The 56,980-nt window shown below is 63.6% G+C and carries 52 protein-coding genes and 1 tRNA gene (1 of these 53 only partly in view); 31 read left to right on the top strand and 22 right to left on the bottom strand.

Annotated features, from left to right (window positions below; all coding sequences use genetic code 11):
* Positions 1-88: the final stretch of a hypothetical protein gene (locus AC07X9_RS09885; protein ID WP_026002096.1), read on the top strand. The gene continues 107 nt to the left of window position 1, outside the view; the window shows 88 of its 195 coding nt (coding positions 108-195); the start codon falls outside the window, past its left edge; the stop codon is at positions 86-88.
* Here the strand turns inward: AC07X9_RS09885 and AC07X9_RS09880 are convergent.
* Entirely contained in the window at positions 85-1,482 is a 1,398-nt protein-coding gene (locus AC07X9_RS09880; protein ID WP_017181412.1) for a helix-turn-helix domain-containing protein, read from the bottom strand. The two genes, AC07X9_RS09885 and AC07X9_RS09880, sit on opposite strands and share 4 nt — an antisense overlap.
* Before the next feature lie 142 nt (positions 1,483-1,624).
* Here AC07X9_RS09880 and AC07X9_RS09875 point away from each other — a divergent pair, with 142 nt between their 5' ends.
* Positions 1,625-3,220 carry an isocitrate lyase gene (locus AC07X9_RS09875; RefSeq protein WP_017181411.1) on the top strand — a complete coding sequence of 532 codons (1,596 nt, stop codon included), beginning with the start codon at positions 1,625-1,627 and terminating at the stop codon, positions 3,218-3,220.
* Between the two features lie 206 nt (positions 3,221-3,426).
* Here the strand turns inward: AC07X9_RS09875 and AC07X9_RS09870 are convergent, their stop codons facing one another.
* Complete coding sequence (locus tag AC07X9_RS09870) at positions 3,427-5,235, bottom strand: DUF885 domain-containing protein (RefSeq protein WP_017181410.1); 1,809 nt, start codon at positions 5,233-5,235, stop codon at positions 3,427-3,429.
* 197 nt (positions 5,236-5,432) lie between these two features.
* Here AC07X9_RS09870 and AC07X9_RS09865 point away from each other — a divergent pair, with 197 nt between their 5' ends.
* The 8 genes from AC07X9_RS09865 to AC07X9_RS09830 all read left to right on the top strand — a co-directional run bounded on the left by AC07X9_RS09865 (position 5,433) and on the right by AC07X9_RS09830 (position 11,651).
* The gene (locus AC07X9_RS09865; RefSeq protein ID WP_017181409.1) at positions 5,433-6,119 is read left to right on the top strand and encodes a glutathione S-transferase family protein; all 687 of its coding nucleotides are present in this window, start codon (positions 5,433-5,435) and stop codon (positions 6,117-6,119) included.
* Positions 6,120-6,209: 90 nt separating this feature from the next.
* A complete protein-coding gene (gene leuC / locus AC07X9_RS09860; protein WP_017181408.1) occupies positions 6,210-7,661 on the top strand; it encodes a 3-isopropylmalate dehydratase large subunit in 1,452 nt (483 codons plus the stop codon).
* Between the two features lie 109 nt (positions 7,662-7,770).
* Positions 7,771-8,379, top strand: a complete 609-nt coding sequence (gene leuD / locus AC07X9_RS09855; RefSeq protein WP_017181406.1) for a 3-isopropylmalate dehydratase small subunit — start codon at positions 7,771-7,773, stop codon at positions 8,377-8,379.
* Between the two features lie 57 nt (positions 8,380-8,436).
* On the top strand, positions 8,437-8,760 hold the full coding sequence (locus tag AC07X9_RS09850; protein ID WP_017181405.1) for a DUF1476 domain-containing protein: 324 nt from the start codon (positions 8,437-8,439) through the stop codon (positions 8,758-8,760).
* Positions 8,761-8,770: 10 nt separating this feature from the next.
* A complete protein-coding gene (locus AC07X9_RS09845; RefSeq protein WP_026002095.1) occupies positions 8,771-9,004 on the top strand; it encodes a BolA family protein in 234 nt (77 codons plus the stop codon).
* A 57-nt stretch (positions 9,005-9,061) separates the two neighbouring features.
* The gene (gene grxD / locus AC07X9_RS09840) at positions 9,062-9,394 is read left to right on the top strand and encodes a Grx4 family monothiol glutaredoxin (protein WP_017181403.1); all 333 of its coding nucleotides are present in this window, start codon (positions 9,062-9,064) and stop codon (positions 9,392-9,394) included.
* 365 nt (positions 9,395-9,759) lie between these two features.
* Positions 9,760-10,128, top strand: a complete 369-nt coding sequence (locus AC07X9_RS09835; RefSeq protein WP_026002094.1) for a BlaI/MecI/CopY family transcriptional regulator — start codon at positions 9,760-9,762, stop codon at positions 10,126-10,128.
* The gene (locus AC07X9_RS09830) at positions 10,125-11,651 is read left to right on the top strand and encodes a M56 family metallopeptidase (protein ID WP_086485759.1); all 1,527 of its coding nucleotides are present in this window, start codon (positions 10,125-10,127) and stop codon (positions 11,649-11,651) included. Before AC07X9_RS09835 ends, AC07X9_RS09830 begins: the two co-directional genes overlap by 4 nt.
* Before the next feature lie 241 nt (positions 11,652-11,892).
* On the opposite strand, the gene ykgO is transcribed toward AC07X9_RS09830, so the two are convergent.
* Positions 11,893-12,018: a type B 50S ribosomal protein L36 gene (ykgO, locus tag AC07X9_RS09825; protein WP_003046794.1), complete on the bottom strand. Its 126-nt coding sequence runs from the start codon at positions 12,016-12,018 to the stop codon at positions 11,893-11,895.
* A gap of 199 nt (positions 12,019-12,217) precedes the next feature.
* Here ykgO and AC07X9_RS09820 point away from each other — a divergent pair, with 199 nt between their 5' ends.
* A complete protein-coding gene (locus AC07X9_RS09820; RefSeq protein ID WP_017181399.1) occupies positions 12,218-12,817 on the top strand; it encodes a hypothetical protein in 600 nt (199 codons plus the stop codon).
* Entirely contained in the window at positions 12,814-13,944 is a 1,131-nt protein-coding gene (locus tag AC07X9_RS09815) for a M14 family metallopeptidase (protein WP_017181398.1), read from the top strand. The genes AC07X9_RS09820 and AC07X9_RS09815 overlap by 4 nt, the downstream gene beginning before the upstream one ends.
* A 36-nt stretch (positions 13,945-13,980) precedes the next feature.
* Here the strand turns inward: AC07X9_RS09815 and AC07X9_RS09810 are convergent, their stop codons facing one another.
* The 6 genes from AC07X9_RS09810 to AC07X9_RS09785 form a co-directional block, all read right to left on the bottom strand.
* The gene (locus AC07X9_RS09810; protein WP_017181397.1) at positions 13,981-14,259 is read right to left on the bottom strand and encodes a DUF2218 domain-containing protein; all 279 of its coding nucleotides are present in this window, start codon (positions 14,257-14,259) and stop codon (positions 13,981-13,983) included.
* A 4-nt stretch (positions 14,260-14,263) separates the two neighbouring features.
* On the bottom strand, positions 14,264-14,896 hold the full coding sequence (locus tag AC07X9_RS09805; protein WP_017181396.1) for a PadR family transcriptional regulator: 633 nt from the start codon (positions 14,894-14,896) through the stop codon (positions 14,264-14,266).
* Between the two features lie 89 nt (positions 14,897-14,985).
* Positions 14,986-16,227 carry a threonine synthase gene (locus AC07X9_RS09800; protein ID WP_017181395.1) on the bottom strand — a complete coding sequence of 414 codons (1,242 nt, stop codon included), beginning with the start codon at positions 16,225-16,227 and terminating at the stop codon, positions 14,986-14,988.
* A 74-nt stretch (positions 16,228-16,301) separates the two neighbouring features.
* Positions 16,302-16,853, bottom strand: coding sequence for a nucleotide exchange factor GrpE (grpE, locus tag AC07X9_RS09795; RefSeq protein ID WP_017181394.1), 552 nt, complete (start codon positions 16,851-16,853; stop codon positions 16,302-16,304).
* Complete coding sequence (hrcA, locus tag AC07X9_RS09790) at positions 16,850-17,896, bottom strand: heat-inducible transcriptional repressor HrcA (protein ID WP_026002093.1); 1,047 nt, start codon at positions 17,894-17,896, stop codon at positions 16,850-16,852. Before hrcA ends, grpE begins: the two co-directional genes overlap by 4 nt.
* A gap of 55 nt (positions 17,897-17,951) precedes the next feature.
* Positions 17,952-18,458 carry a DUF6438 domain-containing protein gene (locus AC07X9_RS09785; protein ID WP_017181392.1) on the bottom strand — a complete coding sequence of 169 codons (507 nt, stop codon included), beginning with the start codon at positions 18,456-18,458 and terminating at the stop codon, positions 17,952-17,954.
* 92 nt (positions 18,459-18,550) lie between these two features.
* Between AC07X9_RS09785 and rph the strand changes: the two genes are divergently transcribed.
* Both rph and rdgB read left to right on the top strand, forming a co-directional pair.
* Positions 18,551-19,267, top strand: coding sequence for a ribonuclease PH (gene rph, locus AC07X9_RS09780; protein WP_017181391.1), 717 nt, complete (start codon positions 18,551-18,553; stop codon positions 19,265-19,267).
* Positions 19,268-19,365: 98 nt separating this feature from the next.
* Positions 19,366-19,995, top strand: coding sequence for an RdgB/HAM1 family non-canonical purine NTP pyrophosphatase (gene rdgB, locus AC07X9_RS09775; protein ID WP_017181390.1), 630 nt, complete (start codon positions 19,366-19,368; stop codon positions 19,993-19,995).
* 27 nt (positions 19,996-20,022) lie between these two features.
* Here the strand turns inward: rdgB and AC07X9_RS09770 are convergent, their stop codons facing one another.
* Positions 20,023-20,700, bottom strand: coding sequence for a CAP domain-containing protein (locus AC07X9_RS09770; protein WP_017181389.1), 678 nt, complete (start codon positions 20,698-20,700; stop codon positions 20,023-20,025).
* Between AC07X9_RS09770 and hemW the strand changes: the two genes are divergently transcribed.
* On the top strand, positions 20,699-21,886 hold the full coding sequence (gene hemW / locus AC07X9_RS09765; protein ID WP_051034279.1) for a radical SAM family heme chaperone HemW: 1,188 nt from the start codon (positions 20,699-20,701) through the stop codon (positions 21,884-21,886). The genes AC07X9_RS09770 and hemW overlap by 2 nt on opposite strands.
* On the opposite strand, the gene pyk is transcribed toward hemW, so the two are convergent.
* Entirely contained in the window at positions 21,883-23,337 is a 1,455-nt protein-coding gene (gene pyk, locus AC07X9_RS09760) for a pyruvate kinase (RefSeq protein ID WP_026002091.1), read from the bottom strand. The genes hemW and pyk overlap by 4 nt on opposite strands.
* Before the next feature lie 130 nt (positions 23,338-23,467).
* Between pyk and AC07X9_RS09755 the strand changes: the two genes are divergently transcribed.
* The 5 genes from AC07X9_RS09755 to ruvC all read left to right on the top strand — a co-directional run bounded on the left by AC07X9_RS09755 (position 23,468) and on the right by ruvC (position 25,964).
* Positions 23,468-23,767, top strand: a complete 300-nt coding sequence (locus AC07X9_RS09755) for a DUF1244 domain-containing protein (protein WP_017181386.1) — start codon at positions 23,468-23,470, stop codon at positions 23,765-23,767.
* A 42-nt stretch (positions 23,768-23,809) separates the two neighbouring features.
* On the top strand, positions 23,810-24,052 hold the full coding sequence (locus tag AC07X9_RS09750) for a DUF2312 domain-containing protein (protein WP_006956223.1): 243 nt from the start codon (positions 23,810-23,812) through the stop codon (positions 24,050-24,052).
* 101 nt (positions 24,053-24,153) lie between these two features.
* Positions 24,154-24,480: a heavy metal-binding domain-containing protein gene (locus AC07X9_RS09745; protein ID WP_017181385.1), complete on the top strand. Its 327-nt coding sequence runs from the start codon at positions 24,154-24,156 to the stop codon at positions 24,478-24,480.
* Positions 24,481-24,550: 70 nt separating this feature from the next.
* Entirely contained in the window at positions 24,551-25,294 is a 744-nt protein-coding gene (locus tag AC07X9_RS09740) for a YebC/PmpR family DNA-binding transcriptional regulator (RefSeq protein WP_017181384.1), read from the top strand.
* A 178-nt stretch (positions 25,295-25,472) separates the two neighbouring features.
* Positions 25,473-25,964 carry a crossover junction endodeoxyribonuclease RuvC gene (ruvC, locus tag AC07X9_RS09735; RefSeq protein WP_017181383.1) on the top strand — a complete coding sequence of 164 codons (492 nt, stop codon included), beginning with the start codon at positions 25,473-25,475 and terminating at the stop codon, positions 25,962-25,964.
* A gap of 119 nt (positions 25,965-26,083) precedes the next feature.
* On the opposite strand, the gene AC07X9_RS09730 is transcribed toward ruvC, so the two are convergent.
* The 3 genes from AC07X9_RS09730 to AC07X9_RS09720 form a co-directional block, all read right to left on the bottom strand.
* Entirely contained in the window at positions 26,084-26,806 is a 723-nt protein-coding gene (locus AC07X9_RS09730) for a dienelactone hydrolase family protein (protein ID WP_086485758.1), read from the bottom strand.
* Positions 26,807-26,816: 10 nt separating this feature from the next.
* Complete coding sequence (locus AC07X9_RS09725; RefSeq protein WP_017181381.1) at positions 26,817-27,812, bottom strand: 50S ribosomal protein L11 methyltransferase; 996 nt, start codon at positions 27,810-27,812, stop codon at positions 26,817-26,819.
* 93 nt (positions 27,813-27,905) lie between these two features.
* Positions 27,906-29,258, bottom strand: coding sequence for a methyl-accepting chemotaxis protein (locus tag AC07X9_RS09720; protein ID WP_086485757.1), 1,353 nt, complete (start codon positions 29,256-29,258; stop codon positions 27,906-27,908).
* A 185-nt stretch (positions 29,259-29,443) separates the two neighbouring features.
* Here AC07X9_RS09720 and sdhC point away from each other — a divergent pair, with 185 nt between their 5' ends.
* The 4 genes from sdhC (at position 29,444) to AC07X9_RS09700 (ending at position 33,443) form a co-directional block, all read left to right on the top strand.
* Entirely contained in the window at positions 29,444-29,839 is a 396-nt protein-coding gene (gene sdhC / locus AC07X9_RS09715; protein ID WP_017180897.1) for a succinate dehydrogenase, cytochrome b556 subunit, read from the top strand.
* A complete protein-coding gene (gene sdhD, locus AC07X9_RS09710; RefSeq protein ID WP_017180896.1) occupies positions 29,839-30,228 on the top strand; it encodes a succinate dehydrogenase, hydrophobic membrane anchor protein in 390 nt (129 codons plus the stop codon). Before sdhC ends, sdhD begins: the two co-directional genes overlap by 1 nt.
* On the top strand, positions 30,228-32,030 hold the full coding sequence (gene sdhA, locus AC07X9_RS09705; RefSeq protein WP_017180895.1) for a succinate dehydrogenase flavoprotein subunit: 1,803 nt from the start codon (positions 30,228-30,230) through the stop codon (positions 32,028-32,030). The genes sdhD and sdhA overlap by 1 nt, the downstream gene beginning before the upstream one ends.
* Positions 32,031-32,261: 231 nt before the next feature.
* Complete coding sequence (locus AC07X9_RS09700) at positions 32,262-33,443, top strand: glycosyltransferase (RefSeq protein ID WP_026002030.1); 1,182 nt, start codon at positions 32,262-32,264, stop codon at positions 33,441-33,443.
* Here the strand turns inward: AC07X9_RS09700 and AC07X9_RS09695 are convergent.
* Both AC07X9_RS09695 and AC07X9_RS09690 read right to left on the bottom strand, forming a co-directional pair.
* Positions 33,424-33,894, bottom strand: a complete 471-nt coding sequence (locus AC07X9_RS09695; RefSeq protein WP_017180893.1) for a hypothetical protein — start codon at positions 33,892-33,894, stop codon at positions 33,424-33,426. The two genes, AC07X9_RS09700 and AC07X9_RS09695, sit on opposite strands and share 20 nt — an antisense overlap.
* Positions 33,891-34,379 (bottom strand): copper chaperone PCu(A)C, encoded by a 489-nt coding sequence (locus AC07X9_RS09690; protein WP_017180892.1) that lies wholly within the window; start codon positions 34,377-34,379, stop codon positions 33,891-33,893. The genes AC07X9_RS09695 and AC07X9_RS09690 overlap by 4 nt, the downstream gene beginning before the upstream one ends.
* Positions 34,380-34,554: 175 nt before the next feature.
* Between AC07X9_RS09690 and dnaK the strand changes: the two genes are divergently transcribed.
* Positions 34,555-36,453 carry a molecular chaperone DnaK gene (gene dnaK, locus AC07X9_RS09685; RefSeq protein WP_017180891.1) on the top strand — a complete coding sequence of 633 codons (1,899 nt, stop codon included), beginning with the start codon at positions 34,555-34,557 and terminating at the stop codon, positions 36,451-36,453.
* A 67-nt stretch (positions 36,454-36,520) separates the two neighbouring features.
* A complete protein-coding gene (gene dnaJ / locus AC07X9_RS09680) occupies positions 36,521-37,654 on the top strand; it encodes a molecular chaperone DnaJ (protein WP_017180890.1) in 1,134 nt (377 codons plus the stop codon).
* 86 nt (positions 37,655-37,740) lie between these two features.
* Here dnaJ and AC07X9_RS09675 read toward each other — a convergent pair whose 3' ends face one another.
* From AC07X9_RS09675 to AC07X9_RS09665, 3 genes are all read right to left on the bottom strand, one after another.
* Positions 37,741-39,018 carry an amino acid permease gene (locus AC07X9_RS09675; protein ID WP_017180889.1) on the bottom strand — a complete coding sequence of 426 codons (1,278 nt, stop codon included), beginning with the start codon at positions 39,016-39,018 and terminating at the stop codon, positions 37,741-37,743.
* An 85-nt stretch (positions 39,019-39,103) separates the two neighbouring features.
* Positions 39,104-40,906 (bottom strand): acyl-CoA dehydrogenase C-terminal domain-containing protein, encoded by a 1,803-nt coding sequence (locus tag AC07X9_RS09670; protein WP_017180888.1) that lies wholly within the window; start codon positions 40,904-40,906, stop codon positions 39,104-39,106.
* 51 nt (positions 40,907-40,957) lie between these two features.
* Complete coding sequence (locus tag AC07X9_RS09665; RefSeq protein WP_017180887.1) at positions 40,958-41,368, bottom strand: MerR family transcriptional regulator; 411 nt, start codon at positions 41,366-41,368, stop codon at positions 40,958-40,960.
* A gap of 113 nt (positions 41,369-41,481) precedes the next feature.
* On the opposite strand from AC07X9_RS09665, the gene AC07X9_RS09660 reads away from it, so the two are divergent.
* From AC07X9_RS09660 to AC07X9_RS09640, 5 genes are all read left to right on the top strand, one after another.
* A complete protein-coding gene (locus tag AC07X9_RS09660; protein WP_017180886.1) occupies positions 41,482-41,889 on the top strand; it encodes a hypothetical protein in 408 nt (135 codons plus the stop codon).
* A gap of 191 nt (positions 41,890-42,080) precedes the next feature.
* Positions 42,081-44,123: a TonB-dependent receptor family protein gene (locus AC07X9_RS09655; RefSeq protein ID WP_017180885.1), complete on the top strand. Its 2,043-nt coding sequence runs from the start codon at positions 42,081-42,083 to the stop codon at positions 44,121-44,123.
* Between the two features lie 17 nt (positions 44,124-44,140).
* Positions 44,141-45,409 (top strand): PepSY-associated TM helix domain-containing protein, encoded by a 1,269-nt coding sequence (locus AC07X9_RS09650; protein ID WP_244917199.1) that lies wholly within the window; start codon positions 44,141-44,143, stop codon positions 45,407-45,409.
* Positions 45,410-45,566: 157 nt separating this feature from the next.
* Positions 45,567-47,186 carry an NAD(P)/FAD-dependent oxidoreductase gene (locus AC07X9_RS09645; protein ID WP_017180883.1) on the top strand — a complete coding sequence of 540 codons (1,620 nt, stop codon included), beginning with the start codon at positions 45,567-45,569 and terminating at the stop codon, positions 47,184-47,186.
* A gap of 62 nt (positions 47,187-47,248) precedes the next feature.
* A complete protein-coding gene (locus AC07X9_RS09640; protein ID WP_017180882.1) occupies positions 47,249-47,434 on the top strand; it encodes a hypothetical protein in 186 nt (61 codons plus the stop codon).
* Between the two features lie 47 nt (positions 47,435-47,481).
* Here AC07X9_RS09640 and AC07X9_RS09635 read toward each other — a convergent pair.
* The 3 genes from AC07X9_RS09635 to rpoB form a co-directional block, all read right to left on the bottom strand.
* Positions 47,482-47,555, bottom strand: a tRNA-Gln gene (locus AC07X9_RS09635).
* Positions 47,556-47,979: 424 nt separating this feature from the next.
* Entirely contained in the window at positions 47,980-52,236 is a 4,257-nt protein-coding gene (rpoC, locus tag AC07X9_RS09630) for a DNA-directed RNA polymerase subunit beta' (RefSeq protein WP_017182609.1), read from the bottom strand.
* 79 nt (positions 52,237-52,315) lie between these two features.
* Positions 52,316-56,479 (bottom strand): DNA-directed RNA polymerase subunit beta, encoded by a 4,164-nt coding sequence (rpoB, locus tag AC07X9_RS09625; RefSeq protein ID WP_017182610.1) that lies wholly within the window; start codon positions 56,477-56,479, stop codon positions 52,316-52,318.
* Positions 56,480-56,980: the final 501 nt, after the last annotated feature.

Raw genomic sequence — 56,980 nt, 5'->3', positions numbered from 1 at the left:
CGAACAGCAGACGCAGGAAACGCAGGACGGGCTGTATCTGGCGACCGACAATGACGTGGTCGCCTATCTCGACCTGATCGAAACCTAGCCGTCGGCAAAGCCGAAGGGCGCGCGGGTCCGGCGATAATCGTCGGGCAGCATGTCCCGCCCGATCGGCGGGGCGGAGCGGGCCAGGCACTGGGGACGATGGCACAGGCGGCAGGTGACGCCGATCGGGGTCGGGTCCGGCGTCGGCTGGTCCTGTGTATAGACCAGCCGATGGGCGTGCTCGGCCGCGCAGCAGAGCGCAATCGCCCGCTCCACCCTTGGCGCGCCCCAGCCGCCACCGCCCGCCGTGACGGTCCGGGCGATCGAGAAGAAGCGCTGCCCGTCCGGCAGTTCGAGCCATTGGGTAACGACTTCCCGCGGCGTCTCGAACACCCGATGCACCGACCAGAGCGGGCAGGAGCCACCATGGCGGGCAAAGGGAAATCCTGCCCCGTCGAGCCGCTTGGACGCATTGCCTGCCGGATCGACGCGCAGGAAGAAGAAGGGCACCCGCTCCTGACCCGGTTTCTGCAAGGTGGTCAGCCGATGCGCGGTCTGCTCGAAACTGGTGCCGAACTGCCGCGCCAGCGCCTCGACATCGTAGCGCCGCGTTTCGACCGCCTTGGCGAAGGCGGAATAGGGCATCAGGATCGCCGCCGCTCCATAGCTGGCCAGCGCCCGCCGGGCGAGCCTGCGGCCGCTTTCCCCGGCGAACTGGCCGTCCTTCAGGATCGCGTCGAAACTTTTGCGCATCTCCAGATAGGCGATCTGGAGCGCCAACTGAAACTGCGAACTGGCGGTGTCGAGCGTATCGTCCAGCAGCACCGCATCGCGATGCCGGTCATAGCGGCGCAATGATCCGGCCATGACGTCTGACGGCAGGCGGCGGACGCGCAGATTGTGTTTGACGCGCAACCATGCCGTCAGCCCGCCCTCGGCCTCCGCTTCCGCCGCCAGCTTTTCCGCCGCATCGTCGAGCAGCGGAAAACTGTTGCGGCGGGCGGCCAGGAAGCGGCGCGATTCGGCCACCGGATCGGGAACTTCCTCCGGCGCATCCTGCCCAACAGCGCGGTCGGCGAGCGCCAGATGCTCCTCCCTGTAGCTGGTGTAGAGCCGCAGCAGTGCTTCGGTAATGCCGGGATAATTGACCGCGACATCCCCGGTGGCGAGGGTTGGCAGGTCCAGATCGGCGAACATCGGGTCTTTCAGCACCGCATGCAGCCGCGCGGTCTGCTCCGCGCCGCCATCGCCCGCCACCTCCGCCATATCCAGCTTGTAGGTCCGCGCGAGTCGCAGCAGCATATCGGCCGTCAGCGGTCGCTGGTTGCGCTCCAGCAGCGCGACATAAGAGGCGGAAATATCGAGATCAGCGGCCATATCCGCCTGGGTCAGGCCAAGGTCGCGGCGCAACCGCCGCAATCGCGGCCCCATATAAACCGGGCTATCCTTGCGCATTGCAGCGACTCCTGTGCAGACTTTACAACTTTACAGCATAAATTTGTAAAGATCGACAACTGAACTTCAGCAGGACTGCCGCACTGCAACAGAGGGGATTAGGGCATGCCGCAACAGCTCACTTCCCACGCAAGGACGGCTCATGACCTATCAAGACAATATCGCAAAGGCGCAGCAGCTCATCGGCAGCCATCCCGGCACCTGGGACGGCATCAATGCCGAATCCGTCGCGCGCATGAAGCTGCAAAACCGTTTCAACACCGGCCTCGACATTGCGAAATATACCGCTGGCGTCATGCGCCGCGATATGGCCGCCTATGATCTGGACCCGGCCAACTACACCCAGTCGCTGGGCTGCTGGCACGGCTTCATCGGTCAGCAGAAGATGATCGCGATCAAGAAGCATTTCGGCACGACCAAGCAGAAATATCTGTACCTGTCCGGCTGGATGGTAGCGGCGCTGCGCAGCGACTTTGGCCCGCTGCCTGACCAGTCGATGCATGAAAAGACCAGCGTTCCCGCGCTGATCGAGGAACTATACACGTTCCTCAAGCAGGCCGACGCCCGCGAACTGGGCCTGATGTTCCGCGATCTCGACAAGGCGCGCGAAAGCGGCAACGCGGTCGAGGCGCAGCGCCTGACCCACGCGATCGACAATTATGAAACCCATGTCGTTCCGATCATCGCGGATATCGACGCGGGCTTCGGCAACGCGGAAGCGACCTACCTGCTCGCCAAGAAGATGATCGAGGCGGGCGCCTGCGCGCTCCAGATCGAAAATCAGGTCAGCGACGAAAAGCAGTGCGGTCATCAGGACGGCAAGGTCACGGTGCCGCATGAGGACTTCCTCGCCAAGGTGCGCGCCTGCCGCTACGCCTTTCTGGAACTGGGCGTCGACGATGGCATCATCGTCACCCGCACCGACTCGCTGGGCGCCGGCCTCACCAAGCAGATCGCGGTCAGCAAGGAACCGGGCGACATTGGCGACCAGTATAACAGCTTCCTCGATTGCGAGGAGATTGACCCCGCGACGGCGAAGAATGGCGACGTCATCCTGAACCGCGATGGCAAGCTGCTGCGGCCCAAGCGCCTGCCCAGCAACCTGTTCCAGTTCCGCGAAGGCACTGGCGCAGACCGCTGCGTCCTCGACTGCATCACCTCGCTCCAGAATGGCGCGGACCTGCTGTGGATCGAAACGGAAAAGCCGCATATCGAGCAGATCGCCTCGATGGTCGACCGCATCCGCGAAGTCATCCCCAACGCCAAGCTGGTCTATAACAATTCGCCCAGCTTCAACTGGACGCTGAACTTCCGCCAGCAGGTCTATGATGCATGGGTTGAAGCGGGCAAGGATGTCAGCGCCTATGACCGGGCGCGCCTGATGAGCGTCGATTATGACGACACGGATCTGGGCCGGGAAGCGGATGACAGGATCCGCACCTTCCAGAAGGATGCAGCGGCGCGGGCGGGGATTTTCCACCACCTCATCACCCTGCCGACCTATCACACTGCGGCGCTCAGCACCGACAATCTGGCCAAGACCTATTTCGGCGAAGAAGGGATGCTCGGCTATGTCGAGGGCGTCCAGCGCAAGGAAATCCGTCAGGGCATCGCCTGCGTGAAGCATCAGAATATGAGCGGCAGCGACATTGGCGACGATCACAAGGATTATTTTGCCGGTGAAGCCGCGCTCAAGGCGGGCGGCGTCCACAATACGATGAACCAGTTTGCGGCCTGACGGCTGCTGAACTAGCCAGTTCGCGGGGTACTCGACACTCCTCCGCGATTTGGGTGGAAGGACTTGACGACCCGGCGGCGCACCGTCGGGTCGTTCTTTCGTTTTAGTGGGTGTTGGTATTCCCGCGCAGGCGGGAACCCAGTCCCGCCGTCTGAACTGGATTCCCGCCAGCGCGGGAACACGCTGCATTCAATCGCTTCTTGGCGTCAAACAATACCTGCCCGCTGCCGCACCGTCTGCTTCAATATGTCGAGCGGCATCGCGCCCAGCGTCAGCACGTCATGAAACGCCTTGATGTCGAAAGCGGTGCCCTGCTTCTTCTTCACCTCGGCGCGCAAATCGTCCCAGACCGTGTGGCCGATCTTGTAGCTGCACGCCTGTCCCGGCCAGACGGTGTAGCGGTCGATCTCGCCCTGGCTGCGACCCCTTGCGATGCCGGTGGTGGCGATCAGATAGTCGGTCGCCTTTTCCCGGCTCCACCGTTTGACGTGCATCCCTGAGTCCACGACCAGCCGTGTCGCGCGGAACAGCAACGACTGGAGATAGCCGACCTGCCCCAGCGGATCGCCGTCGAACATCCTCATTTCGTCCGCCAACTGCTCGGAATAGAGCGCCCAGCCTTCCGAATAGCCGCTATAGCCGCCGCGTCGCCGGATCATCGGAATAGCGTCCGATTCGAGCGCGACCGACACTTGCAGATGATGACCCGGCACTGCCTCATGATGGGTCAGCGTCGCCAGCCCGAATTTGGGTCTGTCGAACGTGTCGCGCAGGTTGATATAATAGATGGCGGGGCGCGACCCATCGAGCGAGGCGTTCTGATAATAGCCCCCCGGTGCCCCCGCCTGGATCGTCACGGGAACGCGGCGGACCTCGACCGGCGCCTTGGGCACGATGTTGAAGGCTTCGCCCAGCCGCTTTTGCATGGCGATGATCTGAAGGTTCAGTTGCGCCAGCAGCGCCTCGCGGCCCGCATCGGTATTGGGAAACAACTGGTCGGGGCGCTGGTTCAGCGCGACCAGACGCTCGCCGACGCTCCCCTGGCTCATCCCTTCGCCCTTCAGGATCGTGTCGATGCGTGCGCTGATCTGCGCCACCTGATCCAGGCCGATCCGGTGGATTTCATCGCCGGTCAGCGCGGTCGTCGTCGCGGCTTCGGCGGCGGCGGCGTAAAAGGCTTCGCCGTCGGGCAGGCGCCATACGCCCGCGTCATGGCTGGCCTTAGCCCGCAATGCCTGTACCAGCGCGCGCTGCCGGTCGAGCGCTGGGAATATCTTTTCCGCCACGATCTTTTCAGCCTGTGCCGCACGTTCGGGCGGCAGGCCAGCGGCAGCAAGTTTCTTTGCAAAGGACGCGACAAGGACCGTTTGCGCGGCCGGCTGATCGCGCAGCGCAGCCTGCATCTTGAGCGTCGTGTCGAGAATATAGTCGGGCGCGAACACGCCCTTGGCGGCATCCGCCTTCTGCCGCGCAAGTTCGCCGTCCATGGACGCTGGGAAGGCTTCCAGCCGGGCCAGATAGGCATCGGCATCCGCCGCATCCCTGACCCGATGTTGCGAATCAAGAAAGTCAGGTGTCTCGCGATAGCTGCCGGTCAGTTGGCTCAGTACATAGGGCGCATAGCGGCCCGCCGTCTCGCCATAGCCGAAGCGTTCGCCCCCAATAGAGCGCGCAAGCTGGTAAGTGACGACATCGTAATCCAGCTTCGACGCATCGCTCAAGGCCGCGCGGTCGATGCTGGCGAGTTGCCGCGCCTGCGCCTTGCTGCGCGCCAGATCGCGCGCGACCCCGGCGGCGGACGTGTCGCTCAGCTTGCCCCGCAGCGCCGCGCGCTCCCCGGTGTCGAGGCCAAGCCGGGTGGCCTGCTCGGGCGAATCCGCCAGCCGTTCGTAGAAGAAACCATCGAGCATGGCGCGCAGCCGGGCATCGGCCGTAGCGGGCTGGGCAAAGGCGGGGGTGGCGGCGGCCGTCAGCGCGGTCGCGCCGCTGGTGGCAAGGAATTGGCGTCGGTTCACGACAGGAAACTCCGTCTGTCTGGGGAAGGGCGATAATGATGTAACGCCCGTGATGCCCCCTTGTGCCGCCCTTCCAAAGGCTTGGCTAGGTCTTGCACCAGATAAGCCAGCCTTATGCTTTGCGTCGCTGGTTGCGGCTATACGGCCCCATGCCCATGCGATACGGCTGGACCTGCCTGTATCAGCGGAGCCATGCCATGCCCTACACACTCATCACCGCCAACCGCAATTACAGCAGCTGGTCGCTGCGCCCCTGGTTGTTGATGACCGCGCTGGACATCCCCTTTATCGACCGGATCGAGCCCTTTGCGCAGGCCAGCAACTATGCCGCATTCCGCAGTTTTTCGCCGACGGGACAGGTGCCTGCGCTGATCGATGGCGACCGCACGGTCTGGGATTCGCTGGGCATTACCGTCTATCTGGCCGATCGCCATCCGGCCGTCTGGCCCACGGACGACGCCGCGCGCGCCTGGGCGCAATGCGCGACGGCGGAAATGCACAGCGGCTTTGCGACCCTGCGCAATGATTGCACGATGAATGTCGGGGTACGGGTCGAACCGCATATGCATTCGCCCGCGCTCAACCGGGACATTGCGCGTCTGGCGGAGCTTTGGTCCGAAGGTCTGGCGCGCTTCGGCGGACCGTTCCTGGCCGGTTCGGCCTTCACCGCCGTCGATGCCTTCTACGCCCCGGTCGCATTCCGCGTGCGCACCTATGGTCTGGATGTCGGCCCTGTGGGGCAGGCCTGGGTCGATCATATGCTCGCATTGCCCGCCATGCTGGCATGGGAAAAGGCCGCCTTGGCAGAGACATGGCGTGAAGACAGCCATGAGGCCGAGATCGGCGCCGCCGGACGGATCGTCGCGGATTATCGCGCTGTGTAACATTGTTGCCGACCAGATGGACAAAAGTGTCGTTTACTGCCCGCTTCCCCCTTTTCCCCCGATCTTTCCGGGTCTAGGGGGGGAACCACTATGGTTAAGCTCCGCACCCTCTATGAGAAGATCTGGGACGCGCATGTCGTCGAGCGCCGCCCGGATGGCACCTGCCTGATCTATATTGATCGCCACCTCGTGCATGAGGTGACGTCGCCACAGGCGTTTGAGGGGCTTCGCCTGGCTGGGCGAACGGTGCGGCGGCCGGACCTGACGCTGGCCGTGCCGGATCATAATCTGCCCACCACGCCGCGTCGCGACGCCGATGGCAATCGCATCCCGATCGCCGACCCGGAAAGTGCGCAGCAACTCGCCGCGCTGGAACGCAATGCCCCCGAATTCGGTATCCGCCTGATCGGCGACGCCGATGTGGAACAGGGCATCGTCCATGTCGTGGGGCCGGAACAGGGCTTCACCCTGCCGGGCACGACACTGGTATGCGGCGACAGTCATACATCATCGCATGGCGCGCTGGGCGCACTGGCCTTCGGCATTGGCACGTCGGAGGTCGAGCATGTGCTGGCGACGCAGACATTGCTGCTCAAGCAATCGAAGACGATGCAGGTCGTGGTCGAAGGCGAACTGGGCTTTGGCGTAACCCCCAAGGATGTCGCGCTGGCGATTTGCGGCCATATCGGCACCGCTGGCGGCACCGGCTATGTCATGGAATATCGCGGCTCGGTGTTCCGCGATATGTCGATCGAGGGGCGGCTGACCGTCGCCAATATGTCGATCGAGGCAGGCGCACGGTCGGGCCTGTTCGCGCCTGACGAAACGACTTTCGCCTATCTGAAAGGCCGCCCGATGGCGCCCAAGGGGGCTGACTGGGATGCTGCCGTCGCCTGGTGGCGCACGCTGGCGACCGATGAAGGGGCTGTGTTCGACAAGACGGTGGTGATCGACGCCGCCGACATCGTGCCGACCGTCACCTGGGGCACCAGCCCTGAAGATGTTGTTGCGGTGACGGGCGTGGTGCCGAACCCCGACAGTTTCGAGGATGCGTCCAAGCGGGCGGCGGCGCAAAAGTCGCTCGACTATATGGGGCTGACCGCGGGGCAGAAACTGGCCGACGTGGCGATCGAGCATGTCTTTATCGGCAGTTGCACCAACAGCCGGATCGAGGATCTGCGCGCTGCTGCGGCTTTGCTCGACGGGCGGCACATCGCGAGCGGGATCAAGCATGCCATGGTCGTGCCGGGGTCGGGGCTGGTCAAGCGGCAGGCCGAAGCCGAGGGGCTGGACCGCATCTTCACCCAGGCGGGCTTTGAATGGCGCGAGCCGGGCTGTTCGGCCTGCCTTGGCATGAACCCGGACAAGGTACCGTCCGGCGAGCGCTGCGCATCGACCAGCAACCGCAATTTCATGGGCCGTCAGGGACCGGGCGCGCGCACGCATCTGGTATCGCCTGCAATGGCGGCGGCGGCGGCGATCACCGGCCGGCTGACCGACGTGCGCGAACTGTTGAAAAAAGAAGAGGGGATGGCACTGTGAAAAAGATCTTCTGGCTGCTCACACTGGGCGCACTGGCAAGCGCGGCGATGGCCGCGACGCTGGGTCGGGCCGAGGATATTCCCGCCACGGAAGCAAAGCAGGCGCGCTGATGGACAAGCTGACGACGGTTGAGGGCAAGGCCTATCCGTTCGGGATGAAGAATGTCGACACCGACATCATCATTCCGTCGCACTGGCTCAAGACGATTTCGCGCAACGGCATGGGCAAGGGCGCGTTTGAAGTGCTGCGCAAGGAGCCGGGCAACGTCTTTGACGATCCGGCCTATGCCGGCAGCCCGATCCTGATTGCGGGCGACAATTTCGGCTGTGGCTCCAGCCGCGAACATGCCGCCTGGGCGCTGGACGATCTGGGCATCCGGGTGGTGATCGCGCCCAGCTTTTCCGACATTTTCTCCAGCAATGCGTTCAAGAACGGCATATTGACCGTCGTTCTGCCGCAGCAGGCGATCGACCGGCTGATGGAAGTCGCGCAAGGCCCGGCAGGGACGCCCGACGAAATCCATGTCGATCTGGAACAACAGACGGTCACGACCCGGTTTCAGGATCGTTTCAGCTTCGATATTGACCCGTTCCGCAAACATTGCCTGATGGGGGGACTGGATGAAATCGGCCTGACGCTGGGCGATGCCGATGGCATCGGCGTCTATGAAGCAAAAATGGCGCAGGATCGCCCCTGGACCATCCCCGTCGTTGCGTAACGACGCGCTTCTTCCTATCTCTTTTTCTACCATCAGGTTTCAGTGGGGCTTTTGGGCATGACGACTTTCGACGATCGCGAACGGGCCTTTGAAAATATGTTCGCGCATGATCAGGAAATGCAGTTCCGCATCCAGGCGCGCCGCAACCGCCTGCTTGGTGAATGGGCGGCGGCGAAGATGGGGCTGACGCCGGAAGAAACCGATGCCTATGCCAAGGCGGTGGTGCAGGCTGATTTCGAGGAAGCCGGTGACGAAGACGTCATCCGCAAGCTGGTGGGCGACATGACGTCGGCGGGTATCGACATTGACGAGCCGGGCGTGCGCGCCGCGCTGGAAGAACAAGCGGTGGTCGCCCGCCGCATGTTCATCGAAGCGCAGTAAGGCACGACCGATGCCAATGGCCGCCGATGACATTGCCGCCATGATCCGCGCGGCGATTCCCGATGCCGATGTCGAAATTACCGATCTCGCTGGGGATGGCGACCATTATGCCGCGCGGGTGGTGTCGGAAAGTTTCCGCGGGATGAGCCGGGTGGCGCAGCAGCGCGCCGTTTACGCGGCGCTTGGTGGACGGATGGGCGGCGTACTCCACGCCTTGCAACTGACCACCGCGGTTCCCAACTAGACACGCATCACAGATTCGCGCCCACAAGCGGTGCCAGACAGGAATGGACTTTCGATCATGACCGACGCCGTGCATCAGCGGATTGCCGAAATCGTGGGCGCCAATGACGTGGTGCTCTTCATGAAGGGTACGCCGCTCTTCCCCCAATGCGGCTTTTCCAGCCGCGCCATCGCGATCCTCGAACATCTCGGCGTCGCGTATGAAACGGTCGACGTCTTGCAGGACCAGGCCGTGCGGCAGGGGATCAAGGCCTTTTCCGACTGGCCGACCATCCCCCAGCTTTATGTGAAGGGCGAATTTATCGGCGGCAGCGACATCATGATGGAAATGTATGAAGCTGGCGAATTGCACCAGTTGATGACGGACCAGGGGGTCGCTGCGGCCAGCTGATCCTGACCGAAATATACTGCCATGCAGGGCGGTCCGTTGATCGGGCCGCCTTTTTTTGTGCCGACTATTGGGGGGATTCACCGGGTTGGGGGTGCCGACGGAGACCTGGCAGCACCCCCAGGGTAGTTACACGGTGGGTTATGCAATGAAAGTTGCAACCGCCGTGCCACAACGATCGGAGCGCGCAAATCCGCGGTTACAAGGGTTAACGGCGCGTACCGCTGACAGGCTTCTGTCAAAAATCCCGACATTTTCACGATGCGTAGAGCGCCTCTGACGGGGCGGCCTTAACGCTATTGACTACAGTCGTAATCAATGCGACTACATCTGTAGTTGGAAAAGGAAGCGAGAGTCGCGTGGCGCAAGTGGGTGAAAAGATCAGCGAAGCCGAACTGGTGGTGATGGAGGCGCTGTGGGAACAGTCGCCGCTGACCGCCAATGACGTGGCCGATCGCGTCACCGCCGCGCGCGACTGGAGCGCCCAGACGGTCAAGACATTATTGTCGCGGCTGATGGCCAAGGATGTGATCGCCGCCGATCAGGATGGCCGTCGCTTCCTCTATCGGCCCCTTGTCGCGCGGGAGGATTATGTCGCCAGCGAATCGGGGCGGCTGGTCAACCGGCTGTTCGGCGGGCGGGTGTCGCCGCTGGTCGCGCAACTGGCGAGCCAGGATCAGTTGAGCGACGATGACATTGCCGAGCTTGAGGCAATCCTGAAAGGGCTGAAATCATGAGCGTCTGGATGGTTGAAACGCTGATTGCCACGACGCTGCTGATGGCGCTGGTCATGCTGTTGCGACGGCCGGTGGCGCGCTGGTTGGGGGCGGGGGCCGCCTATTGCCTTTGGGCGGTGCCGTTCGCGCGAATGCTGCTGCCCGCGCTGCCCGGCGACGTCGCCAGCCCCTCTCCCTTGCATGTCGCCGTCGATCAGGCTGGCCTGCCCGATCTGCTGGCCGTTGCGCCCGCGCCGCAAGTGGCGGCGGAGGCGAGCTTTCCCTGGCTGGAGGTCGGCATCGGCGTCTGGTTTGCCGGGATGCTGGCTTTCCTTGTCATACAGGCGGTCGGCTATGCGCGGTTCCGGCGGCACATGCTCACCGGTGCCACGCCGATTGGCGAGGAAGGCCGTATCCGCCTGATCACCAGCCCCCATGCCAGTGGTCCGCTTGCCTTCGGCGTGCTCAAACCCTTCATCGTGCTGCCCGCCGATTTTGCGCTGCGCTATGACGCGCTGGAACAGGAAATGGCGATTGCGCATGAACGCGCCCATCATGCCCATGGCGATCTGGCCGCGAACATGATCGCGCTCGCGCTGCTCGCCATCCACTGGTGCAATCCCATCGCCTGGATGGCCTATCGCGCCTATCGCGCCGATCAGGAAACGGCCTGCGACGCCCGCGTACTGGCGCTTTATGGCCAGGATCAGGCCCATATTTATGGCCGCGCGATCCTGAAGGCCGCTGGTGGCCGTCAGTTCGCCGCCGCCTGTCATCTCACTCGTATTACAACATTGAAGGGGAGGCTCATCATGCTTTCGCGTCACGAAATTTCACTCCACCGGATCAGCTGGGGCATGGCCGCCGTCGCGATGGTGACGGCTACGGGCCTCGCGCTCACGGCGTCGGGCAGCCGCGCTGCGCAGCAGATGGCCGCCATCAGCGACACGGTGGAAACCGCAGACTTTGCACGCCTGTCCGATCTGGTCGCCAAACCCGCCGCCGCCAGCGTGCCGCAGACGCCAGACGTTCCCGACGTTGCAGCCGTCCCGGCAGCAGCGACTATCGACACCGAAATGGCCGTCGCACCGCCGCCCGCGCCACCCGCTCCGATCGTCCCTGCCGCAGATATGGTCGCGCCGGTAGCGCCCGTCCCGCCCGTTCCCCATGTGCCGCCCGTAACCGTTCGGGAGGAAAAGGGCGCCATCGTCGTCACCCATGCCGATGGCCGGGTCGAGCGCCACCATATCCCGACCGACGCCGAAATCCGCCGCATGGTGCCGCGGGTCGACGTCCGCAACGGCTGTGAGGGCAGCCAGACCGTCAGCCAGCGTGAAAGCGTGGATGGTGACGGTCGCCGCACCATCCGCGTACGCATCTGCCAGGCGCAGATCGAAGCGCAGGCCCATCGCGCGGCGCGCGCGGGACTGGTGGCGGCCCGCGCCCAGGTCGCAAGGACCGCGCACATGACCGACCGCGTCCGCGCCGACGTGCTGCGCGATCTGGACGACGAAATTGCCAAGATTGACGGGCAGGGGGACTGACCCGGCCCGTTCGACCGGGTCACCCGGATTGTGCAGGCGAAAGCCATCCATGGGTCCGCCCGTGGATGGCTTTTTTGCGTCTCGGAAAGCTCAGGCCGTCGGCGCGACAGCACAATAATGCACAAATGCGTCGAGCGCCTGATCGGCATCGATCAGGCGCTCGGGCAGGACACGCAGGTCCGACATTGGAAAGGCGCCGCCGCACCGTCGCGATCGACGGTGGCGGGCCTCACCGCATCATTTAGCCCTGGCGGGCCTTGAAGCGGCGGTTGGTCTTGTTGATCACATAGGTACGGCCGCGACGGCGGATCACGCGGTTATCGCGATGACGGTCCTTGAGCGACTTGAGCGAGTTGCGGATCTTCATGGAAGTCTGCCTTCTTAGAATCTGGCTTTAGCGGAAAATCGAAGCGCTGCCCCTATGGGCGGAGAGGGCTTAAGTCAAGTCCACTGGCAAGACTTTTGCCCCCGTTCATCCTTCATGCAGCAAGTTGATGGCTTGGAGCGTTGAAGGAATTATGCTGTTCGCGTCGTTTAGCGGATATGCCCCCGTTGGAGTAGATGCCATGTCCAAGCGCCTGATCCTCGCCACCAGCCTTGCCCTGTCCCTCAGCGCATGTGCCACGGCGATTCCCCCGGTGGAGGTCACGCGCTTCCATATCGGCAATCCCGCACGCAGCGGCACGATCGCGGTGGAGGAAATGCGCGGCAATCCCGATGTCAGCCTGGAATTCCGCACCTATGCCGCCGCCGTGTCGCAGGAATGGCAGCGTGTCGGCTTCACGCCCGTATCGGCAGGGGAGACCAGCGACTATGTCGCCAGCGTCGCTTTCCGCCGCAGCTTTCGCCCGTCGGGCGTCGACCGTGGCAGTGACAGGCCAGTCAGCGTCGGCGTGGGCGGTGGAATCGGCAGCGGCGGCTTTTCCGGCATGGGCGTGGGCGTCGGCATCAACCTGTCGGGCAAGCCCAAGGATATTGTGACGACCGAACTGCACGTTCAGCTTCGCCGCCGCGCCGATTCGACGATGATCTGGGAAGGGCGTGCGTTGACGGAGGCGCGCGAAGGCACGCCAGCCGCGCAGCCGGGCCTCGCCGCACAAAAGCTGAGCGCCGCGCTGATCGAGGGCTATCCGGGCGAATCCGGCCGCACTATAACCGTCAAATGACCATATCCATCACCAGCGCATTCGACAGCGGCAATATCCGCGTCCTTTCCATCACCGACACGCCGGAGCATGTTCGCGCCGAGCTGGAAATCGTGACCGACCATCAGAGCGATTTCTATCAATGGTTCCATTTTCGGCTCGCCAACGCCGCCGGGCGATCGGTGGAACTGGCGATCGTCAATTGTGCCGGGTCGGCCTATCCCGACGGCTGGACCGGCTACAGGGCGCGGATCAGCGAAGATCGCGAAAGCTGGACCCAGGCCGATACCAGCTATGCCGACGGCACGCTCACGATTCGGCTGGAACCGGACAGCAATGCGCTGTGGGTCGCCTATTTCGCGCCCTATTCGATGGAGCGCCACCATGATCTGATCGCCTTTGCCGCTAGCCAGCCGGGCGTCACCCACCGCGAACTGGGGCTGACGCTGGATGGTCAGCCGCTCGACCTGCTGACCATAGGCGACGGTCCCAAACAGGTGTGGCTTTATGCCCGTCAGCATCCGGGCGAAACCATGGCGCAATGGTGGATGGAAGGCGCGCTGGAACGGCTGTGCGACGAAGAGGATTCGGTTGCGCGTTTGCTCAGGCAACAGGCGACGATCCATCTGGTGCCCAATATGAACCCGGACGGCAGCCGCCGCGGCCATTTGCGCACCAACGCGGCGGGCGTGAACCTGAACCGCGAATGGCACGAACCGTCGATGGAGCGTAGCCCGGAGGTGTTTCTGGTCCGCGCGGCGATGGACCAAACCGGTGTCGACCTCGCCCTGGACGTGCATGGCGACGAAGCGATCCCGGCCGTATTCATCGCCGGCTTTGAAGGCATCCCTTCCATCACGGAACGGCAACTGACCCTCTACCATCGTTATCGCGACACGCTGGCGGCGCGCACGCCGGATTTCCAGACGCGGCTTGGCTATCCTGTGGCGGGCGAGGGGCGGGCGAACCTGTCCATGTCCACCAATCAGCTTGCCGAACGCTTTGGCGCGGTGGCGATGACGCTGGAAATGCCGTTCAAGGATAATGACGACCTGCCCGACGCCGATTTCGGCTGGTCGCCTGCCCGTTCCGCGCAACTGGGCAAGGATTGCCTGGCCGTGCTGGCGGAGATGATCGGGGAAATCTAGGAATGAAGTGTTCCCGCGCAGGCGGGAACATGCAGCCTATTTCCAGTCAAAGGTCAGCGGCGCTTCCCGAAACGCAAAGCGATCGAGATGGTCCGCCACGACTTTCTTGAAAGCCGCCACATCTGCGTCCGGGGTTGGATCAATCGTCACGACCAGCGCGTCGTCCTGCGCGGCCATGCGGATCGGCCCCATCGGGAAGGCGATGATGCCCGATTGCGGGTCGAACTCCGTCTCGAACTTGTGGCTCCAATGCTTGCACAATTGTTGAAGGTAACGGCTGGCATTGGCCGTGGGTATATGGGCGGTCAGCGTCATCGCGTCAGAGCCTTTCGATTTTGGTGGCGGCTTCGTCGATCAGGGACGCGACGTCGAACATGGTCTGGGCATCCGCCCCTTCCTTTTCCAGCCGACCCTGTATCGCCATGCGCAGATTGTGCATCGCCCGGCGGACGGGGGCGCTGTCGGTGCGTTCGGCTTTTTGCGCCAGCGACGCGATTCGCTCCATCACCAGCGTCAGCCCGGCCTTATGCTCGTCCAGATAGGCCGTGCCTTCGTCGGTAATCGCAAACAGCTTGCGGCTGCCCTGTCCCGGCTGCTCGGCGATCAGGCCCATATCGGCCAGCAGCGTCAGCGTGGGATAGACGACGCCGGGGCTGGGCGCATAGACCTCGCCCGACAGGCTTTCAATCTCCCGGATCAGGTCATAGCCATGGCGCGGCATGTCAGCGATCAGCTTGAGCAGGATCAGCTTGAGCGCGTCATTGTCGAACAAGCGCCGCCGACCACCGCCGCGTCCGCCGCCACCCAACGGCCCGCTCCCACGGGGACCGTCGCCCCGCCCGAAACCGCCCCGACCAAAGCCTTCAGGGCCGGCAAAGCGCCGATGGCCGCGCTGGCCATGCTCATGGTGACGACCGCCCCGGCCGTCATATGTGTAATGAAAATGCATCATTCATCTTTCAGTGCGTTTCAAGATGCATTAAGATATATCTTAAAAACATCTGGCGTCAAGCGTTAAGATATATCTTTTGTGGATGACTGTCAGAGAGCAGCGAAGTCGATGGCCATATGCCGGTCGAGCCGACGCGAATGATCCTCCAGCGGATATTTAAGCCCGCTGGCGCAATTGAACAGCACTGCGCGATCCTCGCGTCCGATCAGCCCTTCGTCCAATGCGCGGCTGTAGGCGGCCAGCGTCGCGCCGCCTTCCGGGCAAAGCAGCAGGCCATCGTCCCGCGCCACGTCGCGCACCGCTGCCATGATCGCGGCATCCGACACCGCCAGCGCCGCGCCACCGCTTTCCCGTACGGCCCGCAGGATCAGGAAGTCGCCGACCGCGCGCGGCACGCGAATGCCCATCGCGATGGTGTGGGCATCCTCCCACCGTTCGGCAAATTCCACGCCCGCATCGAAAGCGCGGACCATTGGCGCACAGCCTTCCGCTTGCACCGCGAACATTTTGGGGCGTTTAGACCCGATAAAGCCAATCTGCTCCAGCTCATCAAACGCCTTCCACATGCCGATCAGCCCGGTGCCGCCGCCAGTGGGATAGAAGATTGCGTCGGGCAATTCCCAGCCCAGCTGCTCGGCCAGCTCCAGCCCCATCGTTTTCTTGCCCTCGATCCGGTAGGGCTCCTTCAGCGTCGAAAAATCGAACCAGCCACGCTCCTTCGACCCTTGCCCGACGATCGCGCCGCAATCGTCGATCAGCCCGTTGACGCGATAGACGCGCGCACCCTGCGCCGCGATTTCGCGCACATTGATTTCCGGCGTGTCATCCGGGCAAAAGATGATCGCTTCCATCCCGGCGACAGCGGCATAGGCGGCCAGCGCTGCGCCGGCATTGCCGTTGGTGGGCATCGCGATCTGGGTCACGCCCAGTTCCTTGGCCATCGACACCGCCATCACCAGCCCGCGGGCCTTGAACGATGCAGTCGGCAGGCGGCCCTCATCCTTGGCGATCAGATGCGCGCCACCCAATCGCGCGGCAGTGCGCGGCAGGGCGACCAGGGGCGTGGCATTTTCGCCCAGGCTGACGATGTTGGCGGTGTTGCGCACCGGCAGCAATTCGCGCCAGCGCCACAAATCCATCGGCCGCTGCGCCAGGACATCCTTGGTCAGCGCTGCCCGCACCCCGTCCAGATCATAACGGACCAGCAGCGGCTTTCCCGCCGCGGACAGGCCATGCAGCTTGTCTGCCGGATAGTGTTCGCCCGTCAGCGAACATTCCAGATGGGTGACGAAGGTGGGACGATCGGTGGTGAGGTTCAGGTCGTGGCGCAACGGGGTATCCTTTAGTCTGTGCCCCCCCGGCCACTTTTCATGCCCCTCCCGCGAACGGAAGGGGCGTGCATATCTTAGTCCGGCGCTTTCGCCACGCTGACCATGGCCGGGCGCAACAGCCTGTCCTTGATCATATAGCCCGCCTGCATTTCGACCAGGATCGTGCCGGGCGCGGCATCGGCGGACGGGACTTCCATCATCGCCTGATGCTTGTTGGGGTCGAGCGGCTGGCCGACCGACTCGACCTTGGATATGCCGTTGCGGCCGAACACCGCTTCCAGTTCGCGGCCCGTGGCTTCCAGCCCGACGACCAGCCCCTTGAACTTCTCATCCTCGCGCAGTTCCGCCGGAATGGCGGCAAGGGCGCGGCTCAGATTGTCGGCGACCGACAAAATGTCGCGGGCAAAATTGGTCGCGGCATAGGCGCGGGTGTCGGTCAGTTCCTTTTCCAGCCGACGGCGCACATTCTGCGTATCGGCATGGGCATAGAGAATGTCCTGCTTCGCAGTCGCCAGTTCCGCTTCCAGCGCGGCGATACGCTCTGCATTGGCATCTGCCACGGGTGCATCCTCCGGCAACTGGTCCACGACTTCGGTATTTTCGACGTTCAGATTATCTTCGCTCATCTCATCAATCTCGAAAGCGTTTGTGCGGTGAAATCCACCATGGGGATCACCCGTGCATAGTTCAAGCGCGTGGGGCCGATCACGCCGACCACGCCGACCACCCGGCCGTCCGCGCCACGATAGGGGGCGGCTATGACCGAAGAACCCGACAGGGAAAAGAGCTTGTTTTCCGATCCGATGAAGATTTTGGTCGCGCTGCTCGCCAATGCGCTTTCCAGCAGGCGGGATATTTCCTGCTTGCCTTCCAGCTGCTCCAGCAATTGCCGCACCCTTTCCAGGTCGGCTGCCGTGCCGTCGTCGATCAGATGGGCCTGCCCCCGCACGATCAGCACTGGCCTGTCATCGGCGTCATGCGACCAGATGGCGACGCCGCGTTCCACCAGTTCCCGCGCCGCGCCGTCGAGCGCGCTGCGTTCGCTCTCCATTTCCAGCGCCAGCCTGTCGCCCGCCTGCCGCAGCGTCAGCCCGGCAAAGCGCGCCGACATGAAATTGGCCGCTTCGTTGAGCATGGAGGGGGACACGCCGGGCGGCAGGTCCAGCACGCGATTTTCAACCGATCCATCCTGCCCGACCAGCACCGCCAGCGCCTGCCGGTCGTTCAGCGGCACGAAGCCGAACTGGCGCAAGACAGGCTCGCGCTTGGGCACCATGACGATGCCCGCACAGGCCGACAGGCCCGACAGCGCAGCGGTGGCGGCGGACAGCGCTTCCTCGATCGGCCCGCCCTCGGCCAGCCCCGCCTCGATCGCGCGCCGTTCCTCTGCCGACGGCAACGCCGCCTGCATCATTCCGTCGACGAACAATCGCAGCCCCGTTTCGGTCGGCATCCGCCCCGCCGACGTATGCGGCGCGGCCAGCAGCCCCAGTTCCTCCAGATCCTGCATCACGTTGCGGATCGAGGCGGGTGACAGGCTGAGCGATGCGATCTTGCTGAGCGTGCGCGATGCGACTGGCAGGCCAGTGCCCAGATAGCTTTCCACCACCAGGCGAAAAACGTCGCGGGCGCGCTCGTTCAATTCGGTAATGGGTGTCGTTGGCGTCATCGGTAAAATGTAGGATGGATTGCCTCCAGGCTCAACGCCTGCGTGGCGGCCAGCCCTATTGGGCAATTTTGGCCTTCAGCATCGGTTCGATCCCCAGCAATTTGGGAATGCCGCCAATCGTCGTACGCAGCTTCGCATAGCGCGCGTCCAGGCATCCCGACTGATAGTCGAGCCGCGTCGGCTTGGCCTCGCCGCGCGTCCATTCGATGCGATAGCCGGGCATGTCGGTCGCAAAGCGGGCGCAATTCTCGCCATGGGCGATCCGCCTTTCGGTGCCGACCAGCGGCTTGTACGGGGCCAGCGCCAGGCGCAATTGCCGATATTGCGCCGGGGTCACGGTGAAGCGCGTCGGCCCCGGCACGGCCGTGAACTTGTCCGGCTCCAGCAGGCCCGATCCATCGGGCGTCACCTGCACGCTATAGGCGGGGCAGGCACCAAAGCAGCGCCCGGCGGTAAAGCGGATCGTGTCTCCGGCGGCGCGCGGTGTGTCCAGCTCAGTGTCGGCGGTGGCGCATCCCGCCAGCAGCATCACCGTCGCGGCTATTATCATTCTGGTCATCATGGCCCCTCTTATCGCCTAATTGCGCGCATGGCACTGGCAAGAAACGCTGTCGGACGCTAAGCGCCGTCTCCTGATCGATTTGGAGAAAGAATATGCGTCCTTCCGGCCGCGCGCCCGACCAGATGCGCGACATCATCATGGAGCCTGGCTTCACCATCCATGCCGAAGGAAGCTGCCTCATCAGTTTCGGCGACACCCGCGTGCTGTGCACCGCGTCGGTGGAAGAAAAAGTGCCGCCCTTCCTGCGGGGCAAGGGGTCGGGCTGGGTCACGGCCGAATATGGCATGTTGCCGCGCGCCACCCATACCCGTGGCAGCCGCGAAGCGGCCAAAGGCAAGCAATCGGGCCGCACGCAGGAAATCCAGCGCCTCATCGGTCGCTCGCTGCGCACCGTCGTGGACATGAAGAAGCTGGGCGAACGCCAGATCGTGGTCGATTGCGACGTGATCCAGGCCGATGGCGGCACTCGCACGGCGGCGATCTCCGGTTCCTGGGTCGCGCTGCGCATTGCGGTGGACAAGTTGCTGGCCTCCGGCGCGCTCAAGGAAGACCCGATCATTCAGAAGGTCGCTGCCATCAGCTGCGGCATCTATGAAGGCACGCCGGTCCTCGACCTCGACTATGCCGAGGACAGCAATGCCGAGACGGACGCGAACCTGATCCTGACCGGCGACGGCAAGTTCGCCGAAGTGCAGGCGACCGCCGAAGGCGCGGCCTATGACGAGGAAGAACTTCTGCGCCTGCTGCGCCTCGCCCGGATCGGCTGCGCCAAGATCTTCGCCGCGCAGGACGCCGCGACGGGGCGGTAATCACAATTATCCGTTCGCTTCGAGCGAAGTCGAGAAGCCGATGGCGTGACTTTTGCGTTTATCGAATGCGCTCGAAACGAACGGAAAGAGGTGGAAAAATGACCGACCAATTCGGACAGGAACAGGCAATCCGCAAGCTCGCCCCCGGCAAGCTGGTGATCGCCAGTCACAATGCGGGCAAGGTGCGTGAAATCGCCGCGCTGCTCGGCCCCTATGGTATCGAGCCGATCTCCGCCGCCTCGCTCGACCTGCCCGAACCGGAAGAAACCGGCACGACCTTCATTGCCAATGCGGAACTGAAGGCATTGCAGGCCGCCGACCTGTCCGGACTGCCTGCGCTGGCCGACGATAGCGGCCTGTGCGTCGAGGCGCTGGGTGGCGATCCGGGGCTGTTTTCGGCGCGCTGGGCCGGACCGGACAAGGACTTCGCCCTTGCCATGCAGAAAGTATGGGATGGCGTGCAGGCCAAAGGCCCGGACGCCGGGCATGACGCCCATTTCATCTGCGCCCTGGCCCTTGCCTGGCCCGATGGTCATGTCGAAGCGTTTGAGGGGCGGGTCGACGGTACGCTCGTCTGGCCGCCGCGTGGGGCCAATGGCTTTGGCTATGACGCCATGTTCCAGCCGCTCGGCTTCGACATCAGCTTCGGCGAAATGGACCCGGACGCCAAGCACGCCATGAGCCATCGCGCCGACGCATTCAGACAGCTGGTGGCGGCAGTGTTCTGACCCGGTTCCTCCCCGCGCCGGGGAGGATCACTGCCCACCGCTGGCCAGTTCCACCGGGGCTGCTTCCTCGTCCAGCGGGCCTTTCCCGAACGCATTGCCGGCGGGGAAGTAGCGGCACACCAGATATTCGTAATTCGCCCCTTCGCCCAGCGCGCAGCCCACCTTGCGCGTGCCGCGCCAGATCATCTGCGTATAATGGCCGACATCCTGCCAGCGCCCGCTGGTGCTCAGGTCCGGCAATTTGCCTTCGGTCCGGAACAGTTTTTTCTCATCCAGAAAAGCGCCGACCATGACGCCATAGCCATAAAGGCGGCGTGGTCCCATCCACAGATTTTCGCCGCTCGGTATCGCCCGGCTGCCACGCGGGCTGTGACGAAACGCCCCGCTCTGCGCCATGTCGGCGGCATAGCGCGCCGCGTCCACGGCCAGCGCCTCGTCCCATTCCAGCGGCGGAACGCCAACCAGCGCCCGTTCGCCATTATGCGCGTCGATCATCACGGCCCGCAGCAGCGGCTCGCCTCTTGGCGCTTCCTCCATCCCATAATAGGCCGCCGGCATGACTACGCCGGTCGGCACATTGACCGGCGCTGCGGTCACCGCCTTGCTCCCCGGCGCGCTGTCGGACGCTGCCTGTGCACCCGTCGCAATCAGCAACGCCGCCCATAGCCCGGCACGCAAAAACAGATTAGGGCTGCCCCCAGCCATGGCCCTCATTCCCCCCGACTCTGCATCCCCATCGGCGCCGGCCCCCGCCGACGCTCTGGCCTTATATATTCATTGGCCCTTTTGCGTATCGAAATGTCCCTATTGCGATTTTAACAGTCATGTCCGCGAAGGCATAGATGTGGATGCCTGGCGCGCCGCTCTGCTCGCTGACATGGGGCACGAAGCTGCGTTGACCGGCGGGCGACCGCTTTCCTCGATCTTCTTTGGCGGCGGCACGCCCTCGCTGATGCCGCCAGCGCTGGTGGCGGACCTCATTGCCGCGGCGCAGCGGCATTGGGGCTTTACCCCGCAAGTCGAGATCACGCTGGAGGCCAATCCCAACTCGGTCGAGGCGGCGCGCTTTGCCGATCTCGCCGCCGCCGGGGTCAACCGCGTCTCGCTGGGCCTGCAGGCGCTCGATAACGATGCGCTCCATTTTCTGGGCCGCGCCCATGATGTTGCCGAAGGGCTGGCCGCACTCGACACCGCCCAGTCGGTGTTCGACCGGGTGAGCTTCGACCTGATCTACGCCCGGCCCGACCAGAGCGAAGCGCAATGGCAGGCGGAACTGGCGCGCGCCCTGTCGTTCGGCACCGGCCATCTCTCGCTCTATCAACTGACGATCGAACCCGGCACTCGCTTTGCCACCTTGGTTGCTCAGGGCAGGATGACGCCCGCCGACCCGGATCATGGCGCGACTCTCTATGAACTGACCGCCGCGATGACCGGCGCGGCGGGGATTCCGGCCTATGAAATCAGCAATCATGCCCGCGCCGGGCAGGAGAGCCGCCACAACCTTACCTATTGGCGCTACGGCGATTATGTCGGCATTGGTCCCGGCGCGCATGGGCGGCGCGGCGCCATGGCGACGCAGCGTCACAAGAAGCCGGAAAACTGGATCGGCGCCGTCAGCCGCAATGGTCACGGGCTTCAGGTGGAACAACCGCTGGCGGGCGAGGAGCGGGCGCGGGAAGCGCTGCTGATGGGGCTGCGGCTGGGCGAGGGGGTTGATCTCGCCCGGATCGCGGCGCTGTCGGGCGTTGGCCTTGGCCATCTGGTCGATGAACGCGCCATCGACCAGTTGACCGACCTTGGCCTCATCCGCCTGACCGGCACCCGCCTGCAAGTCGCGCCGGCCGGCATGCTGCTGCTCGACGCGATCTTGCCGGAAGTGGTGGCGATCTAATAATCGCGGCCCTTCAGTTCGTCCCCCCGTACTGCCGCGACGTGCAGCACATTGGTCGATCCCGGCGTGCCGAACGGGACGCCGGCCAGTACGACGATCTTCCCGCCCTTTTCGGCCATGTCATGACGCAGCGCCATGCGCCGGGCCTTGCCGATCATCTCCTCGAAATTGCCGATATCCTTGGTGCGGATGGCATGGACGCCCCAGGTCAGGCCCAGCTTGCGCGCCGTGTCGGTGCGCGGCGTCAGCGCCAGGATCGGCGCGGAGGGGCGTTCGCGCGCCACGCGCCGCACCGTGCTGCCCGACGATGTGAAGCAGGTGATCGCGCTCGCGCCCACGACATTCACGATATTGCCGGTGGCCTCGGCCAGCGCGTCGGCGGTGGTCGGATCGGGCAGCGTCTCGGTAAAATGCAGTCGCGCCAGATAGCCCGGATCGCGCTCCACGCTGTGGGCGATCGAATCCATCATCGCGACCGCCTCGACCGGCCAGTCGCCCGCTGCGGTTTCGGCGGACAGCATGACGGCGTCCGCACCATCATAGACCGCCGTCGCCACGTCCGACACTTCCGCGCGCGTGGGGGAGGGGGACTTGATCATCGATTCCAGCATCTGGGTCGCGACCACCACCGGGCGACCCATGCGGCGCGCCGTGGCGACGATCTGCTTTTGCAGCGGCGGCACATCATAAGGCGGCAGTTCGACGCCCAGATCGCCGCGTGCGACCATCACGCCATCGGCCATCTCGATAATCTCCTCCAGCCGCTGCACGGCTGACGGCTTTTCGATCTTGGCCATCAACGATCCATATCCGCCCATCAGCTTGCGCGCTTCGGCCAGATCCTCCGGCCGCTGCACGAAGCTCAAGGCGATCCAGTCGCACCCCTGTTGCATCGCGAAGCTAAGGTCGCGGCGGTCCTTGTCGGTCAGCGCAGGCACCGGCACCACGACATCGGGGACGTTCACGCCCTTGCGGTTGGACAGCGTCCCGCCGACCTCGACGATCGTATCGATACGATCCTCGCTGATTGCCTTGACGCGCAGCACCATCTTGCCATCGTCCAGCAACAGCCGGGTTTCCGGCACCAGGGCGGCATAGATTTCGGGGTGGGGCAGGTTCACGCGGCGCGAATCGCCCGGCGTTTCGTCGCGGTCCAGAATGAAGGGCGCGCCGGTTTCCAGCAGCGCCAGCCCCTTCTCGAACGTGCCGACGCGCAGCTTTGGCCCCTGAAGGTCGCCCAGGATCGTGGTCGGCCGCTGAAATTCCTTTTCCAGCGCGCGGATCGTGGCGATGCGCGCGGCATGATCCTCATGCGCGCCGTGGCTCATATTGATGCGAAAGGCGTCGGCCCCGGCAATGAACAGCGCCCGGATCATTTCGGGCGTATCGCTCGCAGGCCCAAGTGTCGCAAGAATACGGACCTTGCGTGAGCGGGGCGGTAGTCGTGACATATATTCTCCTGACCGTCGTGATCGCCGCTGGCCCGACCGTTGGGCTTCCCCCCCCTTGGTCTTGCCAGCGCGTCGTTATGGGTTATCCGTGCTGCACGACAGGATGATGTATCAGCGAAAGGGTCCGCCGATGAGCGACACCATACTCACAGACGCCGCCGCCGCAACCGCCTTCCGCCGTCTGGTGACGCATTTGCAGCACCGCACCGATGTCGAAAATATCGACCTTATGGGTTTGGCGGGTTTCTGCCGCAATTGCCTGGCCGACTGGGTGGCGGAGGCGGATGGTGGCCTGACGAAACATCAGGCGCGCGAACTCATCCACGGCATGCCCTTTGCCGAATGGAAATCCCGCTATCAGGGCGAAGCGACGCCGCAGCAGATCGCGCGAATGAAAGAGAGTGTGGCGAAGAACGCCGACAGCCACTAGGACGCCCTCCAACCGATTCACATCTACCGGAGAAACTCCCCCATGACCGAACCCAATGTCGCCGCCGACCAGCTCCGCCTGCTGATCGAACGGATCGAGCGGCTGGAAGAAGAGAAGAAGGGCATCGGCGACGACATCAAGGACGTCTATCTGGAAGCCAAGGCGACCGGCTATGACCCCAAGATCATGCGCCAGATCGTCCGCCTGCGGAAAATGCAGCCCCACGACCGGCAGGAAATGGAAGCGATCCTCCAGACCTATCTGTCCGCGCTGGGCATGGAATAGGACTCCACCGCCGTTCGCGCCTGGCGTAGCAAGGGGCCTTCACTGCGTTCAGGGCAGATGGTCTAAGCGCTCGGCCCGAACGGGATCAGAGGGAGAGTGAAATGTCCGAAGTCATCGTCAGCACCACCAGCCGTCTGGAAGGGCGCCCCGCCAAGGAATATCTGGGCATCGTCACGGGCGAAGTGATCGTGGGCGCCAATCTGTTCCGCGATCTGTTCGCCAGTGTGCGGGACATCGTCGGTGGCCGGTCGGGCGCTTATGAAGATGTGCTTCAGCGGGCGCGCGAACAGGCGATCGGCGAAATGCGGATGCGCGCGGCAACGTTGGGCGGCAACGCAGTCGTCGGCGTCGACCTGGACTATGAAGTGATAGGCTCCAACGGATCGATGCTGATGGTGTCGGCCTCTGGTACCGCCATCCTTGTGTAACATTGCGCGAGCGCCCCTCGCTCGCTAGAGAGCGCGCTCGTGTTTCATCAGATAATGTCAGGAGAAGGCCGTGGCCGGCCATTCCAAATTCAAGAATATCATGCATCGCAAGGGCGCGCAGGACAAGAAGCGCTCCTCGATGTTCTCCAAGCTGAGCCGCGAAATCACTGTCGCGGCCAAGATGGGGATGCCCGACCCGGACATGAATCCCCGCCTGCGGCTGGCGATCAACGCAGCCAAGGCGCAGTCCATGCCCAAGGACAATATCCAGCGCGCCGTCGACAAGGCGAATGCCGCAGGTGGCGAGAATTATGAAGAAGTGCGCTATGAGGGCTATGGCCCCGCAGGCATCGCCATCATCGTCGAAGCGCTGACCGACAATCGCAACCGCACCGCGACCAATGTTCGTACCGCCTTTTCCAAGAATGGCGGCAATCTGGGTGCATCGGGCGCGGTGAGCCATGGCTTCGACCGCGTCGGCCTGATCACCTATCCCGCCAGCGCGGGCGATGCCGACGCGATCTTCGAGGCCGCGCTCGAAGCGGGGGCGGAGGACGTGTCGTCCAACGAGGACGAGCATGAAATCTGGACCGCGATGGACGCGCTCCACGAAGTCGCCAAGGCACTGGAAGCGAGCCTTGGTCCGGCGGATGGCGCGAAGCTCGCCTGGAAACCCACGACCACCGTCGAAGTCGATGAGGCCAACGCTGCCACGCTGATGAAGCTGGTCGACACGCTGGAAGATGATGACGACGTCCAGACGGTGTGGGGCAATTATGAAGTGCCCGACGCGGTCATGGAGAAGCTGGGTTGATGTGTTTTCCCTCTCCCCTTGGGGAGAGGGTTGCGCAGCCTTGGCGGCTTTGCCGCCTGGGCGAAGCTGGGAGAGGGGGCGCTGCCATCCGCGACTATCGCTCCCCTCTCCAAGCGCGGCTAGCCGACATGTCGGCAAGCCTTGCTATCCTCTCCCCTGAAGGGGCGAGGAAATCCCAATGATCCTCCTTGGTCTCGACCCCGGCCTTGGCACCACCGGCTGGGGTCTGATCGCCGCTGACGGCAACCGCCTCACGCATCTGGGCAATGGCCAGATCAAGACGGATAGCGCGATGCCACTGGCAACGCGGCTGCTGGCGCTCGATCTTGCCCTGACCGACCTCATCCTCGAACATCGGCCCGATGGCGCGGCGGTCGAGGAGGTGTTCGTCAACGTCAATCCGCAATCGACCCTGAAACTGGGACAGGCGCGCGGCGTGATCCTGCTCAACGCCGCGCGCTCCGGCATGGAGGTCGGCGAATATGCCGCGCGGCTGATCAAGAAATCCGTGGTCGGCGTCGGCAATGCGTCGAAGGATCAGGTCCATGCCATGGTGTCACGCCTGTTGCCCGGCGTGAAGATCGTCGGGCCTGACGCCGCGGACGCGCTCGCCGTCGCCATCACCCACGCCCATCATCTCGCCAGCGCGCGGCGCATTCCGACGCGGTAGTGCCATGTGTTCCCGCGCAGGCGGGAACCCAGTTCAACGGCGGGGCTGGGTTCCCGCCTGCGCGGGAATACCCAATCCTAAATATCCGATCATCTTTTCGAGACGAACGCCGGTTGTGTTTAACGTCCCAACGCTTCTTCCAAAAAACCCACCATCGCGCGGAAACTGCGCCGATCGGCATCCGCGTTATACGCCAACCCCTTTTCAGGCATGTTGACGCTCTCGTCGGTAAAGGCATGGCCGGTGCGGCCATAGGCATGGAGTTGCCAGTCGCACCCTGCCGCCGTGAGTTCCTGCGCCAGCGCCACGGTCGCCGCAGGCGGTGCGATCGGATCGTCCCAGCCATGGCAAATCAGCAGTTTTGCGCGGATGGCGGCATTGGGGAAGGGCGGCGCATCATAGACGCCATGGAAACTGACCCCGCCCGCTATGTCCGCACCAGCGCGCGCCAGATCCAGCACGCATTTGCCGCCAAAGCAGAAGCCGATCGTGGCGGTGCGGGCTGCGTTCACCGCGTCCAGCCCCTTGAGCAGCGCATGGGAGGCCAGGAGGCGGTCGCGCAGCAGGGCGCGGTCGGCGTTCAGTTCCGCCATATAGCGCGCGGCATCGGGATCGGCGCGGGTGGTGCGCTTGCCCTGGCCATAGACATCGGCGACCAGCACGGCATAGCCCAGCGCCGCGACCTTTTCGGCATAGGCGAAATCGGCTTCCTTGGTCCCCAGCACATTGGGGAAGAGAAGCACGCCGGGCAACGGCGCGCTGGCGGCGCTATCGGTCACGACCATGCTTTCGAACAGGCCGCCTGGTCCTTCATGGACGATGCTGTTGCGGGTAATGATCATGGGGTTCCCCTTAGATACTGCCAAAGCCGGGCGCTTCGCCACGCGCGGCGGGGTTCAGGCGTTTGGGCCGTTTCCATCCGATGCGGGGGCGTTTGCGCAACCGCAGCGTCGGCCAGTCGCCCCGGTCGGTCCGTTCAGCCAGGCGCATGCCCTGCGCGCGATAGGCGGCCAGCACGGCATCGACCTGCGTGTCGAGCAGGCCCGCCAGCAGGATCGTGCCGCCATCCTCGACCAGCGCGCAGAGCGACGGCGCCAGTTCGATCAGCGGTCCGGCCAAAATGTTCGCGATCAGCAGATCATAGGGCGCACGCCCGATAATCGCTGCATGATTGGCCCCGGCGGCGGTCACCAATGCCAGTCGTCCAGGCCCGGCCCCTAGCGGCACGCCATTGGTCGCGGCATTTTCCGCGCTGATTTCGACTGCGACCGGGTCAATGTCGGACGCGATCGCATGGGCGCGCGGCCACAGGTTCATCGCCGCAAAGGCGAGCAGGCCGGTGCCGGTGCCGATGTCGGCCATATTGTTGAACCGCATGCCCACCTGGCGCATCCGGTCCAGCATCGTCAGGCATCCGGCCGTTGTTTCATGCTGGCCAGTGCCAAAGGCGCGGCTGGCCGCAATCAGAATATTGACCTGGCCCGGCTGTTCCGGATCGCTGGCAAGGTTGCGGACATGGAAGCGTCCGGCAGTGACCGCTTCCAGCCCCTGCTGGCTCAACGTCACCCAATCCTCGTCCGGCAGCGCCTCGACCAGCGGTTTGGTTCCGGCGGCGCTGGGAACCATCGACCGCAGCAACTTGATCGCGGCGGCGCTGGGCTTGCCCTCGAAATAGGCGTCGAGCTGCCAGGCATTGTCGTCGTCTGGCGCCGCCTCGCTGGTCATCAGCACCGGCGGCCGCTCCATCAGGGCAAAGGCGGCAATTTCCCCGTCCAGCGCCTCGGCTTCGATACGGGTGCAGGGCAGGGTGACTTTCCAGCTTTGTGCAGGACTTTGGGCAGCGGTCATGCCGCCGCCTTTAGCCGACCATGGAGGAGAGGGGAAGCGCGGGAGGATTGGATCGGCCTGTTCCCGCCTGCGCGGGAACAGGCCGATCCGCTATCAGGCGACTTGTCGACCGAAATCGGATGATGCGTGACGCAGGCTGGCAAGCTTGCCTTCGACGCTGACGAAGCCGCGTTCGAGCTGGTCGATTTCCGACGCGACGACCTCGGTATCCTGCCGGATGGCCGAAATGGTGGTCGACATCGAATCGGCGGCGAGCGCTGTTTCATCGACGGCGGCGGTGATCATGGTGACGGTCTGCGCCTGCGCGTCCATCGCATGACGGATGCGCTCGGCACTGGCCTGCACTTCGCCCACCGTATCGCGGATGCGTTCGTTGGTTTCCACCGACAGGCGAGTCGATGCCTGGATGTCGGCGATCTTGCCCGCAATCTCGTCCGTCGCGCGCGCCGTCTGGTTGGCCAGGCTTTTGACCTCCTGCGCGACCACGGCAAAGCCGCGCCCGGCATCGCCTGCGCGCGCCGCCTCGATCGTGGCGTTGAGCGCCAGCAAATTGGTCTGCCCGGCAATGTCGCGGATCAGGCCCAGGATCGATTCGATCGATTTGGCATGTTCGGACAGGGTGGAGGACATGGTGACCGCATCGCCCGATTGTTTCGCGGCGCGCAGGGCAACTCCGGCTGCCCCCTCAACCTCGGTACGGGCGTCCTCGATGGCGCGGATCAGCCCGGCCGACGTGCGGGCCGCTTCCCGCATCGCCAGGGCGGATTGTTCGGCCGCCGCCGCGACTTCCGATGCCTTGCCCAGCATCCCGCGCGTTGCAGCCGAAGCATCCTTGGCCTGTTCGCGCAGCGATTCGCCCAATCGGGTCGCGCCGTCGATTTCACCGACGATTCGCTGTTCGAACAAGGAACCGAAACGCTGCCGTTCGGCACGTTGCGCATCGGCCTGATCGTTCGACAGGACATTGGTCATCAAGCCTGCGTCCATCATGGCGATGTGGAGCATGACGAGCGTCAGGCGCTGGCTTCGCTCCGCGTCATCGCGACTATATTCCCATATCAGGGCGATGATCTTTTCGTTTGCCGCGGCAACGGCGTTGAGCACCGACCGCACCGACACGCCATGTTTGCGGGCGTTGCGCACGCAATCCGCAGCCGACTGGGCCCAGAGCGCATCCTTGAAGTGCAATAGCTTCTGCTCGACATAGCGGTGCGTTTCTCTCTCGATCGCACTGATCGCTGCGGAACTCAGTTTCTCGCGCAGCCCGGTCTTTTGCATATAGGTCGTGAAAAAGGCGTCCCCCACGCTCGCCAGGCTGTCCTTGATCAGCAGGCCAATCTCCTGCGCACCCTTGGAAAATTTGTCATTCGGGTCGATTTTCGAGATCAATTCCGGGCTCACGGTGCCGTTCCGGCTATTGTCTGGTGATGCGGCGAAGGACGACATGATGGGACAGCCCCTGTTGGTGCAATGCTATTTGGCAGGCCGACCTTAGCGCGCTTTGGTTAATCACTTCTTATGATCGCGGGATACGATCGTTGGGGCAGCCATGCTTTGCACCGCTTGCCCTCATGCGCGTTCGCTCTTAAGGGGATCGCACTTATAGGGACATTTCAGGGACAAGGGTAGACATGGCGCGAACCAACAGCCGGCCGCTCTCGCCGCATTTGACGATCTGGAAATGGGGCCCCGCGATGGCCATTTCCATCCTGCACCGCGTGACCGGCAACGGCCTTGCGACGGTTGGCGCGCTGGGCCTCGTCTGGTGGCTGATGGCTGCCGCGATTGGTCCTGAAGCCTATGCGACCTTCATCACATGCGCGACCTCGCCCTTTGGCTATCTGGTGATGATCGGCATTACCTGGGCCTTTTTCCAGCATCTCTTTTCCGGGCTGCGCCATTTCGTTCTGGATATGGGGGCGGGCTATGAACTGCGCACCAACAAGAGCTGGTCGATCGCGGTGGTGGTCGCTTCGGTGCTCGTGACCGCCCTTGTCTGGCTCTATATTTTCGGAAAGGCCTTCTGATGGGTAACGGAACTGGTATAGGCCGCGTCCGTGGCCTTGGGTCGGCGCGGCATGGCGCGCATCACTGGCTGGCGCAGCGCTACACCGCCGTCGGCAATCTGCTGCTGGTGCTCTGGCTGATCTTCAGCCTCCTGACCCTGCCTGGCCTCGACTATGAAAGCGTCGTGCTGTGGATCGCCAACCCGCTGGTCGCGGTGCCGATGATGCTGATGATCGTCAGCATTTTCTGGCATCTGCGCCTTGGGATGCAGGTGATGCTGGAAGATTATGTCCATGACAAGGGACTGGCCTTCTTCTCCATCCTGCTGCTCAATTTCTATGCCTTTGGCGGCGCGGCCGCGGGCGTCTTTGCGATCGCCAAGATCGCCTTCACGGGGGTCGTCGAATAATGACGCAAGCCTATAAGATCATCGACCATGTGTATGACACCGTGGTTGTCGGCGCTGGCGGTTCGGGCCTGCGCGCGACCATGGGCAGCGCCGAAGCGGGCCTCAAGACCGCCTGCATCACCAAGCTGTTCCCCACCCGCAGCCACACCGTTGCGGCGCAGGGCGGCATCGCCGCCAGCCTTGGCAACAACTCGCCCGATCACTGGACCTGGCACATGTACGACACCGTCAAGGGGTCCGACTGGCTGGGCGATCAGGACGCGATCGAATATATGGTGCGCGAAGCACCCGCCGCCGTCATCGAACTGGAACATGCGGGCGTGCCGTTCAGCCGGAACGACGACGGGACGATCTACCAGCGTCCCTTTGGCGGCCATATGCAGAATATGGGCGCCGGCCCGCCGGTGCAGCGCACCTGCGCCGCCGCCGACCGCACCGGCCACGCCATGCTCCACGCGCTCTATCAGCAATCGCTGAAATATGATGCGGACTTCTACATCGAATATTTCGCCATCGACCTGATCATGGAAAATGGCGAATGCCGCGGCGTGATCGCCCTGTGCATGGAAGATGGCTCGATCCACCGCTTCCGCAGCCATGCGGTCGTGCTGGCGACCGGCGGCTATGGCCGCGCCTATTTCTCCGCCACGTCGGCGCACAGCTGCACCGGCGACGGCGGCGGCATGGTGCTGCGCGCAGGGCTTCCGCTCCAGGATCTGGAATTCGTGCAGTTCCACCCGACTGGCATCTACGGCGCGGGCGTGCTGATCACCGAAGGCGCGCGCGGCGAGGGCGGGTATCTCACCAACTCCGAAGGCGAGCGTTTCATGGAACGCTATGCGCCCTCGGCCAAGGATCTGGCGTCGCGCGACGTCGTGTCCCGCTCGATGGCGATGGAAATGCGCGAAGGGCGCGGCGTTGGCGAGCATAAGGATCATATCTTCCTGCACCTCGACCATATCGATCCCAAGGTGCTGGCCGAACGGCTGCCCGGCATTACCGAAAGCGGCAAGATTTTCGCTGGCGTTGACCTGACCCGCCAGCCGCTGCCGGTGACGCCGACTGTCCATTACAATATGGGCGGCATCCCCTGTAACTATCATGGCCAGGTCGTGACCAAGAAGGGCGATGATCCCGAAGTGGTCGTGCCCGGCCTGTTCGCGGTCGGCGAAGCGGCCTGCGTGTCGGTCCATGGCGCGAATCGCCTCGGCTCCAACTCGCTCATCGACCTTGTCGTGTTCGGTCGCGCTACCGGCCTGTTCCTCAAGGACAATCTGAAGCCGAACGCGCCGCACAAGCCGTTGCCGTCGGACGCCGCCGATCTCGCGCTCGGTCGCCTCGACCATTATCGCAATGCCAAGGGCGGCACGCCGACGGCGGACATTCGCCTCGACATGCAGCGCACCATGCAGAAGCACGCCGCCGTGTTCCGCGACAGCGCACTCCTGTCCGAAGGCGTCACCCGGATGCAGGCGGTCAACAAGCGGCTTCAGGACGTCAAGGTCAGCGACCGCTCGCTGATCTGGAACACCGACCTTGTCGAAACGCTCGAACTCGACAATCTCATGAGCCAGGCCATCTGCACGATGGAAGGCGCCGAAGCACGCAAGGAATCGCGCGGCGCCCACGCGCATGAGGATTTCCCCAACCGCGACGACGAAAACTGGATGAAGCACACCATCAGCTGGTTCGAAGGCTGGGGCGGTTCGGGCGGCAAGGTGACGCTCGATTACCGTCCGGTCCACGACTATACGATGACCGACGAAGCGGAATATGTGAAGCCCAAGGCACGGGTGTACTGATCCAGCCATTCCTGGCTGACGGTAGAAAAGAAGGCGGACCTGAGGGTTCGCCTTTTTTTCTGCGCGGTTGATCTCATCGACTATGGGACAGGCGTGATCGCGGCGTCTATGGCACGTATCGGCGGGGGCGTGACGGGATGCTCCAACCGCCTTGGCCGATACTGTCTGTTACGGTGAGGCCAAGATACAAATGCGCTCTGATAGTCGACACCTGGCGCGTGGCGTGCATCGATGATCCGCGCCCGTTTATTGTTGACCATGCATAAATTTGGTCAAGGCGGGGCCGACCGGGTCGCCGTGCATTTGGCCAGCGGCTTTGCGGAGGCTGGCAAGGACGTTGTTATTGCGCGGATGCGGACGGACCGGGAGGGTGAGGCTGCTCTTGGATCATTGTGCAATCCGGCCGTGAAGCTCGCGACGGCGGGAGAGCCCCTGGGCTCTCGCAAGCTGGAACTGGCGCGAGGCCTGCCAATGATTGTCCGTCGAATTTGGGCTGAGCGTCCGCATGTCGTTCTGGCGACAAGTAACAATATCGGCCTTGTTACCGCACTCGCCACTTTCCTTGTGCCGCGTTCCGGCATCCGGTTTGCGTTCAAGACCACCAATCCCGTCATCCGCCCGCGCGACAGCAGCAAAATTGCGCGCTGGTATCGGCGTAGGCTCTACGCCTTCATTTTCAGCCGCTTCGATCGCATCTTGCCGCTGACACATGCAGAACAGCGGACCTTGACGGCGCTCTATCCGCAGCATGCGCACAAGCTGCAAACGGTGCTCAATCCCTATGTCAGTGACGCCATGCTCGCTGATTTTGCGCCGCAGACCCCTGCCTGCGATGCGCCTCGCACCATTGTCGCACTCGCGCGCATGATGCCGCAAAAGCGGCTCGACCTTTTGATCACGGCCTTCGCGCGCATGCGTCGACGGCAGGATAGACTGGTCATCGTCGGCGAAGGACCGGAGCGGGTCGCGATCGAAAGGCTCATCGCCCAATTGGGATTGAGCAAACGGGTCGAACTGGCCGGCTTTGTGAGTGACGTGGTCCCCTGGCTGCGCAAGGCTGATCTGTTCGCCCTGTCATCACATTATGAAGGCCTGCCAGCCGCCGTGATCGAGGCGCTTGCCACCAATTGTCCGGTCGTCACGACGGATTGTTTCGACGGCGCCGCCCTGCTGTTGCGTGCCGCGCCTCATTGCGCCGTCGTTCCGCGCGGTGATGCCGATGCACTGGCCGCCGCGCTCGACCGGGGGCTTGATTATAGCGAACGACCGACATGCCTGCGCGCCATTGCCCGCCAATATGGGATGGCGGCGGCGATCGAATCCCATCTCTCGATCCTGGACGGGCTGGCTGCTGCCGCACAAGCGGAACGGCCTGGCGAGGTGCATGACGGCATCAAACGGGCGTTGAACTGAACCGCACCAGCGCTTCGTAAACGTCCAGCGGTGGCTTGTTTGTTACCGACAGGCCGCTGCGCATCAGGAACAGGTGCCGCACGATCTCCGCCTGCTGCTCGATGCCATAGCGCTCGAACGGCTTGCCCGGCACGACATCATAGCCATAGCGGCAGAAGGGATGCCGCATCAGCGGCAACCACCACCGCCCCGACCGCTGCGCCTGCCACACATGGGTCATCTCATGGATGAAATGCCCCTGTATATGCAGCGGGCTTTCACAGAAATCCGCGCAGAACAGCCCGCCCTCCGGGTGAAACCACAGGTCGCCATCGGGCGCCATCGTCACGCCCCTGGGCTGGAACGGCCACCATTTGCGCGCATGCACCCGTACCCGGCCATAATCGATCGCCGCGCCGAACACGCCCCGCGCCAGCGCAATTTCATCGGGCGTCAGGCTACGGCTGCTCAATGACCCTCATGCTCGCCAGCAGGCTTGGCTGCCCCTGAGCCAGTGCCTGCGCCCGCCGCCTCCGGCTTGCGGATCACCGCATCGACCAGCAAGCGGTCGCCATTGGCCATCAGGAAGGTCAGCTGCATCTTGCCCCGGCTGATCGCGGTATCATTGACGCCCCACAGCATCAGATGCTTGCCGCCGGGGGCGAAGGCGACCTCACCCTTGGCCGGAATATCGACACTGTCGATTCGCTCCATCGTCATCATGCCGTCCTTGTCGACGCTTTCATGCATCTCGACCTTGAGCGCGTAATCGGTCAGCACGCCGCGTATCTGCCCGCCCGCATCGCCGCCATGCGCGACGAAATAGCCGGCCGATGGCGTTTCCTTATTGGGGCTCAACCGTACCCAGGCCTGGTCGATATAGGTCGGTGCCGGGTCGCCGCACGCGGCCAGCGCCAGCGGAGCCAAGAGGGCGAAAAGGGCAAAGGGGGCGCGCATCAACTCATTCCTGACTGTCTCGTTTCCGGTCAGCGTACATAGGTAATCGCCCCAGCTTCTTGTGCCAAGCAAAAGCGCCCCTATATCGCCCTTGCAAACCGGCCTTGCCTTGGCGCTTTCGTGAGGTATGGGGCCATCAACCGCTGAATAGAATTTGGGGTTCAAAGAGGACACAATGGCAAAAGTTATCGGTATCGACCTTGGCACCACCAACAGCTGCGTCGCCGTCATGGACGGTGGCAAGCCCAAGGTAATCGAAAATGCGGAAGGCGCGCGCACGACGCCGTCCATCGTCGCCTTCGCCAAGGATGGCGAGCGCCTGATCGGTCAGCCGGCCAAGCGCCAGGCGGTCACCAATCCGGACAGCACGATTTTCGCGGTCAAGCGCCTGATCGGCCGCCGCTTCGACGATCCCATGACCAAGAAGGACATGGAACTCGTCCCTTATTCGATTGCCAAGGGTCCGAATGGCGACGCCTGGGTCAAGGCCGGTGGCCAGGATTACAGCCCCTCGCAGATCAGCGCCTTCATCCTGCAAAAGATGAAGGAAACCGCCGAATCCTATCTGGGCGAAACCGTCACCCAGGCGGTCATCACCGTGCCTGCCTATTTTAACGACGCCCAGCGTCAGGCGACCAAGGATGCCGGCCAGATTGCGGGCCTGGAAGTGCTGCGCATCATCAACGAGCCGACCGCGGCCGCGCTCGCTTATGGTCTCGACAAGCAGGACGGCAAGACGATCGCGGTTTACGACCTTGGCGGCGGCACGTTCGACATTTCCATTCTGGAAATCGGCGATGGCGTGTTCGAAGTGAAGTCGACCAATGGCGACACTTTCCTGGGCGGCGAAGATTTCGACGCCAAGCTGGTCGAATTCCTGGCCGCCGACTTCCAGAAGTCCGAAGGCATTGACCTCACCAAGGACAAGCTGGCGCTCCAGCGTCTGAAGGAAGCGGCTGAAAAGGCCAAGATCGAGCTGTCCTCGGCCCAGACGACCGAAGTCAACCTGCCCTTCATCACCGCTGACCAGAATGGTCCCAAGCATCTGGTGAAGTCGATCACCCGCGCCGATCTGGAGCGTCTGGTCGCCGACCTCATCAAGCGCACCATGGAACCCTGCAAGAAGGCGATGGCCGACGCAGGCGTTTCGGCCAGCGAGATCAGCGAAGTCGTTTTGGTCGGCGGTATGACCCGCATGCCCAAGGTGCGCGAAGCCGTGAAGGAATTTTTCGGCAAGGAACCGCATACCGGCGTGAACCCGGACGAAGTCGTCGCCATGGGCGCGGCGATCCAGGCGGGCGTGTTGCAGGGCGACGTCAAGGACGTGCTGCTGCTCGACGTGACACCGCTCAGCCTCGGCATCGAAACGCTGGGTGGCGTGTTCACCCGCATGATCGACCGCAACACCACCATCCCGGCGAAAAAGTCGCAGGTCTATTCGACCGCCGACGATAATCAGCAGGCGGTGACGATCCGCGTGTTCCAGGGCGAGCGCGAAATGGCGGCGGACAACAAGATCCTCGGCCAGTTCGACCTGGTCGGCATCCCCCCGGCGCCGCGTGGCGTGCCGCAGATCGAGGTGACGTTCGACATCGACGCCAACGGTCTGGTCAATGTGTCCGCGAAGGACAAGGGCACCGGCAAGGAACAGCAGATCCGCATCCAGGCTTCGGGCGGTCTGTCGGACTCCGACATCGACCAGATGGTCAAGGACGCCGAACGCTTCGCCGAAGAGGACAAGAAGCGTCGTGAAGCGGCCGAAGCCAAGAATAACGCCGAAAGCCTCGTCCACACGACCGAGCAGCAGCTGGCCGAACATGGCGATAAGGTCGATGCGAGCCTGAAGGGCGAGATCGAAACCGCCATTGCCGACACCAAGTCTGCGATCGAAAGTGGTGACGCTGAAGCCATGAAGGCCAAGGCGCAGGAACTCGCCACGGTCGCGATGAAGCTGGGTCAGGCCATTTACGAGAAGGAGCAGGCTGCGGCCGCTGCGCCGGGCGCTGAAGCACCCAAGGCGGACGACGATGTCGTCGACGCCGAATTCTCCGAAGTGGACGACAACAAGGCTTGAAGCTGAAGCCCTATACCCGTCACCCCGCCGCCAGGCGGGGTGACGGGACAGCCGGGCGGGGGTCCGAATGACGACCGAAATCGACTATTATGAATTGCTCGAAGTCGAGCGCACCGCCGACGCGAGCGTGCTGAAAAGCGCCTATCGCAAAATGGCGATGAAATATCACCCGGACAAGACCGGGGGATGCACCGATAGCGAAGCCAAGTTCAAGGCCGTGTCGGAAGCCTATGAGGTTCTGAAAGACCCGCAAAAGCGCGCAGCCTATGATCGTTTCGGTCACGCGGCCTTCAAGCAGCAGCAACAGGGCGGCGGTGGCGGATTCCATGCCGGTGCCGGCGGCTTTTCCGACCTTGGCGACATATTCGAGACGATTTTCGGCCAGGGCGGGGGCTTTGGCGGCGGCGGTCGCCAGCAGCAGCGGCGCGGCGCGGACCTGCGCTATGATCTCGAAATCACCCTCGACGAAGCCTATCATGGCAAGCAGACCGAGATTCAGATCGAGGTTTCGGTCGTCTGCGACAGTTGCGACGGCTCCGGCGCGGAACCGGGAACCAGCGTCAAGACCTGCCCGACTTGCAAGGGCCATGGTCAGGTCCGCGCGCAGCAGGGCTTTTTCGTGGTCGAACGCACCTGCCCGTCCTGCCATGGCGCGGGCAAGGTTATTGAAAGCCCCTGCCGCTCCTGCCGGGGCGAAGGCCGGGTGGACAAACCCAAGACTCTGTCGGTCAATGTTCCCGCTGGCGTGGACGATGGCACCCGCATCCGTCTGTCGGGTGAGGGCGAGGCGGGCGCGCGTGGCGCGCCTGCGGGCGACCTCTACATCTTCCTCCACGTCAAGCGTCACTCGCTGTTCGAGCGTGATGGCACGACGCTCTTCTGTCGCTGCCCGGTCAGCTTCACGACGGCCGCGCTCGGCGGTACGATCGAAGTGCCGGGTCTGGACGGCGTGCGCCACAGCATCAAGATCCCGGTCGGCATTCAGTCGGGCAAGCAGATCCGCCAGCGTGGCGCGGGCATGCCGGTCCTCAACGGACGCGGGCAGGGCGATCTCGTCGTCCAGATCGACGTCGAAACGCCCACGAAGCTGACGGCCAAGCAGAAGGAACTGCTCGAAGCCTTCCGCGAAACCGAAACCGGCGAAGAATGCCCGGCCTCGACCGGATTTTTCGGCAAGATCAAGGATTTGTGGGGGGATTGATCGCTGGCATCATGGTGCTCCCGCGAAGGCGGGAGCCCAGTCCTACCCTCTGAACTGGACTCCCGCCTTCGCGGGAGTACGTCACGTCAGGCTGCACGCTCTCGCCGCGCCCACCAATAAAAGGGCAACCCCGCCGCCATCAGCAGCACGCTCGACCCGCTCGCCACAATTCCCGCGCCCCATAGCGTCCACAGCGCATAGCCCAGCCCCACGACCGCGGCGGGCACCACCACTTTGAACCGCATGCTCGCCAGCGCGCAACCGACATAGAGCCACAGCGTCGCCGATGTCGCGAGCAGCGCCATGGCGGTAAACAGCGCCACCAGCCCCTGCAAACTATTGGCGACCAGTAACAGGGTGGCGAGCAGCGTGGACACTATCAGTCCGCGCACCGGCGTCCCCCTCGCATTGGTTCCCGCCAGCCAGCGCGGCAGTTCGCCCGCGCGCGCCATCGCCAGCGGCACCTCGCCCATCAGCAGCGTCCAGCCATTGAGCGCCCCCAGGCAACTGATCGCCACGAACAAGGCGATGAAGCGCGCCGGGCCGGGCGACCAATAATGGCTGACAAATGCGCCAAAGGGCGATCCGGTCTGCGTCTCCGCCGCTGGCAGGGTCAGCGCTATTCCTGAACAGACCAGCAGATAGATCAGCCCCGTTACCGCCGTGCCGATCAGCGTCGCGCGCGGGATCGTTCGCGCCGGATCACGCACCTTGTCCGCCGCGACGCTGGCCGACTCGAAGCCCAGCAGCGCCCAGAGCGTCAGTGCCGCCGATGCGGTAATCCCCGCGCCCGTCAGCCCCTGCGCCGGGAAGGGCGCGACCTGTGCCGTGCCATTCCCCACCGTCATGACCAGGAGGACCAGCACCACCGCGATCGGGATCAGCTTGATGACCGTCGTGACGATCTGCGTCATGCCCGCTGCCCGCGCGCCGATCAGGTTGATGCCCGTCATTGCCCACAGCAAGCCGATCGACATTATCGCCCCGACGCCCGGCCGCGCCAGCAGCGGCAGGACGCTGGACAGATTGGCCGTCGCCGCGACTGCAATCGTGACATTGGTGATGATGATCGACAGCCAGTAGATCCAGCCAATCGCAAACCCGGCAAGCGGCCCATAGGCCCGCGCGATCATCTGCGACGCGCTCGTCCCCGGCAGTGCCACCGTCAGCCGCGCTATGACGAAGGCCAGCACCAGCGACCCGGCGATCGTAAACCCCCAGCCTGCCACCGCATCCCAGCCGAAGGGCGCGAGCGCGGCGGGCAGCAGGAACACGCCCGACCCGATCATATTCCCCATCACCAGCGCGATGCAGGCAGCCAGGCCCAGCGTGCGGGCAGGCGCCGGACTGGCGGTGATGGTCATGGCTGGCGTCCCCCTTGAAAGGGGTCAGCCTATCGCGGGTGGCGGGCCTTGGCCACCCATGTGGCCAGACCCGCCTTCATTGGCGTTACGCCGCCAGGAACATATCCGGGTCCAGCGCCATCAGCGCTTCGGCGCCACCTTCCATCTTGCGGCGCAGCGATCCCGCGTCGGGCATGATCCGCTCGGCAAAGAAGCGCGCCGTCACCAGCTTGGCTTCCAGATACTTCGCGTCCCCTTCGCCCGCCGCCAGCAGTCCGGTCGCGGCCTTGGCCATGCGCAACCACATCAGGCCGGTCGCAACGATGCCCAGGATATGCATATAATGATGCGCGCCTGCGCCCGCATTGTCGGGGTTCTTCATCGCATTCTGCATCAGCCACATGGTCGCGGCCTGCAACTGGCCGGTCGCCTTTTCCAGCGCTTCGGCGAAGGCGCCGAGCTTGGGCTCGGCCTTGGCATCGGCCACTTCGGTCGCGATGATCTTCAGCAACGCCTGCAACGCGCGGCCACCATTCATCGGCAGTTTGCGGCCGACCAGATCCATCGCCTGCACGCCGTTTGTGCCTTCATAAATCTGGGCGATGCGCGCGTCGCGGACATACTGCTCCACGCCATTTTCCCAGATATAGCCATGGCCGCCAAACACCTGCTGGCTGGATACCGCGACATCGAAACCCTTGTCGGTGCCATAGCCCTTGATGACCGGGGTCAGCAGCCCGATCAGATCGTCGGCTTGCTGGCGCTCTTCTTCGGTGGCGGCATAATGCGACAGATCGACCTGCAAAGCCCCCCACAGGATCAGCGCGCGCAACCCTTCGGTGATGGCCTTGCCCTCCATCAGCATCCGGCGCACATCGGGATGAACGAACAGCGTATCGGCCTTTTCTTCCGGGTCCTTCGGCCCGGTCAGCGCGCGGCCCTGCCGCCGGTCGCGGGCATAATGAACCGCGTTCTGCAGGGCGATTTCGCCCTGGGCCAGACCCTGGAGGCCAACGCCCAGTCGAGCCGCGTTCATCATGATGAACATCGCGGCCAGCCCCTTATTCTCCTCGCCGACCATCCATCCGGTTGCCCCGTCATAGTTCATGACGCAGGTGGCGTTGCCATGGATGCCCATCTTATGCTCGATCGAACCACAGGACACGGCGTTGCGCTCGCCCAGCGACCCGTCGTCGTGCAGCAGGATCTTGGGAACGACGAACAGCGAAATGCCCTTGCTGCTGTCGGGTGCGCCCGGCGTCTTGGCCAGCACCAGATGGATGATATTTTCCGACAGGTCATGCTCGCCCGCCGAAATGAAAATCTTGGTCCCGGTGATCGCATAGCTGCCATCGGCATTGGGCACGGCCTTGGTCTTGATCAGGCCCAGATCGGTGCCGCAATGCGGCTCGGTCAGGTTCATCGTGCCGGTCCACTGGCCCGACACCATCTTGGGGATATAGCGCTGCTGCAATTCATCGCTGCCCTTGGCGATCAGCGCCGCGACCGCACCGGCGGTCAGGCCATGATACATTTCAAACGCCTGATTGGCCGACAGCACATATTCGTCCACCGCCGTCGCCAGGACGGACGGCAGACCCTGTCCGCCAAATTCGGCCGGCGAATGCAGCGTGGTCCAACCGCCCGCGACAAACTGGTCGAAAGCGTCCTTGAAGCCCGTCGGCGTGGTCACGCTGCCGTCGGGGTGACGGGTGCATCCTTCCTTGTCGCCCACCGCGTTCAACGGGAACAGCACTTCCGCAGCAATCTTGCCGCCTTCGGTCAGGATCGCCTCGACCAGGTCGGGCGTCGCATTTTCAAAGCCGGGCAGGTTGGCATAGCGTTCCAGTCCGACGACATGATCCAGTACGAACCGTGTGTCGCGAACGGGGGGGGTATAAGTGGGCATGATCGTCTCCGGGCGTTTTTCTTATCGGGAAAGGGCGGGTAGGGGAGGGCGTCAGTCTTTGGCGATGGCCGCAACGAAATTGGCCAGTTCGGCAATGGCCGCGTCAATATCGTCCTTTTGCCGGGTCAGCAGTTCGATCCGCGCCTGACATTTGGCGGCCGTGACGCGGCGCTGCTCTTCATGTTCTTCATCGGCGTCATACAGGTCGATCATCTCGCGAATTTCGGTCAGGCTGAAACCGACCCGCTTGCCGCGCAAAATCCACGCCAGCCGCGCGCGGTCGCGCCGCGAATAGATGCGGGCCAGACCTTGCCGTTCGGGCGCGATCAGCCCCTCATCCTCATAGAATCGCAAGGCGCGCGCCGTGACGCCAAACTCTTCGGAAAGGTCGGAAATGCTGTAGCTCTGCTGGTCCCGATGGTCGGGTAGCTCGATGCCGGCGATGCTGCTGCGCTTGTCCATGACGCATGATGTAACGCGGCTTTACGTTTACGTCAAGGTGAGTTCAGGGCAACGCGCGCTGGACCTATTGCCCTAGTGACAAGGCAGCGCCTCGTCATTATGGCGGCCCCCACATGACGGAGGCGATCAGACATTCCAGCACCGCGCGCGGCCTCCTTGCCGCATTGGCGCTGCTCGTCCTGGCCGTCCAGTTGTTCGTGCCGTCGGGTTTCATGCCTGTCCGCACGGATCGGGGCGTCATCATAACCCTCTGTACCGGGCAGGGCGCAATCAACGTGCGGGTCGATCGCGACTTGGCGCCGGGCAAGGGCGATCATGCGCCCGACGATGGCATGGCCGGGCATATGCCCTGCGCCTTCGCCGCTTCGGTCCAGCCCGCCGTGCCGCCGCTGCTGCTTGCAGACCTGCCGCTGCCTGCCTGGCAACTGGCCTATGGCCCGATCGCCTTCGCGCTCAAGACGGGTCAGATCGCGCGCCTCGCCGCGCCCCCGCCGCCTTCATCCGGGCCGCCAACCGCTTAACGACATCCTCCCCCTGAGGGGGAGGTGGCAGCACGAAGTGCTGACGGAGGGGTGTCACCCTCTCGATAACTTGACACCCCTCCGTATGGCCTCTGGCCAGCCACCTTCCCTTGTAGGGAGGATGCAATTTGCCCGGCCCCAATCCTGACAAGAAAGTCAGGAAACCACACTATATCAATAGGTTAAAATTCATGCGTATCACCCACGCCACGCGCAGCGTTTCGCTGTGCGCCATCGCCTTTGCCCTGTCGACTACCACTGCCTTCGCCGACGAAGCCCCCGACCAGAGCCGCATCATCGTCACCGCCAGCGCGCTTGCCCAGGAAGCCGCCGCCCGCGTCGAGCGCACACCGGGCGGCGTCGATGTCGTGGCCGCCGACGATTTTGAGAATAAGCTGGCCGTCTCCCTGCGCGACGCGCTCACCTTCTCGCCCGGCGTCTATACCCAGCCGCGCTTCGGGCAGGAGGTTCGCATCTCTATCCGTGGTTCGGGCCTGTCGCGCGGCTTCCACATGCGCGGCCTGACCCTGTTGCAGGATGGCATTCCGATCAACCTGGCCGACGATAATGGCGACTTTCAGGAATTCGACCCGCAGGTTTTCCAGCATCTGGAGGTCTATCGTGGCGGCAATGCGCTGCGGCTGGGCGGATCGACGCTGGGCGGCGCGATCAATGCCGTCACCCCGACCGGACGCAGCGCGCCGGGCGTTGAACTGCGCGTCGATGGCGGCAGCTTCGACACGATCCGCACCAAGGCCGCCTATGGCTATGCCGATGACCGGGGCGATGCCTTCGCCGCGATCACCAGCGATCGGTCGGATGGCGACCGCGATCATGGCAAGCGGAAATCCTATCGCTTCAACGGCAATGTCGGCGTGAAGATCAGCGAGACAATCGAATCCCGCTTCTACGCCAGCGCCCAGACCATCCGTCAGAAATTGTCCGGCTCGCTCAGCGAAAAATCGGTGCTGACCAACCCGACCAAGGGCAATTTCGTTGGCGATCAGGCGCGCGACATTGATTCGATCCGCCTGCAAAACCGCACGACCATCCAGCTTGGTGGCGGCCAGCTGGCCTTCGGCCTGTTCCTCAATGCCAAGGATCTCTACCATCCCATCTTTCAGGTGATCGACCAGAAATCGGAAGATCGCGGCGCTTTCGCCAGCCTAGATCTGGCGGGCGATCTGGGTGGACTGCCGGTCGAACTGACGCTTGGTACGCAGGCGCGTTTCGGCAAGGTTACCGCGCGCCAGTTTATCAACCTGTCGGGCAAGCGCGGCGCGCCCACCGCCAATGTCCAGCAGCGCGCCCAGACGATCAACAGCTATGGCGAAGTCCGCGTCGCCCCCACGCCCGGCCTGTGGCTGATCGCGGGCGGGCTCTACACCCATGGCGAACGGCGGATCGACAACCGCTTTGCCCCGCAACGCAGCGGCGACGCCAGCTTCGACGCTTTTTCGCCCAAGATCGGCCTGCTCTACAAGCCCGACGAAGCCTTGCAATTCTACGCCAATTATAACCGCTCGGTCGAACTGCCCGGCTATAGCGAACTCAGCCAAACGCCCGCAGGCGGCGCGCCCGGCTTCACGCCCGTCGGCACGCAAAAGGCGTGGACCGCGGAAATCGGCACCCGTGGCCGCATCGGCATCGCATCCTGGGACGTCAGCCTCTATCGCGCCGACATAAAGGGTGAGATGCTGCAATTCAATGTCGTGCCCGGCGTCATCCCCGCCGCCACCTTCAACGCGGACAAGACCCGGCATCAGGGCGTCGAGGCCGGTCTGGACCTCGCTTTCACTCCATGGGCATCGCTCCGCCAGGTCTATCAATATAGCGATTTCCGCTTCCGCAACGACGCCATCTATGGTGACAATCGCCTGCCGGTGGTGCCGCGCCATTTCTACCGCGCCGAACTCAAACTGGGGACCGACAGGCTCAGCATCTCGCCCTCGGTCGAATGGCTGCCGCAGGGGGCGTGGGTCGACTATGTCAACAGCAAGCGGGTCGGCAACTATGCCCTGCTCAATCTGGGCGCACAGGCGCAAGTGCGCGAAGGCGTCACCCTGTTCCTCGATGCGCGCAACCTGACGCAGAAGCGCGCAGTCGGCGACATCAGCGCGCTCGTTCGCTACACGCCCGACAACGCGGGAACACCCGCGATCGACGAAGGCAGCGTCGCCTTCTACCCGCTCGAACGCCGCGCCATCTATGGCGGCGTGCGCGCGCGTTTCTGAACCGGGGGGGCAGGACGATGGATGACACAGGCTTCTACCGGGCGATGTGGCGCTGGCATTTCTATGCCGGCCTGATCGTCCTGCCCGTGCTGGCACTCATGGCGGTGACGGGCGCGCTCTATCTCTACAAGCCGGAGATAGAGGCGACGCTCTATCCCGTCCATATGGCGACGACGCCGTCCGGTGCGTTGCTTCCGCCATCGCGCCTGGCCGCTGTGGTGGAACGGACGACAGGCGCGCAGGTAACGCAAATCGTTCGTCCCGCCACCATGTCGGAAAACTGGCGGGTGATGACCAAGGTGGAGGGCGGCCCGCCAACGGTCCATTTCGTCGATCCGCGCGATGGCCGGATACTCGGTCAGATGCGCGGCGGCGGCTTCATGAAGGTCATCAAGGATTTGCACAGCCTTGCGCTCACCGGCCCGGTCGGCAACCGGCTGGTGGAGGTCGTCGCGGGCTGGGCGATCCTGCTCTGCATCACCGGCCTCTATCTGCGCTGGCCCCGGCGCGGCCAGCCCGCGCTGGCGATCCGGGGCAGGACATCGGGTCGCCTCTTCTGGCGCGACCTGCACGGCACGCTGGGTTTCCTGTCGGCTGGCGTCATCCTCTTCCTTGCGGTGACGGGGATGCCATGGACGGAAGTCTGGGGCGGCGGGCTGCGCGCCGTCGTGGCCGCCAACGACTGGGGACGGCCCAAAATGGCGGTCATCCCATGGAGCGCGCCGGCCAGGGATGCGCTGCCATGGACGCTGCGCGAAGGCGGCGCGATCGCGGGCGATGCAGGCGACATCGGCGTTGATCAGGCTCTGCGCATCGCCACCGCGCATGGCATGGGCGGCGTGCAGCTCATCCTGCCCGCCAGTCCCGGCGCGCCCTATCTCGCCGCCTCCATCGTCACCCAGGCGCAGGACGCGCGCGCCATCACCATCGACGCGGCATCGGGCGCGGTGGTGCAGGATATGGACTGGCGCATGTTCGGTCCGGGCGCAAAGGCGGTCGAATGGGGCATCGCCACCCATCAGGGCCAGCAATATGGAGAGGTCAACCGGCTGCTGATGCTCGCGGCTTGCCTGTGCCTCCTCCTCCTGTGCCTGACCGCGCCGGTCCTGTGGTGGAAGCGGCGGCAACAGGGGCGGCTCAGCGCACCGCCCGCCGCCACCCCCGCCGCCCGGCGCATGGTGGCGGGGTTGATGCTGTTCATCGGCCTGTTGTTCCCGTTGACCGGCCTCAGCATGCTCGTCGCCTTGCTGGGCGAATGGATCATGGGCCAGCGCCGGACGGCCTAAATCCCGTTCGGGCTGAGCTTGTCGAAGCCCCGTCCTTCTGCTCGAAAGAAAAGGACTCCCCTTCGACAAGCTCAGGGCGAACGGATTAAATGAGGGGGCAGGCTTCCGTCCAAGGCGGACGGTTTTCTTATCCAGCCACATCATCTACAGCCCGTCCATGATCCGTCTCTCCGGCCTCCAACTCCCGCTCGACCATCCTGCCGAAGCGATCCCTGCCGCCATCTGCGCCCGTCTGGGCATCCCTGCCTCCGACCTGCTGTCCCACAGTCTGGTGCGGCGCGGCAATGACGCGCGCCGCCGCAGCGCGATCCAGCTTGTCTATACATTCGACATCGCCGCCAGCGACGAAGCCGCCATCCTCGCCCGTTTCGCTGGTGACAAGGATGTGCGCCCCGCGCCCGACACACGCTACAGATTCGTGACCCACGCCCCCGAAGGCGGTCTGGCGCAGCGCCCGGTCGTCATCGGCGCGGGACCATGCGGCCTGTTCGCTGGCCTGATCCTCGCGCAAATGGGGTTCCGCCCGATCATCCTGGATCGCGGCAAGCCAGTGCGCGAACGGACGAAGGATACATGGGGCCTGTGGCGTCGCGCCGAACTGAACCCGGATTCCAACGTGCAGTTCGGCGAGGGCGGGGCGGGCACATTCTCCGACGGCAAACTCTATTGCCGCGTCAAGGACCCGCGCTTCCTCGGCCGCAAGGTGCTGGAGGAGTTCGTCGCGGCGGGCGCCCCTGACGACATATTGTGGGAAGCCCATCCCCATATCGGCACCTTCCGCCTCGTCACCATGGTCGAATCCATGCGCCGCCAGATCGAGGCGCTGGGCGGCGAATATCGCTGGCAGACCCGCGTGGACGATCTCGCGCTGGAGCCAGCGGGCGAGGGCGCCCATAGGCTGCGTGGCCTCCATATGCAGGATGGCAGTTTCCTCGAAGCCGACCATGTCGTCCTCGCAGTCGGGCACAGCGCCCGCCCGACCTTCGAAATGCTGCACAGCCGCGGCGTCCATATAGAGGCCAAGCCCTTCTCCATCGGGGTGCGGATCGAACATCCGCAAAGCTGGGTCGATCGCGCCCGCTACGGCAATTGCGCGGGCCACCCGGATCTGGGCGCGGCCTCCTATAGCCTGGCCCATCACTGCGCCAATGGCCGCACCGTCTACAGTTTCTGCATGTGCCCCGGCGGCCGGGTCGTCGCCGCGACGTCGGAGGAAGGGCGCGTCGTCACCAACGGCATGAGCCAGTATAGCCGCGCCGAATTCAACGCCAATTCAGGACTGGTGGTCGGCATCGATCCCGCGCGCGACTATCCCGAAGGCCCGTTGGCGGGCATCGCGTTGCAACGTCGCTGGGAATCGGCGGCCTTCGTCGCTGGCGGCTCCTCCTACTTTGCGCCCGGTCAGACCGTGGGCGACTTCATGGCCGCTCGCCCGTCCACCGCCTTGGGAGAGGTCGTCCCCTCCTACAAGCCGGGCGTTACCCCCACCGATCTGGCGCGCTGCCTGCCCGACTATGTGGTCGACGCCATTCGGGAGGCGCTGCCTGCCTTTGGCCGCCAGATCAGCCATTACGACCATCCTGACGCGGTCATGACCGGCGTGGAAACACGCACATCCTCGCCCATCCGCATCACCCGCGGCAAGGATTTCCAGAGCCTCAATGTCGCTGGCCTATACCCCGCTGGCGAGGGCGCAGGCTATGCCGGGGGCATCCTTTCCGCCGCGATCGACGGCATCAAGGTGGCGGAGGCGGTTGCGCGGGGAATGATGCGATAGGCTGGCAAAATCCGGCGCACCCGATATGCTCTACCCGAAATCGCATATCGGGAGAGACAGTCATGACCAGCGACGTCCGCATAGCCCTCGAACGGTTCCAGAATTTCATTAGCCGGTTCAGCCACAGCGGCATGATCGATCCCGTCACCGGCTTCACGACCGGCGACGCAGCCCTGCTGATCGGCGAGATCGAACTGGCCGAAGCTCATCGCCGCATGGAACAGCATCACCCGCACGACGACACCTGACGTCAACGGCCAGGCCAACAGCCTTGGAAATCGCGATTTTTTGGAAATGGATGCCCGACAAGGATTCGAACCTTGATTGACGGAGTCAGAGTCCGCTCTCTTACCATTAGAGGATCGGGCATCATGGGCGGGCCGTGACCCGCTTGGGAGGCCGCAGATAGGCGGCGGCCAGGGACAGGTCAAGAGGGTTTTTGGCCTCACGCGGATAGCAACGTGAAGGCGACTATGCGCTTTGCAAACCCAACACTGCAATAATCCTCCCCTGCAAGGGGAGGGGGACCGCCGCGTAGCGGTGGTGGAGGGGTGTCGCCCTATCGATAGCGCCACACCCTTCCGTCTGGCCTCCGGCCAGCCACCTCCCCTGCAAGGGGAGGATGGTTTCTTCCCGCACACGAATATCGGATGTGCAAAACGATATGAGCGCGAAAAAAAAAGCCCGCCGGTGCGCGTCACGCATCCGGCGGGCTTTTTGCGTTGCCAGTCAAAGGCAAGGTGCGGGATGGCCGCTCCCCGTACAGGAAACAGCCACCCGCGCCCTCGAAGCGTCAGTCCATGTCCTGCGTGGTGAAATCATCACCCTGCACGGTCGCCAGCGGATCGTTGCCGATCGCGGCTTCCGGCCCCTGGCGCAGCTCGGCGGCATGTTCCGCCGCGGCGCTGGCTGGTGCGATCAGGTCGACCTGGCTCGCCGCTCGCAGCGCGGCGCGCATGGCTGCATCCCGCGAGGAGGCGGCGACGCGCAGACGATTCATGCCCGCGCCGGTACCCGCCGGGATCAGGCGGCCGACGATGACATTTTCCTTCAGACCGACGAGCGTGTCCTTCTTGCCCTGAACCGCCGCTTCCGTGAGGACGCGGGTGGTTTCCTGGAAGGACGCTGCCGAGATGAAGGAGCGGGTCTGGAGCGAGGCCTTGGTGATGCCCAGCAACACCGGCTTGCCAGCAGCAGGCAGGAAGCCCGGCGCTAGCTTGGCGTTGATTTCGTCCATTTCCTCACGATCGACCTGCTCGCCCACCAGCAAGGTGGTGTCGCCGGACTCGGTGATCTCGACCTTCTGCAACATCTGACGAACGATCGTTTCGATATGCTTGTCGTTGATCTTCACGCCCTGCAAGCGATAGACTTCCTGGATTTCCGCGACCAGATATTCGGCCAGCGGCTCGATACCCAGAACTTCCAGAATGTCATGCGGATCGGGCGAACCGCCGATCAGATTGTCGCCGCGCTTGACATAGTCGCCTTCCTGAACGTCGATCACCTTGCTCTTGGGGATCAGATATTCGACCGGCTCGCCGCCATCCTCAGGATTGATGGCGATCTTGCGCTTCGCCTTATAGTCCTTGAGGAACTGGACGCGGCCCGACACCTTGGCGATGATGGCATTGTCCTTGGGCTTGCGCGCTTCGAACAGCTCGGCCACGCGCGGCAGACCGCCCGTGATGTCGCGGGTCTTGGCGGCTTCGCGGCTGACACGCGCCAGCACGTCACCGGCCTGAACCGTCTGTCCATCCTCGACCGACAGTGTCGCACCCACGGCCAGCATGTAGCGGGCCGCTTCGCCCGAACCATCGTCCAGCAGGGTCAGGCGCGGACGCAGATCCTCCTTGGTACGGCTCGAACCGCGATGCTCGGTGACGACGCGCTGGGCGATGCCGGTCGCTTCGTCGGTCTGTTCGGTCAGCGTCTTGCCGTCGATCAGGTCGACATATTTGACGATACCCGGACGCTCGGTGATCACCGGCATGGTGAACGGATCCCATTCGGCGATCCGGTCGCCCTGCTTAACCTGTGCGTTATTCTCGAACAGGATGGTCGCACCATAAGGCAGGCGATGCACGGCGCGTTCGCGGCCTTCATTGTCGATGATCGCCAGTTCGCCGTTGCGGGCGAGCGACAGGCGGCGGCCACGGCTGTCCGTGATCGTCGGCATGTCGCGCAGTTCCAGCGTCCCGTCGGCAATCGCTTCCAGGTTCGACGTTTCGTTGAGCTGGGCCGCGCCGCCGATGTGGAAGGTCCGCATCGTCAGCTGGGTGCCAGGCTCACCGATCGACTGGGCCGCGATGACGCCCACCGCTTCACCGATATTGACCGGCGTACCGCGGGCAAGGTCACGACCATAGCATTTGCCGCAAACGCCCATCTTGCTTTCGCAGATCAGCGGGCTGCGGATCTTCACCGACTGCGTGCCGATCGCTTCGATCTTGGCGATCATCGGTTCGTCCAGCAGCGTGCCGATCGGGATGACGATGCTGCCATCCTTGCTGTCGATAATGTCCTGCGCCGTGGTGCGGCCCAGGATACGTTCGCCAAGCGACGCGATGGTCGAACCGCCCTGGACGATCGCCTTCATCTCCAGCGCGCGGTCGGTGCCGCAATCTTCCTCGACGATCGTGCAGTCCTGGCTAACGTCGACCAGACGGCGGGTCAGGTAACCCGAATTCGCCGTCTTGAGCGCGGTGTCGGCCAGACCCTTGCGGGCGCCGTGGGTGGAGTTGAAATATTCAAGGACGGTCAGGCCTTCCTTGAAGTTGGAGATGATCGGCGTTTCGATAATCTCGCCCGAAGGCTTGGCCATCAGGCCGCGCATCCCCGCGAGCTGCTTCATCTGCGCCTGGCTACCACGCGCACCGGAATGCGCCATCATGTAGATCGAGTTGATCTGCGCCAGGCGACCGGTCTGCGGGTCCTTGGGCTGGGCGCGGATTTCGTCCATCATGGCGTTCGCGACGCGATCGCCGCAACCCGACCAGGCGTCGATCACCTTGTTGTATTTTTCCTGCTGGGTGATCAGGCCGTCCTGATATTGCTGCTCATAGTCCGCAACCAGCGCCTTGGTCTCGTCGACCAACGTCACCTTGCTGTCGGGGATGACCATGTCGTCCTTGCCGAACGAAATGCCGGCCTGGAACGCGTGGCGGAAGCCCAGCGCCATGATGGCGTCGGCGAACAGCACCGTGTCCTTCTGGCCGGTGTGACGATAGACCTCGTCGATCACGTCGCCGACGTCCTTCTTGGTCAGCAGGCGGTTGACGACGTCGAAGGGCACCTTGTGATTCTTGGGCAGGCATTCGCCCAGCAACATGCGGCCCGGCGTCGTTTCATAACGCTTGAGGTAGCTGTTGCCCGCCTCGTCGGTCTGCGGCACGCGGCTGATGATCTTGCTGTGCAGCGTCACCGACTTGGTGAACAGCGCCTGATGCACTTCCTGCATGTCGCTCAGCAACATGCCTTCGCCCGGCTCGCCTTCGCGTTCCATCGACAGATAATAGATGCCCAGCACCATGTCCTGCGACGGCACGATGATCGGCTTGCCGTTGGCGGGCGACAGGATGTTGTTGGTCGACATCATCAGCACGCGCGCTTCCAGCTGGGCCTCCAGGCTCAGCGGAACGTGAACGGCCATCTGGTCACCGTCGAAGTCGGCGTTGAAGGCCGAGCAGACCAGCGGGTGAAGCTGGATCGCCTTGCCCTCGATCAGCACGGGTTCGAACGCCTGGATGCCGAGGCGATGGAGCGTCGGTGCGCGGTTCAGCATCACCGGATGCTCGCGGATCACCTCGTCCAGAATGTCCCAGACTTCCTTGCGCTCCTTCTCGACCCACTTCTTGGCCTGCTTCAGGGTCATGGACAGACCCTTGGCATCCAGGCGGGCGTAGATGAACGGCTTGAACAGTTCGAGCGCCATCTTCTTGGGCAGGCCGCACTGGTGCAGCTTGAGTTCCGGCCCGGTCACGATGACCGAACGGCCCGAATAGTCGACGCGCTTGCCGAGCAGGTTCTGGCGGAAGCGGCCCTGCTTGCCCTTGAGCATGTCGGACAGCGACTTCAATGGACGCTTGTTCGCACCGGTGATGACGCGGCCACGACGGCCATTGTCGAACAGGGCGTCGACCGCTTCCTGCAACATGCGCTTTTCGTTGCGGACGATGATGTCCGGCGCGCGCAGTTCCATCAGCCGCTTCAAGCGGTTGTTGCGGTTGATGACGCGGCGATACAGGTCATTGAGGTCCGACGTCGCGAACCGGCCACCGTCCAGCGGCACCAGCGGGCGCAGTTCTGGCGGGATCACGGGCACGACGTCCAGGATCATCCATTCGGGGCGGTTGCCCGAATCGATGAAGCTTTCGACGACCTTCAAACGCTTGATGATCTTCTTGGGCTTCAGCTCCGACTTGGTCGTCGCCAGCTCTTCCAGCAGAACCTGCTTTTCGCCTTCCAGGTCGAGGTCCATCAGCATCTGCTTGACCGCTTCGGCGCCGATCCCGGCGGAGAAGGCGTCCTCGCCATATTCGTCCTGCGCGTCGAGCAGTTCGTCCTCATTGAGCAGCTGATATTTCTCCAGCGGGGTCAGGCCCGGCTCGATGACGATATAGCTTTCGAAATAGAGGACGCGCTCCAGCTGCTTCAACTGCATGTCGAGCAGCAGGCCGATGCGCGAAGGCAGCGATTTCAGGAACCAGATATGCGCAACGGGAGCGGCCAGTTCGATATGGCCCATGCGCTCGCGGCGCACCTTGCTCACCGTGACTTCGACACCGCACTTCTCGCAGACGATGCCCTTGTACTTCATGCGCTTATACTTGCCGCACAGGCATTCATAATCCTTGATCGGGCCAAAGATACGCGCGCAGAACAGGCCGTCACGTTCGGGCTTGAACGTGCGATAGTTGATGGTTTCGGGCTTCTTGATCTCGCCGAAGGACCAGCTGCGGATGCGCTCTGGCGAGGCAAGGCCGATCTGGATCTGGTCGAAAGTCTCGGTCTTGGCGACCGGGTTGGCGAAGTTGGTCAGTTCGTTCATTTTTCATTCCCTCATGAGGGCAAAATTCTGGTGCGGGACGGGGCAGGGGCGCCGCATCGCAGCGACGCCCGCAAATCCCTTATTCCGCCGCTGCCGCGAAGCCGCCTTCATCCTCTGGAATTTCATCCAGCGAATTGAGTTCGACGTTGAGGCCCAGCGAGCGCATTTCCTTGACGAGCACGTTGAAGCTTTCGGGGATGCCCGCTTCAAACGTATCGTCGCCCTTGACGATCGCTTCATAGACCTTGGTGCGGCCGACCACGTCATCGGACTTCACCGTCAGCATTTCCTGCAACGTATAGGCGGCGCCATAGGCCTGGAGCGCCCAGACCTCCATTTCCCCGAAGCGCTGGCCACCGAACTGCGCCTTACCACCCAGCGGCTGCTGGGTAACGAGCGAGTAGGGGCCGATCGAGCGGGCATGGATCTTGTCGTCGACAAGGTGATGCAGCTTGAGCATGTAGATGATGCCGACCGTGACCTTGCGGTCGAACTTGTCGCCGGTGCGGCCATCGAACAGGTCGCTCTGACCCGACGAATGCAGCCCCGCCAGTTCCAGCATGGTCGACACGTCCGCTTCGCGCGCACCGTCGAACACCGGCGTCGCCATCGGCACGCCGCGTTCCAGATGCTCGGCCAGATCGACGATCTGTTCGGGCGTCCGCGCTTCGATCTCGGCGGCATATTGCGGGCCATAGGCGGTCAGCAACCGATCCTTGACGGCGTCGGGCATCTCGCCCGCCGACGGGTTGGGATTGGCCTCGCGCCATTCTTCCAGCGCATGCTTGAGCTGCTGGCCAAGGCCGCGGGCAGCCCAGCCCAGATGCGTTTCGAAAATCTGCCCGACATTCATGCGTGACGGCACGCCCAACGGATTGAGCACGATGTCAACATGGGTGCCATCCTCCAGGAACGGCATGTCCTCGATCGGCAGGATGCGCGAAATGACACCCTTGTTCCCGTGACGGCCGGCCATCTTGTCGCCCGGCTGCAGCTTGCGCTTCACCGCGACGAACACCTTGACCATCTTCAGCACGCCCGGCGGCAGTTCGTCGCCACGCTGCAACTTGTCGACCCGGTCCTCGAACTTGTCGACGATGACCTTTACTGCTTCGTCATATTGCGCCTTGACCGCTTCGATGCCGGCCTGACGGACATCGTCCGCGACCGCGAACTTCCACCATTCGTGACGCTCGACTTCGCCCAGCAGAGCCTCGTCGATCTCCACGCCCTTGCGTACGCCCTTGGGCGCGGCCGTGGCGGTCTGGCCCAGCAGCATTTCCTGCAGCCGGTTGAAGGTCGCACGGTTGAGGATGGCCCGTTCGTCCTCGCGATCCTTGGCGAGGCGGTCGATTTCCTCCCGCTCGATCGCCATGGCGCGTTCGTCCTTGTCGATGCCGTGGCGGTTGAACACGCGCACTTCAACGACCGTCCCGGCAACGCCCGGCGGCAGACGCAGCGAGGTGTCGCGCACGTCGGACGCCTTTTCACCGAAGATCGCGCGGAGCAGCTTTTCTTCCGGGGTCATCGGCGATTCACCCTTGGGGGTGATCTTGCCGACCAGAATGTCGCCCGGCTCCACTTCGGCGCCGATATAGACGATGCCCGCCTCGTCGAGGTTGCGCAGCGCTTCCTCGCCGACATTGGGGATGTCGCGGGTGATGTCTTCCGGCCCCAGCTTGGTGTCGCGGGCCATGACCTCAAACTCCTCGATATGGATCGAGGTAAAGACGTCATCCTTCACGATCCGTTCGGAGATCAGGATGGAGTCTTCATAGTTGTAGCCATTCCAGGGCATGAACGCGACGAGCGTGTTGCGGCCCAGCGCCAGTTCGCCAAATTCGGTCGAGGGACCGTCGGCGATGACGTCGCCAGCCTCGATCAGGTCGCCGACCTTCACCAGCGGACGCTGGTTGATGCAGGTGTCCTGGTTGGAACGCTGGAACTTCTGGAGCGTGTAGATGTCGACGCCCGACTGGCCCGGCGCGATGTCGCCGGTTGCGCGGATGACGATACGGGTCGCGTCGACCTGATCGACGATGCCCGCCCGCTTGGACGCGACGGCCGCGCCGGAGTCACGGGCGACCGTGCCTTCCATGCCGGTGCCTACGAACGGCGCTTCGGCCCGTACCAGCGGCACGGCCTGACGCTGCATGTTCGATCCCATCAGCGCGCGGTTGGCGTCATCGTTTTCCAGGAACGGAATGAGCGATGCGGCGACCGACACCAGCTGCTTGGGGCTGACGTCCATCAGGGTGATATGGTCGCGTGGGGCCATCAGGAACTCGCCAGCTTCGCGGCTGGAGATGAGATCCTCGACGAAATGGCCGTCGGCATCGACTTCGGCGTTGGCCTGCGCGATCGTGTGCTTGGCCTCTTCCATGGCGGACAGGTACACGACCTCGTCCGTCACCTTATGGTCGATGACCTTGCGATAAGGCGTTTCGATGAAGCCATATTTGTTCACCCGGCTGAAAGTCGCCAGCGAGTTGATCAGGCCGATGTTCGGGCCTTCGGGCGTTTCGATCGGGCAGATACGGCCATAATGGGTCGGGTGAACGTCGCGGACTTCAAAGCCCGCACGCTCGCGCGTCAGACCACCCGGCCCAAGCGCCGACACGCGGCGCTTGTGGGTGACTTCCGACAGCGGATTGGTCTGATCCATGAACTGCGACAGCTGGCTGGAGCCGAAGAATTCACGCACCGCGGCCACGGCGGGCTTGGCGTTGATCAGGTCGTTGGGCATCACGGTCGATACGTCGACGCTCGACATGCGCTCCTTGACGGCGCGCTCCATGCGCAGCAGCCCGACGCGATACTGGTTTTCCAGCAATTCGCCGACCGAACGGACACGACGGTTGCCCAGGTTATCGATATCGTCGATTTCGCCCTTGCCGTCCTTCAGGTTCACCAGTTCCTTGACGACGGCCAGAATGTCCTCGGTCCGCAGCGTGGTGACGGTGTCCTCTGCGTCCAGGTCAAGACGCATGTTCAGCTTGACGCGGCCGACCGCCGACAGGTCGTAGCGCTCAGGATCGAAGAACAGGCCGGCGAACAGCGATTCCGCCGTTTCCTTCGTCGGCGGCTCGCCGGGGCGCATGACGCGATAAATGTCGCTCAACGCCTGATCGCGTTCCTCGGCCTTGTCGGCCTTGAGCGTATTGCGGATCCACGGGCCGGTGCTGACATGGTCGATGTCGAGCAGTTCGAGGCGGTCGACGCCCGCCTTGTCCAGCTTTTCCAGATTTTCGGGCGTAACTTCGTCACCGGCCTCGATGTAGATTTCGCCGGTGCTTTCGTTGATCAGGTCATAGGCGCTGTAGCGGCCATAGACTTCCTCGGTCGGGATCAACAGCGTGGTCAGGCCGTCCTTTTCCGCCTTGTTGGCGGCGCGGGGGCTGATCTTGTGACCGGCGGCGAACACGACTTCGCCCGAATTGCCATCGACAATGTCAAAGGCCGGCTTCAGGCCGCGCCAGGCTTCGGCCAGATAGGGAATCTGCCAGCCGCCTTCGCTGCGCACGAAGGTCACCTTGTTGTAGAAGTGACCCAGAATTTCCTCGGCGGTCAGGCCCAGCGCATAGAGCAGCGCCGTGACCGGCAGCTTGCGCTTGCGGTCGATGCGGACGTTGACGATGTCCTTGGCGTCGAACTCGAAGTCCAGCCACGAACCGCGATAGGGGATGACGCGCGCGGCGAACAGATATTTGCCCGACGAATGGGTCTTGCCCCGGTCATGATCGAACAGCACGCCCGGCGACCGGTGCATCTGGCTGACGATGACGCGCTCGGTGCCGTTGACGATGAAGGTGCCGTTGCCCGTCATCAGGGGCATGTCGCCCATATAGACGTCCTGCTCCTTGATATCGAGCACCGAACGGGTTTCGGTGTCCTGATCCACTTCGAACACGATCAGGCGCAGGGTAACGCGCATCGGCGCTGCATAGGTGATGCCGCGCTGACGGCATTCCTCGGTGTCGTATTTCGGGTCTTCCAGCTCGTAATGGACGAAATCCATTTCGGCGGTGCCGGCGAAATCGCGGATCGGGAACACGCTGCGCAGCGTCTTTTCCAGCCCCGACACATAGCCGATCGACGGGTCCGACCGCAGGAATTGTTCATAGCTTTCGCGCTGAACCTCAATCAGGTTCGGCATCTGCACCACTTCGTGGATGTCGCCGAACACCTTTCTGATGCGCTTCTTCGCGCCGGTGTTGCTGATGGAGGGAGCCTTGGTCGCCATGCGTTGTCCTTGCCTTCGTTCGTCGCGTATTTTTCGCATCGCAGCGAAAATTCAGCCTGAACGCGAATGAAAAGGGGTGATTCGCCCTTCCGCATCCACGCAAAAAAGTGCGGGTCGGGACTGTCCGAACCGCACTGTCAGCGTCTTGTAACCCGCCAAATTCGCCCCATACTGCCAGTGATCGTGCGCAATGCGACCCTGTACCCCGGACGATTCGGGAGACGGTTCCTGCCGTGCCGTAAAGCTGCCTGAACCGGATTTCGAAGGTCGCATATAGGGCAGGCCTCCGCCTTTGTGAAGGGGGTAAGCACCGCTGCTTCCTTGCCGCCAGGGCGCCATTTTCGCCTGCGCCTTCCCTTTTGCGGCAACAGCTGCTATATGGAACCTGCTTACGTCGCCTTTTGACGGATATCGGACTGCCTTCAGGCTTCTCCTCTTGTCCCCTATCGCGCCTCACAAAGCCGGGATGTGCGAATAATCGCGCGTCCCCCTCAAATCATG

Source organism: Sphingobium sp. GW456-12-10-14-TSB1 (assembly GCF_059424385.1).
This window is presented reverse-complemented; position numbering and strand designations above follow the sequence as displayed.

Excerpts from the sequence above, each read along its gene's own strand:
- AC07X9_RS09880 (WP_017181412.1), bottom strand. The coding sequence starts at position 1,482 with ATGCGCAAGGATAGCCCGGTTTATATGGGGCCGCGATTGCGGCGGTTG.
- AC07X9_RS09875 (WP_017181411.1), top strand. The coding sequence starts at position 1,625 with ATGACCTATCAAGACAATATCGCAAAGGCGCAGCAGCTCATCGGCAGC.
- AC07X9_RS09865 (WP_017181409.1), top strand. The coding sequence starts at position 5,433 with ATGCCCTACACACTCATCACCGCCAACCGCAATTACAGCAGCTGGTCG.
- leuC (WP_017181408.1), top strand. The coding sequence starts at position 6,210 with ATGGTTAAGCTCCGCACCCTCTATGAGAAGATCTGGGACGCGCATGTC.
- leuD (WP_017181406.1), top strand. The coding sequence starts at position 7,771 with ATGGACAAGCTGACGACGGTTGAGGGCAAGGCCTATCCGTTCGGGATG.
- AC07X9_RS09850 (WP_017181405.1), top strand. The coding sequence starts at position 8,437 with ATGACGACTTTCGACGATCGCGAACGGGCCTTTGAAAATATGTTCGCG.
- AC07X9_RS09845 (WP_026002095.1), top strand. The coding sequence starts at position 8,771 with ATGCCAATGGCCGCCGATGACATTGCCGCCATGATCCGCGCGGCGATT.
- grxD (WP_017181403.1), top strand. The coding sequence starts at position 9,062 with ATGACCGACGCCGTGCATCAGCGGATTGCCGAAATCGTGGGCGCCAAT.
- AC07X9_RS09830 (WP_086485759.1), top strand. The coding sequence starts at position 10,125 with ATGAGCGTCTGGATGGTTGAAACGCTGATTGCCACGACGCTGCTGATG.
- ykgO (WP_003046794.1), bottom strand. The coding sequence starts at position 12,018 with ATGAAGATCCGCAACTCGCTCAAGTCGCTCAAGGACCGTCATCGCGAT.
- AC07X9_RS09820 (WP_017181399.1), top strand. The coding sequence starts at position 12,218 with ATGTCCAAGCGCCTGATCCTCGCCACCAGCCTTGCCCTGTCCCTCAGC.
- AC07X9_RS09815 (WP_017181398.1), top strand. The coding sequence starts at position 12,814 with ATGACCATATCCATCACCAGCGCATTCGACAGCGGCAATATCCGCGTC.
- AC07X9_RS09810 (WP_017181397.1), bottom strand. The coding sequence starts at position 14,259 with ATGACGCTGACCGCCCATATACCCACGGCCAATGCCAGCCGTTACCTT.
- AC07X9_RS09805 (WP_017181396.1), bottom strand. The coding sequence starts at position 14,896 with ATGATGCATTTTCATTACACATATGACGGCCGGGGCGGTCGTCACCAT.
- grpE (WP_017181394.1), bottom strand. The coding sequence starts at position 16,853 with ATGAGCGAAGATAATCTGAACGTCGAAAATACCGAAGTCGTGGACCAG.
- hrcA (WP_026002093.1), bottom strand. The coding sequence starts at position 17,896 with ATGACGCCAACGACACCCATTACCGAATTGAACGAGCGCGCCCGCGAC.
- AC07X9_RS09785 (WP_017181392.1), bottom strand. The coding sequence starts at position 18,458 with ATGATGACCAGAATGATAATAGCCGCGACGGTGATGCTGCTGGCGGGA.
- rph (WP_017181391.1), top strand. The coding sequence starts at position 18,551 with ATGCGTCCTTCCGGCCGCGCGCCCGACCAGATGCGCGACATCATCATG.
- rdgB (WP_017181390.1), top strand. The coding sequence starts at position 19,366 with ATGACCGACCAATTCGGACAGGAACAGGCAATCCGCAAGCTCGCCCCC.
- hemW (WP_051034279.1), top strand. The coding sequence starts at position 20,699 with ATGGCCCTCATTCCCCCCGACTCTGCATCCCCATCGGCGCCGGCCCCC.
- AC07X9_RS09770 (WP_017181389.1), bottom strand. The coding sequence starts at position 20,700 with ATGGCTGGGGGCAGCCCTAATCTGTTTTTGCGTGCCGGGCTATGGGCG.
- pyk (WP_026002091.1), bottom strand. The coding sequence starts at position 23,337 with ATGTCACGACTACCGCCCCGCTCACGCAAGGTCCGTATTCTTGCGACA.
- AC07X9_RS09755 (WP_017181386.1), top strand. The coding sequence starts at position 23,468 with ATGAGCGACACCATACTCACAGACGCCGCCGCCGCAACCGCCTTCCGC.
- AC07X9_RS09750 (WP_006956223.1), top strand. The coding sequence starts at position 23,810 with ATGACCGAACCCAATGTCGCCGCCGACCAGCTCCGCCTGCTGATCGAA.
- AC07X9_RS09745 (WP_017181385.1), top strand. The coding sequence starts at position 24,154 with ATGTCCGAAGTCATCGTCAGCACCACCAGCCGTCTGGAAGGGCGCCCC.
- ruvC (WP_017181383.1), top strand. The coding sequence starts at position 25,473 with ATGATCCTCCTTGGTCTCGACCCCGGCCTTGGCACCACCGGCTGGGGT.
- AC07X9_RS09730 (WP_086485758.1), bottom strand. The coding sequence starts at position 26,806 with ATGATCATTACCCGCAACAGCATCGTCCATGAAGGACCAGGCGGCCTG.
- AC07X9_RS09725 (WP_017181381.1), bottom strand. The coding sequence starts at position 27,812 with ATGACCGCTGCCCAAAGTCCTGCACAAAGCTGGAAAGTCACCCTGCCC.
- AC07X9_RS09720 (WP_086485757.1), bottom strand. The coding sequence starts at position 29,258 with ATGTCGTCCTTCGCCGCATCACCAGACAATAGCCGGAACGGCACCGTG.
- sdhC (WP_017180897.1), top strand. The coding sequence starts at position 29,444 with ATGGCGCGAACCAACAGCCGGCCGCTCTCGCCGCATTTGACGATCTGG.
- sdhD (WP_017180896.1), top strand. The coding sequence starts at position 29,839 with ATGGGTAACGGAACTGGTATAGGCCGCGTCCGTGGCCTTGGGTCGGCG.
- sdhA (WP_017180895.1), top strand. The coding sequence starts at position 30,228 with ATGACGCAAGCCTATAAGATCATCGACCATGTGTATGACACCGTGGTT.
- AC07X9_RS09700 (WP_026002030.1), top strand. The coding sequence starts at position 32,262 with ATGATCCGCGCCCGTTTATTGTTGACCATGCATAAATTTGGTCAAGGC.
- AC07X9_RS09690 (WP_017180892.1), bottom strand. The coding sequence starts at position 34,379 with ATGCGCGCCCCCTTTGCCCTTTTCGCCCTCTTGGCTCCGCTGGCGCTG.
- dnaK (WP_017180891.1), top strand. The coding sequence starts at position 34,555 with ATGGCAAAAGTTATCGGTATCGACCTTGGCACCACCAACAGCTGCGTC.
- dnaJ (WP_017180890.1), top strand. The coding sequence starts at position 36,521 with ATGACGACCGAAATCGACTATTATGAATTGCTCGAAGTCGAGCGCACC.
- AC07X9_RS09675 (WP_017180889.1), bottom strand. The coding sequence starts at position 39,018 with ATGACCATCACCGCCAGTCCGGCGCCTGCCCGCACGCTGGGCCTGGCT.
- AC07X9_RS09670 (WP_017180888.1), bottom strand. The coding sequence starts at position 40,906 with ATGCCCACTTATACCCCCCCCGTTCGCGACACACGGTTCGTACTGGAT.
- AC07X9_RS09665 (WP_017180887.1), bottom strand. The coding sequence starts at position 41,368 with ATGGACAAGCGCAGCAGCATCGCCGGCATCGAGCTACCCGACCATCGG.
- AC07X9_RS09660 (WP_017180886.1), top strand. The coding sequence starts at position 41,482 with ATGACGGAGGCGATCAGACATTCCAGCACCGCGCGCGGCCTCCTTGCC.
- AC07X9_RS09655 (WP_017180885.1), top strand. The coding sequence starts at position 42,081 with ATGCGTATCACCCACGCCACGCGCAGCGTTTCGCTGTGCGCCATCGCC.
- AC07X9_RS09650 (WP_244917199.1), top strand. The coding sequence starts at position 44,141 with ATGGATGACACAGGCTTCTACCGGGCGATGTGGCGCTGGCATTTCTAT.
- AC07X9_RS09645 (WP_017180883.1), top strand. The coding sequence starts at position 45,567 with ATGATCCGTCTCTCCGGCCTCCAACTCCCGCTCGACCATCCTGCCGAA.
- AC07X9_RS09640 (WP_017180882.1), top strand. The coding sequence starts at position 47,249 with ATGACCAGCGACGTCCGCATAGCCCTCGAACGGTTCCAGAATTTCATT.
- rpoC (WP_017182609.1), bottom strand. The coding sequence starts at position 52,236 with ATGAACGAACTGACCAACTTCGCCAACCCGGTCGCCAAGACCGAGACT.
- rpoB (WP_017182610.1), bottom strand. The coding sequence starts at position 56,479 with ATGGCGACCAAGGCTCCCTCCATCAGCAACACCGGCGCGAAGAAGCGC.